The sequence below is a fragment of the Winogradskyella sp. genome, assembly GCF_965656915.1.
GTDB lineage: Bacteria > Bacteroidota > Bacteroidia > Flavobacteriales > Flavobacteriaceae > Winogradskyella.
In genome coordinates, this window is sequence record NZ_CBFHMI010000001.1 from 57672 (window position 1) to 115342 (window position 57671).

Sequence of the window (57671 nt, forward strand, 5' to 3'; positions counted from 1 at the left end):
AGGATTCGTTTTAATATTCGGAATCTTGTTATACATAATGTATCAAAATCAGCCTTCGCCAGAAGAAATTGAAGCGCAGAAGCAGGCAGAACAAGAGCAAGTAGAAGCAGAGCAAAAAGAAAGTAAACAAAATGAAGTTGTTGTAACGACTGCAGAAGACTATACCAATACACAGGCGTTAGATTCTACTCAGCAAGTGGCATTTCAAAATAAGCTTGGTGCTTTTTCATATGCCTTGTCGCAACCAACATCTGCTGCCAATCAAACAACCGTTACAACTGATGTTTTTGAATTAAAATTCAATCATAAAGGAGGACATTTAGCTCAGGTAAAATTAAAGAAGTTTGTAGACTACAATTCCGTACCGATTTATTTGGTTCAAAATGATAATAGTGCTTTTAATATCAACTTTGGTACATCTGATAATAGAATTTTAAATACACAAGACCTACCATTTCAACCAACTGTATCAAAAAGTGGCGAGAATACCATTGTGTCAATGAAACTTAAGGTTTCAGAATCTTCATATTTAGAATACCGTTACGAGCTAAAGCCAGATGATTATATGATTGATTTCTCAATTAAATCAAAAGGCTTAAGTGGTGTATTTAATACGTCACAACCAATTACTTTAGATTGGAAACAAAAAGGAATCAGACATGCTAAGAGTATTAGCTATGAGAATAGATATACCAGATTAACATATATGCACGAAGAGGATCGTGTAGAGAAGTTAGGGCAGATGGGTGATGATGATGAGGTCATAAATGATGTAGAGTGGTTGTCTTACCGTCAGCATTTCTTTAGTTCTATTTTAGTTACTAAGGACCAGCCTTTTAAAAAAGCAGAAATCACGTCTCAAAATTTAGTTGAAGATGAAGAAGTAGATACCTTGTTCACTAAACTTTATACCTCAAAAATACCCTTAGCGTACAGCGGTGGCGAAATAAATAAAGACCTTGGGTTGTATTATGGACCAACAGATGCCAAAACATTAAAGCAATACGATGAAAACTTAGAAGAGAGTATTCCATTTGGTTGGGGAATTTTCGGATGGATCAATAAAGCTATATTTATTCCACTATTTGGATGGTTAAGTAGCATGCTACCATATGGTATAGCAATTATTGTAATGACCATTTTGGTAAAAATAATGTTGTCTTTCGTACAGTACAAACAATTTATGTCTCAGGCTAAGATGAAGATCTTAAAACCAGAGTTAGATGCGCTTAGAACAAAGTATAAAGACAATAAGCTTAAGGCTCAACAAGAAACAATGGCATTGCAGAGCAAAGCTGGTGCAAGTCCGCTCAGTGGATGTTTGCCTGGTCTAATGCAGATTCCGGTGTTCTATGCCTTATTTATGTTCTTCCCAACAGCATTTGATTTACGTCAGAAAAGTTTCCTTTGGGTAGGTGATTTAAGTTCTTATGATTCTATTGCAGACTTACCATTTAATATTCCATTCTATGGTGATCACGTGGCTTTATTTCCAATATTGGCGGCTATTGCTATATTCTTTTATATGAAGATGACCACAGGTCAACAAATGGCACAGCAACCGACACAAGAGGGTATGCCAGATATGGGTAAAATGATGAAGTACATGATTTACTTCTCACCACTATTAATGTTGATTTTCTTTAATAATTATGCGTCAGGATTAAGTTTGTATTACTTTATCTCTAACTTAATTAGTATTGGTATCATGTTAGTTATTAAAAACTACATCATCGATGAAGATAAGGTTTTAGCTAAAATTGAGGTAAGCAAAAGCAAACCTAAAAAGCAGAATAGATTCCAGAAGAAAATGGCGGAGATGATGGAGCAGGCAGAACAACAAAAGAAAGGACAACAGAAGCGAAAGAAATAATAGATTTTAAATAGCTGAATAAAGCCCTAGTTTTTACTAGGGTTTTTTGATGACTAACTTTATAATTTAATCCATAAAAGCTCATTAAGTTTAGTTAGGTGTTTTAAGAAGTAACTTAAAAAAGGATAATGTCCAAAAGCTGGTCTACGCTCTTGGGTTGGTCTTGTTTATTTGTTTTAGATCTGAATTTGTTATCAGTTCAATTCTATTAGGTAATTATGTTGCAGCTTCTTGGCACTTGTTTTTGCCTTCAGTATTACTGTCGCTTCAAGTATATTTAAATAGAAAGTTCCTTTGGGCTTTAATACTAGTATATATAAGTACCTATAGCTTATGGGTGATTTGGAACGTCATTGAATTAGACGTGCTAATAGATCTACAAAGAGATTACTCACCACAGCCATTTTGGAATCTAGAGAAAATCGGTAACTGGTTAACAATATCAGTAGTGCTCTTCGTTGTTAATTGGATAGCCTGGAATCTAGAACCAAATAAAAAGTAATTCATCAACGAGACTTAAATGAATAAACTAAAAAAAACCCAGACTCTTGTCTGGGTTTTCTACTAACTAAATCAATCAATATAAAAATGAGGTAATCAGCCTCGACTTTTCTAATTCATTGTGTCTGGTATAAGTACACTTTCTACAGCATGAACTACGCCATTCATAGCTTGTACATCTACTACTACAATATCAATTTCAGCATTTCCAGCACCATCAGTAATTTTTGCAGGGTTCCCATCATTACCAGGTAAGTTTATAGTTATCATATCACCTTCGAGTGTTGTTGGCATAGCACCATCAGTTAAATCACCTGCTCTAACATTAGCACCTGCAATAACGTGGTGTGCTAACACGCTATTCAATAAAGCATCGTCAATATCTGCAGGTGAGTTCCATGCAGGGTTACTATTTAACAAGGCTACAAATGCATCATTTGTTGGTGCAAATACTGTAAAAGGACCGTCTCCGGATAATGTTGGAATATACATTGGATTAGCTGCACTACCATCTGCTTCAGCTAATGATGCTTCTAAACTATTAAAAGTAGGATCAGCCGTAGCAAAAGTAACAACAGTTGGTAAAGTAATTACAGTATTTACAATATGTACTGTACCGTTTGTAGCTTCATTGTCAGGGTCTGTTACTGTAGACATCCCATTCAATACAACACCGTTAGAGGTATTAAAATAAATATTTAAATTGTCACCATCGGTATTCGATGCTTGGGTTAATCGGTATCCAGCACCTGCATTAACTAAATCTGTTGAAGATATGTTTTCACCTGCAATAACATGATTTAATAAAATGTTTCTCACTAAAGCTTCTTCGGCAGCAGATAAATTGTCTAAGTCTAACCCTGTTGCGTTTAATAAATTTGTAAATGCATCGTTAGTCGGTGCAAATACAGTAAAAGGTCCTGTACCTTGTAATGTGGTTACTAAGTCAGTTGCCTCCAAGGCAGCAGCCAGTGAAGTTAAACCGTTTGCCAAGGCAACATCTACAACCGTAGTTGTTTGAACACTTGGTCCGTTGTTGTTATCGTCATCACTACATCCAGTTAAACCTATAACCAATAGAAATACTGAAAGGAATTTGAAAGTTTTTGAAATAATTTTCATTTTTTTGAGTTTTTAAAATTGTTCAACATCGACAAACTATTAATAGTTTGTTTAACAAAATTACGAAATGATTAAACAAAAAGTATTTTTGACTACTGTTTTTATAATAATATTAACAATCTGCCATGCACAAAAGGCAGTTAATCAGTTCGATAAAGACGGTGAACGTCACGGCCTGTGGACGAAAAACTACCATAACACCGATCAGAAACGTTATGAAGGAATTTTTGAACATGGAAAGGAAGTCGATACCTTTAAATATTATTCGTTATCAAAAGGGAAAAGTGTTTTAAGTGCGGTTAAGGTATTTTATGAAGAAGACAGTCTTGCAGATGTTACATTTTATGCATCTAATAAAAAAGTAATAAGCGAAGGCACTATGCAAGGTAAACGTTTTACAGGGCAATGGGTTTATTATCATAAAAATTCAATGTCAAAAATGATTGTAGAAAATTATAATGATGACGGTAAACTTGAAGGCGAGCGTATAGTATACTATAAAAGCGGTTTGGTAGCTGAGAAAGCCTATTATAAGAATGGCAAACTTAATGGTGAAGCCATATGGTACACTGAACAGAATAAGCCGTTGAAAAAGTCGATTTATATAGATGATGTTCTGAATGGGCTTACCATCAACTATGATGCAAATGGCAATATAACTTCAGAAGGAAATTATACAGCGGATAAAAAAACTGGCATTTGGAAATATTATAATGATGGCAAGCTTACCAAAGAAATAGATCATACCAATCAAAAAGTAATTAAAACAAAACAATAGAATAAGTCTATAGAATATATAGTATTTCAGAATGGCAATTTTAATAGAATTGCCTTTTTTATTTTGTAATTTTGCCAAGGTTTTTCGAACAAATATCTAAATAAAACAAATAGAGTGAAACGTATCATAGTAGGACTTTCTGGTGGAGTAGATTCCAGCGTCGCTGCCTATCTTTTAAAAGAGCAGGGCTATGAGGTTATTGGGCTGTTTATGAAAAACTGGCACGACGATTCGGTAACGATTTCAGATGAATGCCCTTGGTTAGAAGATAGTAATGATGCCATGCTTGTTGCCGACAAATTAGGTATACCATTTCAAACCGTAGATTTAAGTGTGCAATACAAAGAGCGTATTGTAGATTACATGTTCAATGAATATGAAAAAGGACGCACACCAAATCCTGATGTCTTGTGTAATCGCGAAATAAAGTTCGATGTCTTTATGGATATCGCTATGGAACTCGGTGCTGATTATGTCGCTACTGGCCACTATTGTAGAAAAGGCACCATTGAAAAAGATGGTCAGCAAGTGCACCAGCTTTTAGCAGGTGTGGATAACAATAAAGACCAATCCTATTTCTTATGTCAATTGTCCCAGGCACAATTAGCAAAGGCCTTATTTCCAATTGGTGAATTAACCAAACCAGAAGTTAGAGAAATAGCCAAAGCGCAGGATTTAATTACTGCCGAAAAGAAGGACTCACAAGGCTTGTGTTTTATTGGTAAAGTAAGATTGCCAGAGTTTTTGCAACAACAACTCAAACCAAAAGAAGGAGTGATTGTTGAGGTCGAAGCCTCTTTGGATAAGTATAATGCAAAAGCACCAGATTTTAATACTAAAGAAAACGAATTAAAGTTTCTATCCAAAAAACCAGTTTATCAAATTGCAGATGGTAAGGTAGTCGGTAAGCATCAAGGTGCACACTACTTTACTAAAGGGCAACGCAAAGGTTTGGCCGTTGGTGGAACCAAAGAACCTTTGTTTGTTATAGATACTGACGTTAATGATAACGTTATTTATACGGGTCAGGGAAAAAATCATCCTGGTTTACTGCGTAATGTCCTTTTTGTCACTAATGAAGAGTTACATTGGGTACGTGAAGATCTAGCGCTCAAAGAAGGAGAAATCATGGAGGTGAAAGCACGTATTCGATACAGACAGCCACTAGAGTCTGCAACACTGCACAAAGTTGATTCTGGCCTGTATGTTGAATTCGACAGCAAACAATCTGCTATTACAGAAGGTCAATTCGTAGCTTGGTACTTAGAGGATGAATTGGTAGGTTCTGGAGTAATTTCTTAAATTGCAAAAAAGAAATAAGTTATGATCAAGAAAATAACTTTGCTTTTATTGCTCCAATTCACAATAAATAGCTACGCTCAAGAAGATGCCTGGATCTATCTCACAGATAAACCTAACGTCGCTGCTTCATTAGCAAATCCCATTACAATTTTAACACAAAAGGCCATTGACCGCAAGCAGAATTACAACGTTGTCATTGACGAACGTGATGTACCTGTTAATGAAGGTTACATTAACGATTTAAAAACACAAACCGGAATCACAGTGCTGGCAAAATCCAAGTGGTTTAATGCTGCACATGTCAGAGGTTCTGAAGCCGATATTAATGCGCTCAGCACACTTGCTTATGTAGATAGCATTGATTTTGCTAATAATACACTCGATTCAAGAGCGACATTTACCGAAATACCAAATAAATTTAATATAGAGTCCCAACAACGCGCTGTCTTTAATTATGGAGATACGCAAAACCAGGTAGAAATGATCAATGCCGATAATTTGCATGTGGATGATTTTACTGGTGAAGGCATTACTATTGCTGTGATGGATTCCGGATTTCCAAATGTAGATACTATGGGAGCGTTTCAACGCTTACGCGATAATGGAGATCTATTAAATGGCTATGATTTTGTCAATAAAACTGCAGATGTCTACGCCAGTGGAGCCAGTTCTCATGGTACAGTAGTATTGAGTGATATGGCTGGTTTTATTCAAGATGAATTCGTCGGTACAGCGCCAGATGCCTCGTATTATTTGTTTTTAACGGAAGATGCGACGAGTGAAAATCCTGTAGAAGAAAGTTATTGGGTAGAAGCTGCAGAACGTGCAGACAGTTTGGGAGTCGATATGATTAATACCTCATTAGGTTATCGTGTGTTCGATAATTCTAATTACGATTACACACCAGCAGATATGAATGGGCAAGTGGCTTTTATTTCTAAAGGCGCATCAATCGCTGTAGAAAAAGGCATTTTAGTTGTGGCAAGTGCCGGTAACGCAGGTGCTACAGCATGGCAAACTGTAGGTGCACCGGCAGATTCGCCAGACGTGTTGTCTGTAGGAGCCGTAGATGCTAATGGAAATTACGTGTCCTTTAGTTCTCAAGGTGGAGCGGCACAGGCGGGTTATCAAAAACCAGATGTGGTGGCAAGAGGAGGCAATGCTTATGTGGTGAGCCTAAATAATTCTATTACACAACTTAATGGCACGTCGTTTAGTGCACCTATTTTATGTGGTGGTATCGCATCCTTATGGCAAGCCATACCTAATGCCACAGCACAAGAAGTTATGGATTACGTGAGGCAATCAGCTTCTCAGTTTAGTACACCAGATGATTTATTGGGCTATGGTATTCCAGATTTAGATGCTGCGCGTAACATCGCCTTAACAATTGAAGATCAAACACTGGTAACGATTAGTGTTTATCCAAATCCAGTAACGAATGTAGTAACGATATCACATCCTGAAGCTTTACGAGATGCTCAAATTAGTATCTATAATCAATTAGGACAGCAGGTGTTGCAAACACAAAGTACTACTAATACGTTACGCATTGATATCTCGCACTTAGCAACAGGATTATATCATTTACAAGTATCAGATACCAAGCGTACAACACGTTTTAAAATTATTAAGCAATAAATGACCAACAGAATCACAAAACTCTTTAATATAAAACATCCAATCATACAAGCAGGTATGATATGGAACAGCGGCTGGAGATTAGCTTCAGCAGCAAGCAACGCTGGTATTTTAGGTTTAATCGGAGCAGGATCAATGTATCCAGATGTGCTTAGAGAGCACATCCAAAAGTGTAAAGCCGCAACCGATAAACCTTTTGGTGTTAATGTACCGATGTTGTATCCTAACATTGAAGAGATCATGAACATCATAGTAGACGAAGGAGTAAAAATTGTATTCACTTCTGCCGGAAATCCTAAAACCTGGACCACCTGGTTACAAGATCAAGATATTACTGTGGTACATGTAGTGAGTTCTGTAAAGTTTGCTTTAAAAGCTCAAGCCGCAGGAGTTGATGCTGTGGTGGCCGAAGGTTTTGAAGCTGGTGGCCATAATGGTAGAGACGAAACCACCACGCTCACCTTAATACCCATGGTTAAAGAACAATTAGACATTCCTTTAATCGCTGCAGGTGGTATCGCTACAGGTAAAGCTATGTTGGCTTGTATGATTTTAGGAGCCGATGGAGTGCAAGTCGGTAGCCGTTTTGTGGCGAGTGAAGAATCCTCAGCACACCAGGCCTTTAAGCAAGTGGTGGTCGATGCTAAAGAAGGAGATACACAACTCACTTTAAAAGAACTAGCACCAGTACGCCTTATAAAAAATAAATTCTACAACGAGGTACAAGAACTCTATAAAACTGCACCCACACCAGAACAACTCAAAGACCTCTTGGGTAGAGCCAGAGCCAAACGTGGTATGTTCGAAGGCGATTTAGACGATGGAGAACTAGAGATTGGACAAATAGCAGGTCTCATACACGATGTAAAACCAGTGGCTGAGATTGTTAAAGATATGGTCGCTGAGTTTAAGGAAGCTAAAGAAAATATAGCGTCATTATAAATAAAAAAAACATGACTGTTAAGCAGCCATGTTATTTCTTTTATTAAGCTTTAGATAGTAGTCTAATTCATTTTTTCTTTAGAATCCATCAGTAATTTTTCTTTAAGCGATTTATGCTCATCCATTATTCTGTTGTGCTCGTTTTTCATCATCTCATGGTCATTTCTCATAGTTTCGTGCCATTTCTTCATACTATCAATTTTATCCTGTAACTCTATGGCATTTAATTCATCAAAATTTGGATCGGTAGTGTTATGAGCATCAATAATTTCTTGATGACTTTTTAAGATAGCATCATGCCGTTCTAGCATCATGCCATGTTTTCTCATATCCTCAAGTAACGTTGAATCCATAATGTCTATACCTTTTAATTCTTCCGACAATTTATAGTGTTCAGCAGTCATCTTATCATGTTGAGCAGCTAGATTTTGATGTACAGTTCTAATCCTATCACTTTTTTTAACAATAGTGTCGTATTCTTCAATTAGTCCTTTTTTGTCATTATCGCAGCAAAAGAGCATAACAGATAATAACAATAGATATATTTTTTTCATAGATTTTTATTTTGATTCTATAGAGTGTATGAATTCTAAATGACACCTATTATCGCATATGATTTTTTACCTAACCGTATCCATAAATTAAATCCATTAAATCTAGATGGTGACGCGTTAGACTTTGATAAAATCACTTGTTAAAAACGGATGTAAAACCAGTGGCTTAGTTTGAAGTCGCTACACAGAATAGCGCTTCACTTAAGTTAAATTACGAAGTTCTACGTATTGAAATTGTGAATTTAAAAACCTAACTTCACTTAACGTCTGATATAAGTGATTACAACGGACTCATATCACTAAAGTTGTACGCAAGCATGACTCGGCTGCATGAAGGTTACGTAATCCTCAAAATCTATTAACAACTCAGGCATATTTATCAATATTCAAAGGATTTGCCACAGATGTCACAAAGATGTCATAAGCTTGGCACAAGTGTCAACGCCCATTGTTTTTAATTTTGTTCACTGAACATTAAATATAAATCAATGAATAATTTTTTTACAACACTCACTTTTCTTTTCATTACATATTTTAGCTTTAGTCAGAGCTATGAATCAAAAATTGACTCTATAATTTCTTTACAATATAGCGCTAATGAGCCAGGCATTGCAATTTTAGTGGCTAAAGACGGTAAAGCCATTTATAAAAAAGCTTTAGGGAAATCAAATTTGGAATTAAATATCCCTACAGAGCTTAATAGTGTATTTCAGATTGGTTCAATCACAAAACAATTTACTGCAGTTTCAATTTTAATGCTTGCAGAGCAAGGTAAGCTCAATATCGAAGATAAAATTGGAAAATATATTCCCGAATATATTGAGTTTGGAAGAGATATTACCATTCATCATTTATTAAATCATACTTCGGGAATAAAAAACAAAACACCTTTAAGTGAAAAGAATTATACCTCGAGAATGGATAGGTCTCCAAAAGAACTCATCACCTATTTTAAAGATGAACCATTGGCATTTATGCCTGGTGAAAAATTTAAATACAGTAATGCAGGTTATATTTTATTGGGACAAATTATTGAAACAATTTCTAAGCAATCTTATGGTCAATTTATTCAAGAAAATATTTTTGATAAAATAGAAATGACATCATCATATTATGGTAATATGAAAAATATTATTCCAAACCGAGCTACTGGTTATAAAATTAAACAGAATAAATTTATAAACGCAGATTATATGAGCTTGTCATTAGCATATTCAGCTGGAGCGATATTATCTACCACAGAGGATCTTTTAAAATGGCAAAACGCATTACTTCAAAACACTCTTTTAAAAGAGTCTAGTATAAAGCAAGCTATGACACCAACCCTATTAAATAGTGGAAAAAGAATACCTTACGGTTATGGCTTTCGGTTTTCAAGATTGGGAAATTCTCCTGTAATTGCGCACACTGGAAGCACGAAGGGTTTTACCGGTATTGCTCTGTTTTTACCTCAAGAAAACATGTATATTACTGTATTAACCAACTGCAATTGTAAAAATGTAAATAACGTTGCAAAACAAGTTGCGGAATTATTTGTTACTAGTCCTGACTTAAATAAAGTTCCAGCAATCACTAAAACCAATGAACAAGAAAAGAAGTCAATTGCTGTTTCCGCTGAAATATTGAATGACTACACAGGTACTTATGAGGTTAAACCAAACGTAAACCTTACAATCGGTTTAGATAACACAAATCAATTATATTTATTAGCTCCAGGTCAAACTAAAAAGGTTGAACTATTTGCTGAAACTCAAAATCATTTTTTTATAAAAATTGTAGATGCAGAAATCACATTTAATAAGAATGAAGCGAACAATATTATTACCTTAACGATGAATCAATCTGGTCGTAAAATTATCGCAAAAAAGAATTAGGATGAAAAACAAGGAAAAAACATCTTTACAGCAAGCCATTTATTATGCTAAAGCACCCATCATAATTGCATTAATTTTAACCCCTGTTAGATATGGTTTAGAATTATTGGGATTGCCTGAAAATGCTATTTTTATTATCGGGCTACTTTGGCTTACCTTAGGGATTGCTATATATCTTGGTATTAAATTAGGTAATCAAAAACAAGCTTACAAGATTCTTTTCTTAAGCTTACTTATTTACTCACCTATTTCAAGGATTCCTGTTGCTATACTTTGGTGGGTAGATACAAAATGGGAAATTGGTACCCATTATGGTTTATATTTTGATAATTTTGGACAAGCGCTATTAAATCATGTTATATATGGTTCGTTAGTTCAATTGATTCCTGGGTTTTTATTAGGAACATTAACCATAGCAATAATTAGGTACAGAAAAACTTTAACTAAAAACAAACCTGTAGAAAATGGATAATAGCTATTTAGCTTTAAGAGTAAAAGAATTAAGAAATCAGAAAGGAATGTCACAAGAATTTCTAGCAGAAGAATCTGGTTTAAGTTTACGAACAATACAGCGTATTGAAAAAGGGGAATCAAACCCTACAGATGAATCATTGAAGCGATTAGCAAATGCCTTGAACGTTAGCCCAGATGATTTGATAGATTGGTCAGTAAAAGAAGATAAAAAATATTTAACGTATCTCAATCTCTCTGCGCTAACTTTTCTGTTTTTCCCATTGCTAGGGATTTTAATTCCATTTATACTTTGGACATCGAAAAAAGGCAAGATTAAAAACAGTAATAAATTGGGTAAAGATTTAATTAATTTCGAAATTACATGGACAATATTGCTGTTTTTTATTCCTGTAATATTGTTTTTAATATCAAAAATTGGACTCACAGACAAAATAACTTTAAGTACAATTTTTATGGTTATTGGCTTTTTGTATTTCATCAATTTGATATCAATATTGCTAAATACATTCCGAATTAGTAATGATAAAGAGGTGATTTATTTACCACATATTAAGTTCTTGAAATAAAAAGCCAGCGTACAACACGGTATATGAAAAATAGCGGTTTAAGTGCATAGTTTAAAGTTGATTTTGTAAATTTAGCGTTGGTGATAAACTGAAAAGTTAGTGCTTATAAGTCCGCTGCTTTTCATATACTAGAACGTTAAGCGTAACTGTGACCCGTCCTGAATAAAGGCTACATAATTTTAAACATTATGTACAAAAATGACAAAGTAATTAGACGGTATTCAGAACCTTTTAAACTGAAAATTCTTGACGAACTTAGTAAAGGTAAACACACAAAGAGCGAACTTTGTAAACTCTACTCTATTGCACCTACAACGGTCAATGAATGGATTAAAAAGTACAATCGTAAAGACTTAATGAACACCAGAGTAAAAGTGGAAACTAAAGACGAAATATCAAGAATCAAGGCGCTTCAAAAAGAAATTGAACAGCTTAAAAAACTACTACTTAAAAAGGATCTGGATGCTATGGTATTGGATTCTTACCTTGAAGTAGCAGCTGAAGACCTAGGCTACAAATCTGTTGCTGAACTAAAAAAAAAGTTAAGCATAAAGCCTTAGTAAAAGCTAAAGTAAAAGCTAAGGGGTTTACTTCTTTAACTACCATAACACATTGTTTTGGGCTTAAACGTGATGCGTATTATAAATACAAATCTAGAGCTGATAATCGTTTAAAACTAGAACAACAAATTATTAAAATAGTCAGTAAAAAACGTAAATCCCTTCCTAGAGAAGGTGTCCGTAAACTTGTAAAATCATTAGATAATGAGTTCTCTAAAGCTAATTTAAAAGTAGGTAGAGATACGCTTTTTAACGTCCTTAGAAAATACAATATGCTTACACTTAGAAAGAAAACTAGTGCTAGAACCACGAACTCTTATCATCGTTTTTATAAATACAATAATATTATTAAAGACTTGAAAGTTACAAGACCAAACCAAGTTTGGGTATCTGATATAACCTACATCAGAACTGTAAAAGGTTTTTGTTATTTGGCTTTAATAACTGATATGCATTCTCGAAAAATTGTTGGTTATGACCTAAGTGATAGCCTAGAATTAAAAGGTTGTGTGAGAGCACTTAATAAAGCAATTTATCAAGCTAAAGACATTAAAAAACTAATTCATCATTCAGATAGAGGAATACAATATTGCAGCAATGTATACACGCAAATTTTAAAGAAAAACAAGATAGATATTAGTATGACAGAAGAAAATCATTGTTACGAAAATGCGATGGCTGAACGTGTAAATGGAATATTAAAAGATGAGTTTTATCTTGACCAAACCTTTGATAACGTACCTCACGCTAAGAAAGCTGCAAAAAATGCAATTAATTTATACAACGAAATAAGATTACACTTATCTTTAGATTATAAAACACCTAATATGGTATATAAATTATCAGCTTAATTTCAATTTTAACCTGTAGCCATATTTCAGGACTAGACAAAATACTTCTAGAATAAATTGTGTAAATTCGATTTATGTCATCAAAGTCAAGATTAGATCGTGCATTTAAACATGCTAAACGCATCACGTTTAATGATTCTTCTAAGTTTATTTTATTTAGCGATTGTCATCGTGGAGATAACAGTTTTGCAGACGATTTTGCAAATAATCGTAATATTTATTTTCATGCCTTAAAACATTACTATAAAGAAGGGTTTCAATATTGTGAGTTGCGTGATGGTGATGAATTGTGGGAGAACTTATCTTTTGAATCTATTCTTTCTGCACACAAGAATGTGTATATGCTTATGAAGCAGTTTCACGACGAAGAGCGCTTGCATATGATATGGGAAATCATGATATGGTGTATAGAAATGAAGGTTATGTTGCGAAGCATCTCAATACCTATTTCGACCCAAAAACTGGCAATGACGAAGACTTATTTTGCGATATAAAATATCATGAAGGTATCGTATTAGAGCATTCTGAAACAGGGCAAGAATTATTTTTATGCCATGGTCACCAAGCCGATTGGTGGAATTATTTGTTCTGGAAGTGGAGTCGTTTTATGGTAAGAATTCTCTGGAAACCAGTGAATGTAATGGAAATAGCCGACCCTACAAGTCCAGCAAAAAATTACAAGGAGCTCATTAAAGTAGAACGCCGAACTAAAAAATGGATAACGGATAATAATAACCTGATTACCATTACAGGTCATACACATCGGCCACGTTTCCCAGAGCCAGGAGATATTGCATTTTTCAATGATGGTAGTTGCGTACACCCAAGAAGCATAACAGGTCTTGAAATTGAAGACAGTAAAATCTCTTTAATAAAATGGCAAATTGCCACTGCTGATGATGGCACTTTAAAAATTATAAGAGTTCTTTTAGAAGGACCAACACCATTAATAGATTATAGAACGTATTAGTTTGTTATGACTCTGGCGCCAATTCAACTTCTAAACCTTCCATTTCAGAGGTCATAGGTATTTGGCAACCCAAACGCGAATTTTCTTTGACATAAAATGCTTCAGATAGCATAGCTTCTTCATCATCCTGCATTTCTGGTAGTTCAGTTTCACTTAGAACATAACATTGACAAGAGGCACACATTGCCATACCACCACAAATACCAATTGTACCTTCTGGAGCGAGTTCATAAGAACGCACCACTTCCATTAAATTCATAGCCATATCAGTTGGTGCTTCAATTTTATGAGACACACCATCTCGGTCTATTATAGTTATGTTTATGTCTTGCTCCTCCAATTAATCTACAGCCTTTACAACCGCTTTTGGTGCTTCTTTACGCGTTCCGTCGAAACCATCTACTCCACTCACTGTCGTATATTTTAATACATAGCGCTTCCCTGGATTAATGATTTTATAAGCCGCTTGACACATTAGAGTCGCTTCGTGAAAACCACAGAGAATCAATTTTAATTTTCCTGGATAAGTGTTTACATCACCAATGGCGAAAATACCTGGAATATTAGTTTGATAATCTAAGGAATTATTTACTTTAATTGCATTCTTTTCTATCTCGAGTCCCCAATTTGCAATTGGACCAAGTTTCGGAGATAATCCAAACAGTGGCACAAAATGGTCACATTCTTTTTTAAAACTTTTTGCTCCTTGCTCTATTATTACTCCTTTTATACTTTCATCACCCTCAATGCCTACAACCTCTGCTGGTGTGATTAAATTTATTTTTCCATCATTCTTTAACTCTTGAACTTTCTCAACAGAATCTAAATGTCCTCTAAACTCATTTCTTCTATGAATTAAGGTGACCTCAGAGGCTACATCACTCAAAAAGATACTCCAGTCTAAAGCTGAGTCTCCTCCTCCAGCAATTACAACCCTTTTATTACGGTACATTTCAGGTTCTTTTATCATATACTCAACACCCTTATCTTCAAAGTCTACAATATTATCAATAAGCGGTTTTCGTGGCTCGAAACTACCTAGTCCACCTGCAATTGCGACTACAGGAGCTTGGTGCTTTTTTCCCTTATTTGTAGTAACAATAAACGTACCGTCTTCTTGTTTTTCAATAGTTTCAGCACGTTCTCCTAATGTAAAACCAGGTTCAAACTGCTTGCATTGCTCCATCAATTTATCAGTTAAATCACCGGCTAAAATTTCTGGATATGCTGGAATATCGTAAATCGGTTTTTTTGGATAAATCTCAGAACATTGACCACCTGGTTGTGGCAAAGCATCTATTAAATGGCATTTTAATTTTAAAAGACCTGCTTCAAATACGGTAAAAAGTCCCGTTGGACCTGCTCCTATAATAAGAATATCTGTTGTAATCATGAATTTAGAATTGGAAACAAAACTACTAATGGCTATTAATATAAATTGTGACAAATGTCACATTCATTATTCTACATTAATAACACGTTCTATTTGAGGAGCATATTTTTTTATAGTCATTTCTACACCAGACTTTAAAGTCATTTGGTTAACACTACAAGACGTGCAAGCTCCTACCAACTGAACTTTAACAAATTTACCATCGTCGATAGAAAGTAAATTTATATCTCCACCGTCACTTTGTAAGAACGGACGAATTTCATCTAGTGCTTTTTGCACATTTACTTTAAGTTCTTCTGAGCTCATTTACTTTTTATTTACTGCAGAGCAACCTGCCATTGTTGTAATTTTTATAGCCTCTGTTGCTGGTAAGGCTTTATTTCTGTGAACTACTTGCTGCACTACAGCTCTTGTAATTTGTTCGAAAGATTCTTCTATTGGCGTTGCAGTTTGTAACGCCGCTGGTCTTCCTACATCTCCTGCTTCTCTTATACTTTGCACTAACGGTACTTCACCCAAAAACGGAACATCTAAATCTTCTGCTAAATGCTTAGCTCCTTCTTTTCCAAATATATAATATTTATTTTCTGGAAGTTCTACTGGTGTGAAATATGCCATATTTTCAATAATACCTAATACAGGGACATTGATGCTGTCTTGCTGAAACATAGCTACACCTTTTTTAGCATCTGCTAATGCCACATTCTGAGGTGTACTTACAACGACTGATCCTGTTATTGGTAAAGCTTGCATAATGCTTAAATGAATATCTCCAGTTCCTGGTGGTAAATCAATTAACAAGAAATCTAATTCTCCCCAAGCCGCATCAAAAATCATCTGATTTAATGCTTTAGAAGCCATAGGACCTCTCCAAATAACAGCCTGATCTGGCTTAGTAAAAAATCCAATAGACAATACTTTAACTCCATAGTTTTCAACAGGTTTCATTTTAGATTTACCGTCTACATTTACAGACAGCGGACGTTCTGTTGACACATCGAACATTATAGGAATTGACGGTCCATAAATATCTGCATCTAATACACCGACTTTAAATCCCATTTTAGCTAAAGTTACTGCTAAGTTTGCTGTAATCGTAGATTTTCCTACGCCACCTTTTCCCGACGCAACGGCTATAATATTTTGAATTCCAGGAATTGGTTTTCCCTTAATTTCATTTGTTTTTGGTTTAGCAGGTGCTTCTACCTTAAGATTGACCTTTATTTTTGCCTTTTCATAAACTTCTCTATGAATAGTTTGTAAAATATCTACCTCTGTTTTTTTCTTCGCTTGAAGACTTGGGTTTTTAATAGTAATGTCTACAATAACTTCATCTGCAAATGTCATCACATTAGTTACAGCACCACTATCTACCATATTCTCACCTTCACCTGGAACAGTGATAGTTTTTAATGCTTTGAGTATATCTTGTTTATTTAACTTCACGTCTTATCTAGATTTATTCTAAATGCAAAGATACTGCAAAACCTTTAGAATTTGAAGCCCTAAAATTGAATTGTATAATGGGTAGATTTGGTTTAGTAATAGTTAGTTTTCTCTGAGTTCTTTTGAAGGATCCCAGTATATTGAATCTAAATGTTGAATTTGATTGTCTACAACCTCAATACCTTCATTTTCTAATAGTTGTTGCATTAAATTAGATCCATCAAAATGATGTTTTCCTGTTAGTAGACCCTTTCTATTAACTACTCTATGCGCTGGCACATCCTTATTGTGAGAACTATTCATGGCATACCCTACTATTCTAGCGCTTTTTGCGGCACCAAGGTACTTTGCAATGGCTCCATAACTTGTTACACGACCAAAAGGAATTTGTCTTACGACCTCATAAACTTTTTCGAAAAAACTAAGAGTTTCGGGTTTCATTACAATTCTCTCAAAATATTTATAAATGTAATTAATGCCACTAAACCCGTAATTATACCAATACTGTAATTCATACTTTTTTGAGACGTAAAATTTTTGTCTTTTATTTTATCAAAAAAGAAAATATAGAAATATAGCATTACAAATGTACCCATAGCAGCACCTGTGACATAGGTCACAATACTGGTTCGTTGAAAATCCATCCATCCAAAAGATGCTAGTGTAATGGTCATATACGCTTGATATGGTATGGGAAATACATTTAGTGCCGATAGCAACATACCATGGAGTAGTCTACCGTGTTTACTTTTAATTTCTGTTTCTACTTTAGCTTCTTTTTGTTTTGAGGCCAGTACTAAAAAGTAAATAGTAATTAAAACAAAAATGACAAATGCAACACGCTGTAAAATTTCGACAATATCTGGTCTATTAGATAAATACCTAGCAAAAATTGCGGCAATGTAGGTTTGTACAAACACTATGATACAAACACCTGTTGAGAACATAATACCACGACCTGCTCCTTCTTTGAGACTTATTCTAGCTGCAGTCATATTCAATAATCCTGGTGGAATAACACCAATTAATGCCACAAAAAGTCCCAGAAAAAATACGACAGTAATATTCAAATTTTAGTTGATTTTGAATCTAATATACGTAATTGCTTTGTCTTGCTCTAAATATTGATTTTCATAGAAAGTTTGTATCTGAGTTACTTCTTCTGGACTTCCCTCTAATTTATAGACATTGTGATTAGCATATAAAACCTCATGACCAATACCTTGTAATAATCCTAAAGTATAACCATGCATAAATTCGCTATCCGTTTTTAAATGCATTAGACCATTCGGTTTCAGTACTTTTCTATACCGATCCAGGAATTGCAAATTGGTCATACGATGCTTTGTCCTTTTATATTTTATCTGAGGATCGGGAAACGTGATCCAGATTTCATCAACTTCATTTTCTTCAAAGACATATTCAATAAGCTCTATTTGAGTTCTTATAAATACTGCATTAGAAATATTTTCATCTACTGCTGTTTTTGCACCTCTCCAAAAACGCGCTCCTTTAATATCAATACCTATAAAGTTTTTTTCTGGATAACGCTTCGCTAATCCAATCGTATATTCTCCTTTACCGCAGCCTAATTCGAGCACAATTGGATGGTCATTTTTAAAAACTTTATTGAGCCAATTTCCTTTTAACTCATAATCTTGACCTGTAAGTTCATCTCTTTTTGGCTGATAAACATTATGAAATGTTTCATTTTCTTTAAAGCGTTTGAGTTTATTCTTGCTTCCCACTATTGTATTAAATTCTAACATTAATAATAATGGCGTAAAATTAAGGAAACATTTTAGGTTTATCTTTGTTTCTGATTCTGATATTTAAATAATTCATACTGAAACAAGACCTGCATAGCAAACGCATTTTGGTGGCACCATTAAATTGGGGTTTAGGCCATGCTACGCGTTGTATTCCTATAATAAAGGCATTAATTAAATATAATTTCACTCCTATCATCGCTAGTGATGGAATAGCTCTAGATTTATTAAAAAAGGAATTTTCACACTTATTGTTTTATGAACTGCCATCTTATAACATTACCTATCCAAAGAAAGCCAACAATTTTAAACTGAAGCTACTAAAAGATTCACCTCGTTTATTAAATACCATTAATAAAGAAAGAAAAGCTGTTGATGCTATTGTAAAATCAGAACATATAGCTGGAATAATATCTGACAATCGTTTTGGTGTGAGACATAAAACTATTCCTTCGGTATTTATAACCCACCAATTAAGAGTTATGAGTGGCAGTACCACTTGGTTAAGCAGTAAACTTCATCAAAGAATTATATCTAAATTTAATGAATGTTGGGTGCCAGACTATTCAAGTAGTTATAACTTAAGTGGAGATTTAGGCCATATTGATTCAAACCATTTAAACCTAAAATATATTGGCTCTCTGAGCAGATTTAATCCTAATGACCAACCTATTGACTATAAATTGCTGGTTGTATTATCTGGTCCGGAACCACAACGTACCATCTTAGAACAAAAACTTCTTAGAGAATTACAGTATTATAATGGAGATATATTGTTTATAAAAGGTAAGATTGAATCTCAACAAGAGGTTAGACAACAAAACCATATTACTATTTATAATTACATGACAAGTAAAGAACTTGAAGATGTAATGAATAAAAGTGAAATTGTTCTTTGTAGATCTGGATACACATCAATAATGGATTTAGATAAACTCAGTAAAAAGGTGTTTTTTATACCTACACCTGGTCAGTATGAACAAGAATATTTAGCTAAAAAGTTTAAAAAAGAAAATATCGCACCATTTTGCAGTCAAGATAAGTTTGAATTACAACTTTTGTCTGATATTGGAAATTACAAAGGATTTTCAAATAACAGTGTGAATATAAATTATTCAGAATTATTTAGCCTTTTCTAAGGTAAAAGAAAACTCACTACCAACACCCAATTGACTTTCTACATAAACCTTTTCCTTATGCGCTTCAATAATGTGCTTAACAATAGATAGTCCTAAACCAGAACCTCCTTCTTTACGAGAACCACTTTTATCTACTCTATAAAAACGTTCAAATAAGCGCGGTATGTTATCTGTTGATATACCTTCTCCGTTATCTGTAATTCTAATTATGGCTTTGTTTTTTATTAAGTTTTCAATGCTAACTTCTGTAGTACCTTTTTCTCTTCCGTACTTTATAGAATTTACAATGAGGTTTGTTAGTACTTGTTGAATACGTTCCATATCTGCATATACCATAATTGGGTCTGGGTAATCCATATCAAAAGTTAAAGTAATATTCTTTTTGGCAGCCTTCATTTCAAAAAGTTCAAAAACGTTTTGCACCAATTTAACAATATCAAATTCTTCTTTATTAAGACTGAGATCTCCAACCTCTAATTTGGTAATCATATCTAAATCTTTTATAATATAGGTAAGTCGCTCTACTCCTTTACTTGCTCTATTAAGGTATTTCTTTCTAATTTTTTCGTCTTTAACATTACCGTCCTTTATTGTATCTATGTAGCCTTGCACTGTAAACAATGGTGTTTTTAACTCATGAGACACATTGCCAATAAATTCTTTTCTGTATTCTTCCCTAATTTTTAGAGTTTCTATTTCTATCTTTTTATTACGTGCGTATTTATCAATTTCCTTTGTTAAAGTACCCATATCTGTGGTTATGGGTTGTTCTCTTAAATCTGTTGATTCTAATAAGGTAAGCTCGTCATAAATTTTCTTAACCCTTCTATAAATAAATCGTTCTACTCTATATTGAATAATAACAAAGCAAAGCGGATAACAGAGTATTGGAAATAATATAATTTGCCAATTAAAAGTATGGTAATAATATAAAAAAACACTCACTAAGAGTGTTGTAAACAAGGTTACATAGAACGATGTTTTTAAAGCGAATTTATAAGTTTTTTTTAGGCTTTTTTGCATTAGTCAACAAACTTGTAACCAACACCTTTAATTGTTTTAAAAGACTTATTACCTATTTTTTCGCGAAGTTTTCTGATATGCACATCTATGGTTCTTCCGCCTACTACGACCTCATTTCCCCAGACTTTATCTAATATTTCTTCGCGTTTAAATACTTTATTAGGTTTGGTTGCTAGCAAAGATAGTAATTCAAACTCTTTTCTAGGTAAGATGATTTCTTCACCCTTTTTGGTAATCTTATATTCTTCTCTATTAATAACTAAATCTCCAATTTTAATTAGACCTGTAGCATTATCAGAACCCTTAAATCTTCTTAAAAGTGCTTTAACCTTACTTACCAGTACTTTTGGTTTTATAGGTTTGGTGATATAGTCATCTGCACCAGCATCAAAACCTGCGACTTGAGAATAATCCTCACCTCTGGCAGTTAAGAATGTTATGATTGTATCATTTAATCTCGAATCTTTCCGAATTCTTTCACACGCCTCAATACCATCCATTTCTGGCATCATTACATCTAAAATAATTAAATGTGGTTTGTGTTTTTTAGCTAACTCTATAGCTTGGTTTCCGTTTTCGCCGGTTATAACCTGATAGCCTTCAGATGATAAATTAAAGCCAACAATTTCTAAAATATCTGGCTCGTCATCAACTAATAAGATTTTAATGTCCTTTTTCTTCACAGCATATGGTTTAATTCTGTTCTGTAAATATAAAATATATCTGCCTTAAGTACCTGTTTTTTACAATTGATAACATTTAGCTAACATTAAAATATACATTTTAATCTCTAATCAGCATCTCATTATAACTATGTTAAGTTATTGTAAAGAAGGCACATTGTTAATAAAAACCTGCCCAAAAAGTCAGTATTTGTTAGTATATTTATACCCTAATTTTATTAAATCAATTATGAAAAAACTTTACTTTTTACTTTTTACATTAATGTTCGGAGCACTTTCTTTTGCTCAGACAACGTTATTTCAAGACTCATTTGAGACAGGTTCACCAGATGCGTCGGCAACAATGTCTGAAATGTGTACTGATGGTGCTAATGATTTTTTTACGGTTACAGACGGAACTAACATCGCTACAAACTATGAAGTGACAGGTGCTGATGGCACATATTGGTTAGCTGCTCAAGATACTGATGGTACACCTGAATGTAATTCAGATGTGCAGACTATTGAATACGACGATATTAATATTTCTGCCGGAACAGATATGACATTAGTGTTTATAGCTGCTGAGGATGACGATGGGACTGCACAAGATTGGGATGCAGATACTCTAGTTTATCTTGAAATCGATGTCGATAATTCAGGAAGCTACACTAAAATATTTCAATTTGCTGCAACAGGCGGAACCAACACAGAGCCTGGTGTGGATACTAATTTTGACGGTACTGCGGACGGCACGTTGTTAACTGAAATCTTTCAAGAGTTTACTGCATCAATTCCAAATGGAAATACGCTAGACTTAAGAATTACTTTTGAAAAGTTAAATGCTGGAGATGAAGATTTATCAATTGATAATATTCGAGTTGTTGATAATTTTGTAACATCTCCTGAGATAACTATAACCGATCCTGCAGATGCTACAGTATTTGCTCCAGGTACAACAAGTGTTGATTTAGAATTTTCTACTGTAAACCTCAATGGTGGTGAAACTGTCAGTGTTACTGTTAATGGAAATACTACGAATAATGCCACAAGTCCTTTTTCAATTCCAACTACAGACGGTACAACTTATAATGTAACCGTAGATTTAATTGATGGTGGTGTTTTAGATACTGATATGGTTTCTTTTAGTGTGGGTAGTTTAGTAACTGTTGCAGACATTACTGCTTTAAGAGCTGATGTAACTGCCAATGGTCTTGGAAGATTCTACGAAATTACTGGAAGTTCTTTAGTTACACATACTGATAGCTTTAGAAATAGAAAATGGATACAAGATACTGATATCAGCGGTATTTTAATTTATGATGATGCTGGAGTTATAGTTACAACCTATACCGTAGGAGATTTAGTTTCGGGATTAAGAGGAACAACTACAGAAAGTAATGGTATCTTGAGATTTATTCCAACATCAGATTCTGGGATTATAGATTCTTCTGGAAATGCAGTTACACCTCAAACTGTTTCTATTGCTGACTTAAATGCTGCACCTGATGATTATGAATCTGAACTTGTAGAATTACTGAATGTAACATTTACGGATGGTGATGGAGTAGCTACATTTAGTACAGGTACTAATTACGATGTAACTGATGGTGTTAATACTATAGTTAAGCGAACGGATTTTTTCGGAGCAGATTATATTGGTGAAATTATACCTTCAACTCAATTACCTTCAGTTGTTGCTGTTGCGGGAGAGTTTAATGGTACTACTCAAATCTATGTTAGAAACTTAAATGATATTACATTATCAACTAACAACTTTGAGTCAACTACATTTTCATTGTATCCAAACCCAACAAATACAGGTTTCGTTTCTATTACTTCTGTTAGTAATGATGATATATCTATAAAGGTTTATGATATATTAGGTAAACAAGTCAAAAATGAAATTCTTACTAATAATATTTTGAATGTATCTAATTTAAATACTGGAGTATATATTGTTAAGATTACACAAAATAACGCGTCTACAACTAAAAAATTAGTGATTAAATAAGACGTATTTTAATACATAATAAAAGCGTGGTTTTTTTTTAAATCACGCTTTTTTATTTTCCATACTTTTGCATCATGATTTCTAAGAACAGAATTTTTAATATTAATTCTCACGAAGATTTTTCTGCTTTGGCGCTAGATGTTTTTAGATATCAATTTGAAAATAACACTATCTATCGTGCTTTCTGCGACTTACTATATAAGCATCCTTCAGATGTGCAAAAAGTTGAACATATACCATTCTTACCTATTCAATTTTTTAAAACACATTCTGTTCTAAGTTCTAATGCAACTGTAGAAAAAACCTTTAGCAGTTCTGGCACTACTGGAATTAAAACAAGCAGTCATTTAATTACCGATTTATACTTATATGAAGAAAGCTATTTAAATGGTTTTAAGCATTTTTATAGTAATATCGAGGATTATACGGTCTTAGCACTTTTACCCTCTTATTTAGAACGAGAAGGCTCATCATTAGTTTATATGGTAAATGATCTTATTAATAAGTCTAAGAAAGAAAATAGTGGATTTTATTTAGATAATTTAGAAGAACTTTCAACCACACTGAAAAAACTTGAATCTAAAGGAGAAAAGACCTTACTTATAGGTGTTTCGTTCGCACTTTTAGACTTAGTGGAAAAATTTCAATTTAATCTAAAACATACTACCGTTATGGAAACTGGAGGAATGAAAGGTCGACGCAAGGAAATCATCAGACAAGAACTACATGAGATTTTAATGAATGGGTTTGGAGTTAATTCTATTCATAGCGAATATGGAATGACAGAATTATTAAGTCAGGCATATTCTAAAGGGCAAGGCATTTTTAAATGCCCTCCATGGATGAAAATAGTAACAAGAGATACAGAAGATGCTCTGACTCTGCAAAAAAATAAAAAGACAGGAGGTATCAATATAATCGATTTAGCAAATCTCAACTCATGCTCTTTTATTGCCACTCAAGATTTAGGTAAGGTAAATGTAGATGGTAGTTTTGAAATCATTGGAAGATTCGATAATTCTGATATTAGAGGCTGTAATTTAATGGCCATGTAAGGAATTAAAAAACATACGACTAAACAATAGCTATGAAAAAGTGAGATTTTTCATTAGTTGATTGATTGATTAGTGAATGCCCAAATAACTTTGGGCATTTTTTATTCTACCTTTATAATATATGTATTCTTTTTACCTTTATTTAGAATAATGTACCTGTCATTAATAAGGTCTTCAGGCGTTAAGGTATAATCTTCTTTTACTTTCTCTTTATTTACAGATACTGAATTTTCCTTAAGCGCTCTTCTAGCCTCTCCATTAGAATTTAAAAAATTAGTTTTAGCTGCCAAAGCACCTATCATATCTAAGCCTTCACCAAAGTCAGTCAGAGATATGATTGCTTGAGGAACACCTTCAAATACATCTAAAAATATCTTTTCGTCTAAAGTTTTAATGTCTTCTTTAAAGGACTTACTAAATAAAATATTAGACGCTTTTTCAGCATTTTCAAAGTCTTCTTTAGAGTGAACCATGGTAGTGATTTCCTCTGCCAAACATTTTTGAAGTAATCTAAAGTGCGGCATTTCTTTATGCTCTTCTATTAAGCTATCAATCTCGTTTTGTTCTAAGAATGTGAATATTTTAATGTACTTCTCAGCATCATCATCACTAGAATTTAACCAATACTGATAGAATTTATACGGAGAGGTTCGATTAGCATCTAACCAAACATTTCCACCTTCTGATTTTCCAAATTTAGAACCATCACTTTTTGTAATAAGCGGACATGTTATTGCAAAACCCTTACCATTGCCTATACGTCTTATTAACTCAGTACCTGTGGTAATATTTCCCCATTGATCACTACCACCCATCTGAATTGTACAACTATTTTCTCTATACAAATGCAAGAAATCATAACCCTGCACCAATTGATAGGTAAACTCAGTAAAACTCATACCATCACTAGAAGACTCACCAGATATTCTATTCTTAACAGAATCTTTAGCCATCATGTAATTAACGGTAATGTGTTTGCCGACATCTCTAATAAACTCCAGAAATGAAAATTCTTTCATCCAATCGTAGTTATTAACTAATGTTGCTGCATTAGGTGCATTACTTTCAAAATCTAAAAAGTGCGATAATTGGTTTTTAATAGCTTCTTGGTTATGGCGCAATGTTGCTTCATCTAATAAGTTACGCTCACTAGATTTGCCGGAAGGGTCACCAATCATTCCTGTTGCGCCACCTACTAATGCAACGGGTTTGTGCCCACATCGCTGATAATGCGCTAATAGCATAATAGGAACCAGGTTTCCGATATGTAAAGAATCTGCTGTTGGATCAAAACCAACATAAGCACTTCTCATCGCTTCATTCAAATGCTCTTCCACACCTGGCATTGTATCATGTAACATGCCTCTCCAAGTTAATTCTTCAACAAAACTTTTTCCCATTATTTTTAATCTCCTTTAATTTCAGCAAAGATATGTTTCCGCTTGTAAAGACAAAAGACAATTTTAAAAAAGCGTAAATTAGCTTTATGATTTTAGTTACAGGCGGTACAGGTTTAGTTGGCTCACACTTACTTTATAAATTAATTAAAGAGAATAACACAGTTAGAGCCACCTATAGAAGAGATAAAACACTACAACGTGTTAAACATGTCTTTTCTTATTTTAGTGCGGATTATGAGCTTCTATTTAATAAAATTGAATGGGTAAAAGCTGATATTAATAATATACCGCAACTTCAATTGGCCTTTAAAAATATTACATATGTATATCATTGTGCCGCTTTTGTTTCTTTCGAGCCAGATAAATATAAAACCCTGCGAAAAATAAATATTGAAGGTACCGCAAATATTGTCAATTTATCCATTAGTAATGGTGTTAAGAAACTTTGTTACGTAAGTTCTATTGCGGCTATTGGACACAAGAGTAATCATAATGATTTGATTGATGAAAATACCAACTGGAATCCAGAAGAAGATAATAGTGTCTATGCCATTACAAAATATGGAGCAGAGCTAGAAGTATGGCGTGGTACACAAGAAGGACTGGATGCTGTAATTGTTAATCCTGGAATAATATTAGGAGGCGGTTATTGGAACGGTGGTAGTAGCGGAAGTATTTTTAAGAAGATCTACAATGGGATGTCCTATTACGTTACTGGCGTAGCTGGTTATGTAGATGTTTGGGATGTTGTTGAATGTATGGTACAACTCATGAATGACCCTGTATTCAATGAGAAATTTATACTCATCTCTGAGAATTTGAGTTTTAAGGACTTTCAAATCAAAGCTGCTAACATTTTAAATGTTAAAGCACCAAAAAAAGAAGCGAAACCATGGCTATTAGGACTTGCCTGGAGACTAGATTGGCTTAATCATAAAGTGTTTGGAAGACGACGAAATCTATCTAAACAGGCTGCAAAATCGATGTGCACAGTTACAAAGTACAACAATGGAAAAATCAAAAATATATTGAATTTTGAGTTTAAAACAATTGATAAGTCTATAGAAGAAGTCGGAAATCTCTATCTAAAAGATTTAAATAGACCTAATTAGTTTTTAATGAAGCTCTAGCTTCTTTTTTTATAGAATCACTCATCCGTTTTTGAGCTGCTTTTAATGAATCTCTTTTTTGTTTCGCCAGTTCTGCTTCTACTTTTAAAAGTTTGTCGTATTTATCCTTATCCTTTTTTAACCTAGATTTAACTTTTTCTACGATTTCATTGTATATTTCAGATTCAAAGGCATAATATGTATTGCTCTCGGAAAATTGAATGCTATCTACGTTGTATTTATCTAGAATATATTTTTCGGGAACAAAGCCTTCTTTCTCCAGTGCTTTTCTGTTAACACCTTTCGCTGCATTTATTACATATAAGTCATATATTAAATGCTCCATTTTATCTTTACTTATAAGATTATCTGGCTTCTTAGGCCTTTTTGATTGGTTACAAGCAAACACCAAAAGACATAAAACTAATATGATATATATATTTTTAAACATGTTATCTATTAAATGTTAGTCGCTTTCCTGCTTTAACCTCTAAAACTTTAAAATTGTTATACGCAAGCTTACCATTAACAAAAGTATGAGTTATTCTACTTTTAAATGTGTTGCCTTCAAACGGAGACCAACCACACTTATATAAAATATTGCTCTTATTTACTGTCCACGGATTGTTTAAATCTGCTATCACTAAATCTGCATAATACCCTTCTTTAATGTAACCACGCTTTTCAACATCAAATAAAATCGCTGGATTATGACAAGCCTTTTGTACTATCTTTTCTATAGCTATTTTGCCTTGGTGGTGTGCCTCGAGTAATGCAACAAGCGCATGCTGTACTAACGGTCCTCCAGAAGGAGCACTTGTATAGGGATTGTTTTTCTCTTCTATTGTATGTGGCGCATGGTCTGTAGCAATGACGTCAATCCTATCATCGAGTAATGCTTCCCAAAGTTGTGATCTGTCTTTTGCAGTTTTTACAGCAGGATTCCATTTTATATGACTTCCTTTTCTTGAATAATCTTCGTCAGAAAACCATAAATGATGAATACAAACCTCTGCCGTTATTTTTTTGTCCTTTAATGGAATTTTATTGGTAAATAAGTTGGTCTCTTTTCCGGTTGACAAGTGAAACACATGTAATCTGGCACCTGTTTTCTTAGCCAACTCTATTGCCTTAGAAGAAGACAAATAACAAGCCTCTTCACTTCTAATTATTGGGTGTAGTTCCATAGGAATATCATCACCATATTCCTCTTTATAATGAGCTAAATTCTTTCTGATAGTTGCTTCATCTTCACAGTGAACTGAAATAACCATGTCTGTACTCGAAAAAATCTTTTCAATAACTTTTGGATCATCAACAAGCATGTTACCCGTTGAAGATCCTAAAAACAACTTTAAACCAGCGACAGTTTTAGTGTCTACTTTTAAAATTTCGTCTAAATTATTGTTGGTACCACCAAACATAAACGAATAATTAGCATGAGAAGACTTTGCCGCTATCGCAAACTTCTCTTCTAATTTTTCAACGGTTGTAGTTTGCGGATTGGTATTAGGCATTTCTATGAACGATGTTATCCCACCTGCTAAAGCTGCCTTAGATTCTGTTTCTATATTAGCTTTGTGGGTTAATCCAGGTTCTCTAAAATGTACCTGGTCATCGATCATACCTGGTAATACATAATTACCTTCAACATCAATAACTTTAATATCAGCTGATTTTACGCTAATTGTAGTATCAATTTCTTTAATAATATCATCTTCAATAAGAATATCTCCTTCAACAATTTTTCCTTCGTTGACGATCTTTGCATTTTTTATGAGTGTATGTCTTTTCATTTCCTAGTTATTTAGCAAATAAACTTTTTAATTTTAAAGTTATCACACCAAAAACAGCTTCACTAATAATACTGCCGCTCATTTTTGATTTTCCTTTTATCCTGTCTTTAAAAATAACAGGAATCTCTACAATTCTAAATCCTTTTTTATAGGCCTTAAATTTCATTTCTATTTGAAACGCATAACCAACAAATTTAATTTTAGATAAATCAATAGATTCTAAAACTTCTCGTTTATAACAAACAAAACCAGCTGTAGAATCTTTTACTTTCATTCTTGTAATTAATCTCACATAGCGCGAAGCACCATAAGATAATATAATGCGAGACATAGGCCAGTTAACAACCGTTATTCCTTTCACATAACGAGAACCTACTGCTATGTCAGCTCCATCATTTGCACAGGCGGTATAGAGCTTTATTAAATCATTAGGATTGTGCGAAAAATCAGCATCCATTTCAAAAATATACTGATACGATTTATCTAAAGCCCATTTAAATCCAGCGATATAGGCAGAGCCTAATCCATCCTTGCTTTTTCGTTCTAATAAAAACAGACGATCATTAAATTCTGTTTGAAGACCTTTTACCATCTTAGCAGTATTATCTGGTGAGCTATCATCTACTACTAATACATCAAACACTTTCTTTTGAGAGAATACAGCTCTTATTATTGCCTCAATATTTTCAATTTCGTTGTATGTTGGTATTATGACAATTGCGTCAGACATCTAATTACTATTAATTGTTCTTAAGTAGCGCTTTTAGAATTTCAACAAAAGTAAAGTATTTCACTGATTTTAACTTGAAAATTCTTTTTTATGATTCAAAGAAACCAATCCTGATTTTTTCTTTATAATTTAGCAATATGCGAAATTACATTACTAATGAATGGTTTACTCTATTTACTATTTTTAGTCTATTCACTATAGTAGCAGCTAAATATGTAAACAGTATTCGTTTTAATGATTTCATCGCAGTTATAGGCAATTCGAAATACTTAAAACTGTATACCAGAGATCAAAAGTTTATTGATCAATTTGATAGTCTCTTGTTTATTAACCTAGTGTTATCATCAAGTATTTTTATTTTTTTCTCGTATAATACTTTTATTACACCTGTAAGTTTTGAGTTAATTCCGTTTTTAAAATTACTCTTTGCTGTATCAACTATCATTATAGTAAAAACGCTTATTGAACGGTTGGTTGGTAGCCTATTTGAAATTGATGGTTTAATTGACAGTTATTTGTTTCAGAAAACAACTTTCAAAAATTATTCAGGTATTCTATTTTTTGTTGCAAACTTGTTTTTATTGTATTCTAATAAGTACTCAGAAATTATCATATATGTATCGATTTCTTTGATTTGCCTCATTAATCTCATTGGTTTTATCACTTCTTTTAAAAACCATCAAAAAACAATAAATCTCAATTTTTTCTATTTTTTATTGTATCTTTGCGCTCTCGAAATTGGACCTTATGTACTTTTATATAAGGTTATTAGAGAGTATAACACTTAAAACCGAGGTTTACTTATGAAAGTGAAAACGATTTTAGTATCACAACCAGAACCTAAAATAGAGAACTCTCCATACTTTGATTTGCAAGAAAAGCAAAAGGTAAAAGTGGACTTTAGACCTTTTATTCACGTAGAAGGCGTATCATCTAAAGAAATAAGACAACAAAAAATTGATCTTAGCAAGTTTACGGCAATAATTTTAACTAGTAGAAATTCCGTAGATCATTTCTTTAGAGTTGCAGACGAAATGCGATTTAAAGTTCCTGATTCAATGAAATATTTTTGCCAATCTGAGGCTGTTGCTTATTATCTGCAAAAATATGTGGTTTACAGAAAACGTAAAATCTATGTTGGTAAACGTAATTTTGAAGATTTAACTCCACTGATTAAAAAGTATAAGGACGAAACATTCTTGTTGCCTACAACGGATAAAGTTAAACCAATTATCCCTGAAATACTTGACAATTTAGGTGTTAACTGGAAGCAAGCTACTTTTTATAAAACCGTAATTAGTGACCTATCCGACCTTGCCAATGTTTATTATGATATACTGGTATTCTTTAGTCCATCTGGTATAGAATCTTTATTCCATAATTTTCCAGATTTTCAACAAAAAGATACTCGTATCGCTGTATTTGGAAATACTACAGTTAAAGCGGTAAAAGAAAAAGGACTTCGTGTAGATATTTCAGCACCAACTCCTGAAACACCATCTATGACAATGGCATTGAAGAAATATATTAATGAAGTAAATAAAGGAAAATAATTTCTTAAATTATTATAAAAAAAAAGCGATTCAGAATTTGAATCGCTTTTTTTATGTATTAAACTTAATCTTAAAAATTATAACGTTGCGGCCCTCCTCTTCTAATTTCCTCAGAGGCATAAGATTCAAATTTCTTAAAGTTTTCTCTAAATGAATTAGACAATTTAAATGCCATTTTATAATATGCTTCATCGTCATTCCAAGTTGTTCTCGGACTTAAAACCTCTGTTGGTACTCCAGGGCAAGTTCTAGGCTGAGCGACTCCAAAAACAGAGTGTATATGATAATCTTCATACGTGTAATCACCTAATTCCCCATTAAGAGCTGCAGTAATCATTGCTCTGGTGTACTTTAATTTCATTCGTGTTCCTACTCCATACGGACCACCTGTCCAACCTGTATTTACTAACCAAACGTTTACACCAGCCTCCTTCATTTTTTTGCTTAACATATCTGCATACTTAGCAGGATGTAATGGCATAAATGGCGCCCCAAAACAGGCTGAAAACGATGGTTGTGGCTCAACCACTCCTGCTTCAGTTCCTGCAACCTTCGCCGTGTAACCAGAAATAAAGTGATATGCGGCTTGGGCAGGAGTTAACTTTGAAATCGGAGGTAAAACACCAAAGGCATCTGCTGTTAAAAAGAAAATATTTTTTGGATTTCCAGCATATGAAGGAGTCTTAATATTATCTATATGATAAATTGGATAACTAACTCTGGTATTCTGAGTTATTGAGCTGTCAAAATAATCTACTTCACCATTATCTTTAAAGGTCACATTCTCTAATATAGCACCTGGCTTTATAGCTCTATAAATATCTGGTTCTTTTTCTTCAGATAGGTCAATAACTTTAGCGTAGCAACCACCTTCAAAATTAAAAATAGTATTTTCTGCAGTCCAGCCATGCTCGTCATCACCTATTAATTTACGGTCCGGGTCTGTAGATAACGTTGTTTTCCCTGTTCCAGACAAACCAAAGAAAATTGCCGTTTCACCATCATCACTAACATTAGCTGAGCAATGCATTGGCAAAACATTTTTTTCTACAGGTAAAATAAAATTTAACGCTGTGAAAATACCTTTCTTCATCTCTCCTGTATACGCAGAACCACCCACTAGAGCAATTTTTTTTGTGAAATTTAGTATTGAAAAATTGCCTTGTCTTAATCCGTGATTTTCTGGATCAGGACAGACATAACCAGGAGCACATAGCACTAACCATTCTTCTTCAAAATTCTTTAGCTCTTCTTCTGTTGGTCTTAAGAACATGTTATAAATAAACATATTAGACCAAGGATATTCCGTTACCGTCCTTACATTCATTTTATAATTAGGATCTGCACAGACATAACCATCTCTAACAAAGAGTTCTTTTTTACATAGATATTTTTCAATTTCACCTTGCAAATAATCAAAATTCTCTGAAGATATTGGTTTATTAGATTCTCCCCACCAAATGCAATCTTCTGTATATGAATCTTTTACTAAAAACCGATCTTCTGGAGAACGCCCTGTAAATTTACCTGTATTTACGGCTAATGTTCCATTAGAAGTTTCTTTACCCATTCCTTTTTCCAAAGTAATGGCCTGTAGTTTTTTAGGTTCTAGTTGATAATGGGTTTGAGCATTTTTAATATTGTATTTGTCTAACGAAATCGTTTTCGTTGATTGGGTATGGTTTACCATAATTTTTGTGTTGTTTAGAACGCAAAATTAAGACTTTATTTTAAAATCTCATGGTTACTAGAACATTAATCGTTCTTAGTTTTCAATATTCCTATTAACATAACAATCCAAGCAGAAATAAGCAATAATCCACCTAAAGGTGTTATCATTGCAATTGTTTTAAAATTGAATGACGTTAAGTCATTGGTAGCTAAACCATATATTGAAACAGAGAAGAATACCCATCCTATTATAACTAAAATCCATACTATTTTTTTAATCTTTAAATTTAAAAAAGATGAACTTCCTAGAATCAATAGTAAAAATGCATGGTAGATTTGATATCTCACACCTGTTTCAAAAGAATTTATTGCATCAGCGTCAATAAGTTTTTCTAATCCATGTGCAGCAAAAGCGCCTAAAACGATTCCTAATACGCCTAAAACTGTTCCTGTAATCAATAATTTTTTATTCATAATTTAAGTAAGGTTTCGGTTTCTTTTACCTTTTCTATTTATTACATTCGTGCAATACAAATTTAGTTATATAAAGCCATTATGCGAAAGATTTTAATCATTGGAGCTGGCAAATCAGCATCATATCTCATTAAATATTTATTAGACAAAGTAGAATCTGAAAACCTGGATATCACCATTGGTGACCTTAATGTAGATAACGCCAAAAAACTTATTGGTAATAATAAGACTGTAAATATTATTCACTTAGATGTATTTAACGCAGAATCACGTTCTAAAGCCGTAAAAAACGCAGATATCGTAGTATCTATGTTACCTGCTCGATTTCATATAGAAGTTGCAAAAGATTGTATTACGTATAAGAAACATATGGTAACTGCTTCTTATGTAAGTAAAGAAATGCAAGAGTTAGATGACGATGCAAAAGCAAATAATCTTGTGTTTATGAATGAGATTGGAGTTGATCCCGGCATTGATCATATGAGTGCTATGCAGGTAATAGATAGAATAAGAGATAAGGGTGGTAAAATGATTTTATTTGAATCCTTTACTGGTGGCCTAATTGCTCCAGAAAGTGATGATAATTTATGGCACTACAAATTCACATGGAACCCGAGAAATGTGGTTGTTGCAGGCCAAGGTGCCGCCGCTAAATTTTTACAGGAAAATCAGTTTAAATATATTCCTTATGACAGACTTTTTAGACGTACCGAATTTTTAGATATAGATGATTATGGTCGTTTTGAAGCCTACGCCAATAGAGATTCTCTAAAATATCAGCACGTTTATGGATTAGATCATGTAAGAACATTGTATCGTGGCACGATGAGACGTGTTGGCTTTAGTAAGGCATGGCATGTATTTGTTCAGTTAGGAATGACTGATGATAGCTATACAATTGATGACAGCGCAAACATGAGCTATCGCGATTTTGTAAATGCTTTCTTACCGTATAGCCCTACGGATTCTGTAGAATTAAAATTTAGACATGCTCTAAAAATTGATCAGGATGATATTGTTTGGGATAAATTCTTAGAACTCGATATTTTTAATCCAAACAAAATGGTTGAGTTAGATAAAGCAACTCCTGCTCAAATTCTTACAAAAATATTAATGGATAGTTGGACACTTAATGAACATGACAAAGATATGATTGTGATGTATCATAAATTTGGTTATGAACTTAATGGTGAAAAACGACAAATTGATGCAACTATGGTTGTGGTCGGAGAAGATCAAACCTATACAGCAATGTCAAAAACTGTTGGTTTACCTGTTGCTATGGCTACTCTAGATATATTAAATGGAAAAATAACAACTCCAGGTGTACAAATACCAATTACTAAAGAGGTTTATACTCCAATTCTTAAAAGTCTTAAAACCTATGGTGTTAAATTCAATGAAAAAGAAGTGCCTTATTTAGGTTACAATCCATTAAATCTCTAAACTACAAATTCAATATATTAAACTTTCAAATTGAAATCGTTTTCTTATTTTTAACTTTCATTGTTTAAACAAAAATAAGGATGAAGATTAGCGATAAAGGTATTTACATAGATGGTATTGATAAAAAGATACTACGTGCATTAATGGAAGATGCCAGAACACCAATCTTAGAAATTGCTCGTGGTGTTGGTATTTCTGGAGCTGCAATTCATCAACGTCTTAAAAAATTAGAAAAATCAGGACTTTTAGCTGGTTCAAAATTTGTAATTAACCCTAAAGTTTTAGGCTATACCACGATGGCCTTTGTTGGAGTGTATTTAGACAAAGCCGTAAGTAATCCTGAAGCTGTAAAACAGCTACAAAATATCCCAGAAGTTATAGAATGTCACTACACAACAGGGCATTGGAGCATTTTCTTAAAAATCTTATCGAAGGATAATGAGCATTTAATGCATGTGCTCAATTCCGAAATACAAAGCATAAAAGGTGTATCTCGCACGGAAACCTTTATCTCCTTACAAGAGCAGATAAATCGGCAAATTAAAATTTAGCAAAAAAAGCCCTGAAGAATCAGGGCTTCTCATTTCAGTTTGTAATATTAATCTCTTCCTCCAAATACTTGAAGTCCCCAATATAGCAACGATGCTAATGCACCAATTGCAGCCACTAAATAGGTTCTTGCAGCCCATTTAAGTGCGTCTTCTGAGCCTTTATACTCCTCTGGAGTTACCATATTCTTTCCTTTTAACCATGCTAAGGCTCTATTACTGGCATCGTATTCTACAGGCAAAGTAATAAAGCTAAATAAGGTTGCAAACCCCATAAAAACTAGGCCTACAACTGCTACCCAATAACCTAATCCTACACCTGCTGCTGCACCTAAAATAAGTCCTCCAATAACCAACCATTGAGACATACCAGATGTCACACTTACAATTGGCACCAATGCAGAACGCATTCCTAATGCACTATAAGCTTGTGCGTGTTGCACTGCATGACCACACTCATGTGCAGCAACTGCAGCAGCGGCAGCATTACGTTGGTTATAAACCGCTTCACTTAGATTTACAGTTTTGTTTTTGGGATTATAATGATCAGTCAATTGACCTGGTGTAGAAATCACCTCAACATCAAAAATGCCATTATCAGCCAGCATTTTTTCTGCTATCTCTTGTCCACTCATTCCGTTTCTTAATTGAACTTTAGAGTATTTGGCAAATTTCTTCTTCAATTGATTACTTACTAACCAACTGACTAAAGCTATCGCTCCAATTAATATATAGTATCCTGTTAATCCAGCCATAATTGTAAATTTTTTATCTAGTAAATTTACTAATTGTACAGCAAAGAATAAGCCAAATTTGAGTTAAGAAATTTTGTCAGGTTAACTGACGATTCAAATAATTTTACATGGCATCAACCGACCAATTAAAAGCTTCAGCTATTTCTTCATAAACGATTTTACCATTAATTATATTAAGCCCTTTTCTTAAGGATTCATCTTTAGTACAAGCCACTTCCCAACCTTGATTTGCTAATCTTAAAACGTAAGGCAATGTAACGTTTGTTAATGCTAAAGTTGAAGTATAAGGTACAGCTCCTGGCATATTCGCTACGCAATAATGAACAACATCATCTATGATATAAGTTGGATCTTCATGTGTTGTAGCTTTAGTCGTTTCTATACAACCGCCTTGGTCTACAGCAACATCAACGATGACCGTTCCAGGATGCATATCTTTAAGCATATCTCTGGTAATTAGTTTAGGAGCTTTTGCTCCTTTAATTAATACTCCTCCAACAATTAGGTCATGATCTTTAATTCTTTTTCTAATATTGAATTCACTAGAAAATTCGGTTACAACATGTTTAGGCATTATATCATTCACATAACGTAATTGCTTCATATTAATATCCATAATGGTGACATGCGCACCAAGGCCTGCAGCCATTTTAGCAGCTTGAATACCAACTGTTCCTGCACCTAGCACCAATACTTTTCCGGGAGGAACTCCAGGCACACCACCAAGAAGGACTCCTTTTCCTTTAATTGGTTTTTCTAAATATTTAGCTCCTTGTTGAATTGCCATACGTCCGGCAACTTCAGACATTGGTGTTAATAATGGCAATGTCCCATCTTTATCCTCCACAGTTTCGTAAGCTATACAAACAGCCTTACTCTTAAGCATTGCTTTTGTTAGCGGTTCACTTGATGCGAAATGAAAATAGGTAAATACAACGTGATGCGATTTAATTAACGGATATTCTTCTGCAATTGGTTCTTTAACTTTTACAATCATGTCAGCAGATGCATAAACCTCTTCGATAGTATCTAATATAGTTGCACCTACTTCTATATAGTCCTTATCAAAAAAGCCACTACCAAAGCCAGCTTCTTTTTGGACATATACCGTATGATTGTTTTTTATAAGTTCAAAAACACCTGCAGGTGTCATTCCAACTCTACTTTCGTTGTTTTTAATCTCTTTTGGGACTCCAATTTTCATAGTTTAATAATTTGTATTAATAGCTATGTGAATTACCATTAAATTATCAAAGTATCCAAATTTGACTATTCATTTGAGGGCATTTTTACGGAATTATTATTTTGAAGACTTTATTTTATGAAATTGATAATATTCATCTCATTTTCAAACAAATACGACAATAGACCAACGAGATAATTTATCGGTAAACTGAATCCAGAGGTTGATTCATAATAAAATGACAACAGTATTAGTCTGTCGCTAGCGTAACATCTTCAACTATTTCTTCTCTGAAGATGACAAGCAACTTTTCGCGCTTGGAATTAAAAAAACTAGGTGGTACACCTAAACTATAAGCAAAAACTTCATTCTCATTATCTGAACTTAAGTTTGGATAGCCTAACATAAGTATGACATCATCTTTTGATTTTCCTATTAGAACTTGAGATTCCATAAGGTTATCTACCATTTTATAACGCTGAGTCAGATTGGCACTCCATTGCTCTTTATCAAAGCGTTCTTCAAACACCCAAATCAGTGATAGACTTATGAAAACAGCTAAAAAGAAAACCAACAGGATTTTATCAAATCTTTTTAGCGTCAGTTTCATAATATTATCCTACTATATTAACAATCTTACCAGGCACTACAATCACTTTTTTAGGCGTACGTCCTTGTAATTGTTCTTGTGTTTTGTCGTTGGCCAAAACCGCAGCTTCTATATCATCCTTACTCATATCTAATGGTAATTCCATAGTAAAACGCATTTTACCATTAAATGAGATGGGATAATTTTTTGAACTCTCTATCAAGTGTTTATCGTCAAATTTTAGAAATGGTTCTGTGGAAATTGATTCTGAATGGCCAAGTCTTTCCCATAATTCTTCAGCAATATGTGGTGCATAAGGTGATATAAGAACTAGTAAAGGCTCTAGAATTGCTTTACTTCTACACTTTTGAGCAGTTAACTCATTAACCGCAATCATAAAAGTGGACACTGAAGTATTGAAAGAAAAATTCTCGATGTCTTCTTCTACCTTCTTTATGGTTTTATGTAGTGTCTTTAAGTTGTCTTTTGTTGGCTCTGGATCATTTACATTTAAACCCTCTTGACCTACATAAAGTTTCCAAAGTTTTTTAAGGAAGCTATGGACACCAGTAATACCAGCCGTATTCCAAGGTTTGTATTGCTCTAATGGTCCTAAAAACATTTCGTATAGTCTTAAACTATCTGCGCCATAATTTGCTACAATATCATCAGGATTAACGACATTGTATTTGGATTTGGACATTTTTTCGACGTCACGCTTTACTTTAAACGTTCCGTCTTTTTCAGTTATGAATTCAGCATTTTTAAATTCTGCTCTCCAGTTTTTAAACGCTTCAATATCCAATTCATCAGATGAATTCACGAAGGAAACATCTGCATGAATATTATCAACAACAAGGTTTAGTTCATATTCATCAATATTTTGCAACATCGTTTTATAACCATCTATAAGCTTTTGATATTTAGTCTTAGGTGTTACTTTCTTTGCAAAATTTTTAACAACGTCTTCATCCCAAAAGTCTGCAGATAATAAAACCTTTTCTTCTATTTCAATAGAACCAGAGTGATGTTTATCTGAATTCAACTTTCCTTTACTAAATTTAATTTGATGAACTCTCGTTACAAATGCACTTGTTCCAAGTATCATACCTTGATTAATCAACTTTTTAAAAGGTTCATCAACACCTACAAAACCTCTGTCTTTCATAAATTTTACCCAAAAACGTGAGTATAACAAGTGTCCTGTCGCATGTTCAGAACCACCAATATATAAGTCTACATTTTCCCAATAGTTGAGTGCGTCTTCACTGGCAAATTTTTCATCTCTCATCGCATCTTCCATATAGCGGAAGAAATACCAAGAACTACCTGCCCAACCTGGCATGGTATTCAACTCAAGTGGAAAAACTGTTACATTATCAATTTTGTCATTGGAGACTACAGCATTTGCATTGGTATCCCAAGCCCAGTATTCTGCGCGTCCCAAAGGTGGTTCTCCTTCTTCGGTTGGTAAATATTTTTCAACTTCTGGAAGCGTCAATGGTAAGTGCTTAACATCTATCATTTGTGGCATACCATTCACATAATACACTGGGAAAGGTTCTCCCCAATAACGCTGACGTGAAAATACGGCATCACGCAAACGGTAATTGATTTTACCTTCACCTTGCCCTAGTTGCTCTAATTCGTATATCGCACTTTTGCTTGCTTTTTTATAGTTCATTCCGTTTAGGAAATCGCTATTTGCAATTTTTACATTGTCTTTTGATGCAAAAGCTTCTTCAGAAATATCAATGCCTTCAAAAATATTAGGAATCGGAATATTAAAATGCTTCGCAAAGTCATAATCGCGCTGATCACCACATGGAACTGCCATCACAGCTCCTGTTCCGTAGCTTGCTAATACGTAATCACCAATCCAAATCGGAATTGGCTCTTTCGTAAACGGATGCTCGGCGTAAGCACCAGTAAATACTCCAGAAATCGTTTTTACATCCGCCATTCGGTCGCGTTCGCTTCGTTTTGCAGTCGCTTCGACATAGGTATTAACAGCTTCTTCTTGTTCTGGTGTTGTTATTTGGGAAACATATTCATGTTCTGGTGCTAAGGTCATAAAACTAACACCGTAAATTGTATCAGGTCTTGTTGTAAAAACGTCTATCTTTTTATCATGACCGTTCACATTAAAAGTCACAGAAGCACCAACAGATTTCCCGATCCAATTACGCTGGCTTTCTTTTAGTGAATCTGTCCAGTCTATAGTCTCTAATCCTTGTAACAAACGTTCTGCATACGCAGAAATTCGCATGCTCCATTGGGTCATCTTTTTGCGAACTACAGGATGACCACCACGTTCTGAAACTCCGTTTACTATTTCGTCATTGGCTAAAACGGTTCCTAAAGCTGGACACCAGTTGACTTCTGTTTCAGCCAAATAGGTTAATCTGTATTTAAGAAGAATTTCTTGTTTTTCAATATCTGAAAATGCGTTCCATTCTTCAGCGGTAAAAGGGTCTATATTATCATCACAAGCAGCATTGACTGTTGTGTTTCCTTCAGTTTTAAATAGTTCAGTCAAAATATCGATGGACTCGGCTTTATCAGAATCATAGTTGTACCAAGATTCAAACAACTGAATAAAAATCCATTGTGTCCACTTATAATATTCAGGATTAGATGTTCGTACTTCTCTACTCCAATCAAAAGAAAACCCAATTTGGTCTAACTGCCGACGATACGTTTTGATATTCGTCTCAGTAGTGACTGCAGGATGCTGACCGGTTTGTATGGCATATTGTTCTGCAGGTAAACCAAAGCTATCATAACCTTGTGGATGCAACACATTGAAGCCTTTATGACGCTTGTAACGTGCATAAATATCAGATGCTATATATCCTAATGGGTGACCAACATGCAATCCTGCACCACTTGGGTAAGGAAACATATCCAAAACATAATATTTAGGTTTATCGCTATTATTAGACGCTTTAAAAGTTTCGTTCTTAGCCCAATGGTCTTGCCACTTTTTTTCGATTTGATTGAAATCGTACCTCATCGTTATTTTCCTTGAAATAAGGAGCAAATTTAATGGTATTACAACACAATAAAAAACTAAACGTTGTAATAGTCTGAAGAAGCAAATTCTTTTTTATTTTTACAGTATTAATCCGTTATATATGGCATCATCCTTTGACAAGTACCAAAAACGAAAACTGATATCGTCCTACATCTCTGTGGTTATTAGTATTGCTTTGGTTTTATTCCTATTAGGTTGCTTAGGATTACTGGTTATCAACTCTAAAAAAATAGCGGATCATTTTAAAGAACAAGTGGTAATGACCATTCATTTGAATGATACAGCCAAAGAAGTTGAAGTTAATCAACTCAAAAAGAGTTTAGCGATGGCTGATTATACAAAAGAAGCTAAATACGTTTCTAAAGAAGAAGCTGCTGAGTATATGAAAACTCAAAATGGTGATGACTTCATGGATTTTATGGGCTATAATCCTTTAAAAAACTCTATTGACGTATACCTGAAAGCAGATTATGTAACAACCGAACAACTCACTGAAATCACTGAGAGTCTCTCTAATAAAGCCTTTATTGAGGAAGTAAGATATGACAATGACTTGGTAGAATTAATGAACGAAAACGTTAAAAAAATTACGTTTTGGGTTTTAATAATCAGTGGTTTATTTACACTCATTGCAGTACTTTTAATTAACAGCTCTATTCGATTAGCCGTATATTCTAAGCGTTTTATTATCAAAACCATGCAAATGGTAGGTGCTACAAAAAGCTTTATTCGCAGACCATTTATCTGGAAAAGTGTTCAATTAGGAATAGTTGGTGCTTTAGTAGCTTTAGCTGGTATGGCCGTGGTCTTATATTACTTAGACCAAACCTTCCCGGAGTTGGAATTATTGAGAAACACTGTAATGATTATTGCACTTTTCGTAGGTGTATTCGTTTTAGGTATAGTTATTACGTGGATCAGTACATTTATTGCTACACAACGTTTCTTGAATCTAAAGACAGATCAGTTGTATTATTAAAAGAGGGTTTGACGTGTTTGTAATTCATAAAATAATCTTTTTTATAGTTCGTTATATTTTTAAAACAACTCATCATGAAAAACCCAGCCAAAACTTCAATCATTGTAATAGCTACATTAGTTTTACTAGTTTTTCTGTTTTTTAAAGCATGTGTGATATATCATCCTAAGCCTTCAGAGTGTGAAACGGTGACTGTAAAAATCGCGGAATTACGTGAAGGACCAACCTATGATATTCAGTTTAAAGCAGCGAACGGTCAAACCTTTTACATCAATAGAGGTATAGAGTCGGGCTTAAATTTAGATTCTCTTAACGCAAAAGTTTTAAATAAAACTGTTACTTTGCACTTACCAAAAATGATTTACGGTCCTTCTAAACATATAGCACAGCTAGCATTGAAAGACGAAGTTATTTACACGGAATTTAAAGACTGATGGGAGAACAAAAAAGAAAAAAAGACACTAAACCCGAATTTATTTTCGGTAAGAAAAATTATAAATGGTTATTTATTGGCTTAGCCTTTATCGCTATTGGATTTATTCTTATGGCTGGTGGTGGCAGTGATGATCCAAACGTATTTGACTCTTCTATCTTCAGTTGGAGACGAATTAGACTTGCTCCAACCTTGGTTTTAATAGGCTTTGGTATTCAAATTTATGCCATTCTACTTAACCCTAATAAGCATTCTAAAAAATAACATTGAATTTACATAGCTTTAAAGTGTATCTTCACTGTAATTGATACTTTTGCCTAATGGAATTTATTGATGCTATTGTTTTAGGAATAATACAAGGACTTACTGAGTTTTTGCCAGTTTCTTCCAGTGGTCATTTAGAATTAGGAAAAGCAATATTAGGCAATAATTCTTTACCACAAGAAAGTCTGCTTTTCACCGTAGTTCTTCATTTCGCAACCGCTTTGAGTACCATCGTAATCTTTAGAAAAGACGTTGCCATTATCATTAAGGGAGTCATTAAAGGAATTACAACACTGACTTGGACGGAAGAGGTTAAATTTTCTACTAAAATCATTGTATCTATGATACCAGCGGTAATCATAGGTTATAAATTTGAACATGAGTTTGAAGAGCTTTTTGGCAATAGTATCTTTTTAGTGGGTTGCATGTTAATAGTTACTGCAATTTTGCTATTTCTCGCAGATAGAGCGAAAAAGACCCATAAAAAAGTGTCATTACTTGATGGATTTATAATTGGATTAGCACAAGGTGTTGCTATGCTACCAGGTATCTCAAGATCTGGAGCTACTATATCCACTTCTGTTTTGCTTGGTATAGATAAGTCTAAAGCGGCGCGGTTCTCGTTTTTAATGGTTGTACCATTAATTTTTGGTAAAATTGCGAAAGACGTTTTAGAGGGTCAAATAGATTATACAAGCTCTAATTTTACTTATTTAAGTGTAGGGTTTATTGCAGCTTTCATTTCAGGTTTATTTGCTTGTACCTGGATGATAAAACTCGTTAAACAAAGTAAATTGACCTACTTCGCTATCTATTGCGTTGTTGTTGGTCTAACTGCAATAATTTGGAAAACGATATAATGCTTACAGGTGAAGACTATAAAAATGGCCAGGTTTTATTAATTGACAAACCTTTAAATTGGACATCTTTTCAAGCGGTCAACAAACTGCGATGGTCTATTAGACAGGCCTTTAATATTAAAAAAATTAAAGTAGGGCACGCAGGCACTTTAGATCCATTAGCTACAGGTTTACTTGTGATTTGCACAGGTAAAATGACTAAGCAAATAAACACATTTCAAGGCCAAGAAAAAGAATATACAGGCACTTTTTCATTAGGTAGCACGACTCCATCTTATGATCTCGAAACCGAAATAGACAAAACCTATCCAACTGAGCATATTACCAATGATCTGATTCGTGAAGCTACAAAGGGGTTTATTGGTACTATAGATCAGTTTCCTCCTATATTTTCTGCTATAAAAAAAGAAGGTAAACGCCTGTATGAATTCGCACGAGCTGGTGAAGCTGTTGAAATTAAGTCGAGAAAGGTAGAGATCACTGAATTTGAAATCATACAAATTAAAGATTTTAATATTAGATTTAGAGTTGTATGTAGTAAAGGCACTTATATTAGATCTCTGGCACACGACTTTGGTATAGCATTAAATTCTGGTGCTCATTTATCTGAATTACGACGAACTCGTATCGGCGAATTTAAAGTCGAAAATGCCTTAACTCCTGAAGAATTTATTAATAATCTTACACCTCAAAAGCACTAAAACTCTAGCTTTTACTTTTAGTTTAAACTATTTCCGCCTTATATTCGTATATATTGATGATGAAATAATAAAGATTCTTGAAGTTAATTGAACAACATAAAGCAGCTATATTAACATTCCTTATTGCAGGAACATTAGTCCTTGGTATGTTTAGTATTCATATTAAGCAACATCAGAAATTAATTACTGAGAGCTATTATGAACTAGAGCCAAAGGATGAGACTGAAGAGAAGCGAGAAGAACTTCAAAAAACTGAAGACCCTAATATTGCTTCAACAAACAAGGCTTTTAACGAGGATCAGGAATACAAAGAAATGATGCGTAACTTTCGTACAGTTAGCAGTGATGATTTTGAGCGTACTACGAATGCTAAGGAAGATGAAACCATTACCGACGACACGAGTGAACCAACTGACTTCAATAAATCCTATATAGATTACAAGGAATATGCTATAAATACTAAAGAATCACAATCTTATAAAAGTTTACAGGACGAATTAAAAAAACGACAGAAAAACAAAAAGCAAGCAGACGAGCATGCTAAATCCAGAAGTACGTTAACCTATTCTTTAAAAGGACGTACACTTGCTCATTACACTACTCCTAGATATCTGTGCGAAAGAGGAGGAAAGATTGTCGTAAATATCAGAGTTAATGAAATTGGTAATGTTTTCGATGCTTATATCAACGGTTCCTCTAATTCTAATAATCAGTGTTTAATAGATCATGCTATTGAATATGCCATGAGTGTTCAGTTCGATAGTTCAAACCGTGACGATCAATTAGGTACCATCACCTTTTTATTTAAGAGTAAAAACTAACTTAAAAGCTTAACTAAATCTTGAATCGTAGATTGGCCCTTATCTTTATTATAGCAACGTTGTAGATCTTCCTTAAATTCTGGTGTTAATTGCCCATGTTTTTCTTTATAGTCATTTACTAATGCTGTAGCGACTGAAGGTCTCGGTCCAAAAGTATCCAAAACCTCGTTCGTCTCATTATCTATCATAATAAGTTTAGGAATTGACTTGCCTCCATTTGTTAAAAACGCATTCATTAATGCTTCATTTTCATCTCTTAAGACAACTCTATAATCAATATTATCATTGAGCTCCGCAATTTTATTAATAACAGGCATAATATGAGCTGCATCACCACACCAACTTTCAGTAATAACTAACCATGTTGTTTTTTTACTAAATATTCGAATCTGATTTATTATGTCATCAGACACCTTAACAGTCTTGTCCCAGCGCCTCATACGTCTGTCATTTAGCATCGTATAATTAGCAAGAGCTTCTGTTTTTTCGTTGCCCGTGGTTGATTGTTTTTCAACTAATGCCGAAACTAAATCTCTATACTCGGCATAGGTTATACTTTTCTTTAAACTTGAAGCTATAATCGTATTTATCATAGGTGTATGTAAAACTTCCATGGTGTAAAATTAAGGTTATATTGCCATTTTTCAGGCAACAGTTGTTACATTAGTAGCATAAATTTTAAAAACTTACAGTGATGAATCGAAGTAGATGCGGTTGGTGTGAAGGCGATGCTTTATACGAGGTATATCACGACGAAGAATGGGGAGTTCCTGTTTATGATGATGCCACACTATTTGAATTTTTAATACTAGAAACATTTCAGGCTGGTTTAAGTTGGATCACTGTGCTTAAAAAACGAGAAAGTTTCAGAAAAGCCTTCGATAATTTTGATTATAAAAAAATCGCACTTTACCAACAGCCTAAAATTGATGAACTTTTGCAAAATGCAGGAATCATTAGAAATAAATTAAAGATTAAAGCTACTATTTCTAATGCACAAGCTTTTATGAATATACAAGAAGAATTTGGTTCATTTTCAAAATACATCTGGGCATTTGTGGATGGTCAACCCATTAAAAACAAGTTTGAAGATTATAAAAAAGCACCTGCCAATACGCCTTTAAGTGATACCATTAGTAAAAATTTAAAAAAACGCGGCTTTAAGTTTGTAGGATCTACTGTAATTTATGCACATATGCAAGCAACAGGCATGGTTAACGACCATGAAGTGACTTGCTTTAGATATAATGAAGTTTAGAGGAATTTTATAAATTCTGCTCTTGGAATGTTTCTGGCCCCAAGGCTTTCTAGATGATTGGTGTGCAGCTGACAATCTATTACTTTGTATTCTGAATTCTGAACAAAAGATATAAATCCCACTTTACTGGCATTACTTTGTTTAGCAAACATACTTTCACCACAAAACACTCCGTTTCCAATATCTATACCATATAGTCCACCAACAAGTTCATCTTTTTGCCAAACTTCGACTGACTTTGCATATCCTATTTTATAAAGTTTTATATATGATTCAACCATTTCATCTGTTATCCAAGTACCACGTTGTCCTTTGCGTTTCATAGCAGCACAGTTTTTTATCACTTCTTCAAAAGCTTTATTAGTAGTTACGGTAAACGTATGTCTTTTAAAGATCTGTTTCATACTCTTTGAAACCTTCAAATCTTGAGGAAATAACACAAAACGAGGATCTGGAGACCACCAAAGGATAGGTTCTTCATTTTCAAACCAAGGAAAAATTCCATTTTTGTAAGCATGCAATAAACGTTCTGAAGACAAGTCACCACCAACCGCCAAAAGCCCGTCTGACGTAGCTTTAGAGACATCTGGGAATTCTATTTTTTGAGTTAAAAAGTGCATATTTCAAGGCTTAAATAACATTTCTTTAACAATTTTGCTGTTAAATACAGCATTTGGTTTTGATAGTATAAGAATTTTATTGATATTTGACTTGACCTTTATGTAATAAATTTTTGTTCATCATTGCTTTTTTTTAAGTTTGTTTGTAAAGGTCAAAACCTAAAACCACAATATTAAGTCCCGACTAACCATCGGGACTTTTTTAGTTTAAATAAAAAAAACTTGCTTCATAAAAGCAAGTTTTTTTATTATTCGATATTATTTATTTCTAGAATGGTAAATCGTCATGATCGCCATCCTTTACGTCATTAACTGGCTCAAAAGCTTCTGTTGGTGGTACAGGAGGCATATCTCCACTAGCCGCTTCTGGTTGTAAGGCTTCAATTCTCCAACCTTGGATAGAATTGAAATATTTTGTCTCACCTTGTGGGTTCACCCATTCTCTGCCTCTTAGGTTTATATTAATTTTTACCTGCTGACCAACCTGGTAGTTATTTAATAAGTCTGTTTTATCTTGAACAAACTCTACCATAATATGCTGTGGGTATTGCTCTTCTGTAGTTACTACTACCTCTCTTTTTCTAAAACCGTTACTTCCAAATGTTTGTGTCTCTCCAATCACCTTAATACGTCCTTGTACTTCCATTTTTACTTAATCTAAATTTTATTTTACTATTTATTTTATGGCTACGAAAGTAATAACTTCCATGCACTTTTTACGTCTCCATAGCTCAAATAATTTTGAGCAATTTTATGTTTTTCTCTATGTGAAGCTGTTTTAATATCAGGATAACGTTCACTAATATCATCCACAAACTTATTCACTTCATTTTTGTTTGGTAGAGCCTCAACATTAGCCAGCATTCCTAAATTATTTCCCGTTAAAATCATACTATTTTTAACATGATCTGGCATATTATCTACACCTATACCCATCTTTCTTAGTGGCTTCGGTATTTCAAAAAATCCTTTTTTTGCTCTACTGTAATAACTACCTCCTGCTCTTGCTACTAAATCCAATGCTTCTTGATTAATTGTTTCATCTTCATTCAATACCTCATCAGTAATATGCAATTTAACTACTTCACAAATCACCAAATTCCCTGCTCCTCCTTCTTTTCCTAGATGCATAACGTCATTAACTTTACATTCAAACTGAATAGGAGATTCTGCTACTCTAAAAGGTTTAACCTCTTCTGATGGCAACATGGTTAATCCTGCTTTTTCAAACTCGTTAACACCTTCAGGATATTCTGTACTTGTTAATGACATTTGATGAACAATGTCATAATTCACCACATTGATGACAACTTCTTTAATTGTTTCAACATTTTCTAAGGTGTGCTTAGTTGTATTATCTCTAACACGCCTGGCAGGTGAAAATATGAGTATTGGAGGGTTAGCACTGAATACATTAAAAAAACTAAACGGTGACAAATTAGGATTGCCATCTCCATCAATTGTACTGGCAAATGCAATAGGCCTTGGCGCAACTGAACTTAAAAGGTAGCCATGTAATTTACCGGTTGAAAGATCTTTAGGATTTAATGAAATCATGTACTTCTCTGATTTTCAACAAATATAATTATATTGGTTTGCTAGTGAAAGTATTTTATCCACATTGAAGTACAATATTATTAACAGTTTTCCATTATATTTAGAAATAGAAATTGCACTAACCAATGACGTTTAGCTCAAACCGAAATGTAATCCGCTGGATTATAATATTGTCTTCATTCATAATCATCTCTCTTATTCTATGGAATACCTATGTGTTCTTTCAGAATTTTAAATTAGAAGAGCGAAATAAAATGAAGAATTGGACTTTTGCCTACCCTGAGTATTCTAAGTTTTTCTACCAGGACGATGTTGAAATGAACGAAGTTGCCGATAGAGTTGTTACTGATACTACTGTTACTATTCCAATGCTATTAGTGGATGAAAACAATAAGATTATAAATTTTAGAAATATTGACAGTAATCTTGTAGATAGTCCAAAATCAATAATTAATCTTTTAAATAATTTAATATCACAAAATGATCCGCTTGAAGTGACTTTACCAGATAATAAGCCTGGTAAATTATACTATGGAAACTCCCCTTTACTCAATAAATTAAAATATTATCCATTAGCCTTAATACTAATTATTGTTCTTTTTGCAGCAGTAGTATATTTCTTTTACCGTAGTTCTAAAAATGCAGAACAAAATAAACTTTGGACAGGTATGGCCAAAGAAACAGCGCATCAAATAGGAACTCCTTTATCTTCTCTCGTTGGTTGGACTGAGATATTAAAATCTGAAAATGTAAACCCTCAATACATTATAGAAATTGAAAAAGATATTGACAGATTACAAACCATTACAGATCGTTTTAGCAAGATCGGGTCGGCACCTACATTAGAACGCGTAGATATTGTCCAAATTACACAGCAATCTTATGATTACTTAAAATCGAGATCTTCTAAGCTAATTAATTTTGATATTGTTATTCCTGAAACAGAAATCTTTGTAAACCTTAACTCACAACTTTTTGGTTGGACTATAGAAAATCTGGTAAAAAATGCTATCGATGCCATGAAGGGAAAAGGTGATTTAAAATTAGAGCTTTCTCAAATAGAAAATCAAGTGTTTATTAATATTTCTGATACTGGAAAAGGTATTTCTAAAAACCTATATACTAAAATTTTTGAACCAGGTTACACGACAAAAAAACGTGGGTGGGGACTTGGATTGTCTTTAGCAAAACGAATTATTGAAGACTACCATAACGGCAAAATAAAAGTACTTACTTCTGAAATTAAAAAAGGCACAACTATACAAATTATGCTAAAGACGCTCTAAAAGCTATTTGAAATTAGAAGCAATTGCAGTCGCAATAGATTTAAACTCCTCTGGTTCCAACTTTTCTTTATGCGTAAAACGTGCATTTTCCATTGTGTGCAGTGGTATCAAATGCACATGTACATGAGGCACTTCTAAGCCAATAACAGACATACCGACGCGCTCGCAAGGCACAGCTTTTTCTATAGCTAATGCCACACGTCTCGAAAATTGCATCAAAGCTGTATAAGACATCTCATCTAAATCAAAGATTTTGTCAACTTCTTTTTTAGGAATACACAGTGTATGCCCTTTAGCATTAGGGTTAATATCTAAAAAAGCAAAAAAATCTTCTGTTTCAGCTACTTTGTATGATGGAATTTCACCATTAATAATTTTTGTAAAAAGTGTAGCCATAAATCAATGAATATCTCATAAAGATAAAAAGATTCCTTGAGAAAGGAATCTTTTTTATATGTTATCATTTCAAAAGCAATTCGACTATGATCAATACGACAGTGCTAATACTATTATCTCGAAATTTCTAATATATCAAATTTTATAATACCATTTGGCACTTGAATTTCAGCCGTATCGCCAACTGATTTACCCAATAGGCCTTTACCTATAGGCGAGTTAACAGAAATTTTACCTGAAGCTAAATCTGCCTCACTCTCTGCTACCAAAGTGTATGTCATTTCCATACCATTGGTTTGATTTTTAATCTTAACAATTGACAATGCTAAAACTTTAGAAGTGTCTAATTGTGACTCGTCTATTACTCGAGCATTAGCAAGGGTTTCTTCCATTTTAGAAATTTTCATTTCTAACATTCCCTGAGCCTCTTTAGCTGCATCATATTCAGCATTTTCACTCAAATCGCCTTTATCTCTTGCTTCTGCAATAGCTTGTGACGCTTTTGGTCGCTCAACATCCTTAAGCTGGTTTAACTCTTCTCTTAATTTTTTTAATCCTTCAGCTGTATAGTAAGATACTTTACTCATAATTCTTTCGTTTATTCTTTGTAATCTCTGCCTGCTATATTCAAAATATCCCGAAACAAGTTCGGGATTAAAGAAAAAATCTCGCTGTGACGAGATTACTATGCAAATATATAAAATATTTACAGTATACTTGAAATAATTGTAAATTGCCCTTTAAAATTGACTAATGAAAAAATTGTTTTCACTACTGTTTTGTGTTGTGTTCTTGTCTTGTAGTAAAGACAGCAATAATAACAATTGTAACTTCTTACTAAATGTGGGTGTTAATGCCACGGTAAACTTAAACTTACCGCAGTTTAATCAATTACAATTCCCTGTAAATGCAGTTAGGTTAGAAGGTTTTGGCAATGAAGGTATAATACTAGTTAGAGTAAACTCGTCTACACTTGTTGCATGGGACGGAGCAGACCCAAATCATGTACCATCCGCATGTTCTACACTTAGGATAGAAGGTTTAAATGGTGTATGTGATTGCGGTGATGGCAATGAATATAGTCTTGTATCTGGTCAATTGGTTAGTGATACTAATCAACCCTGCACATTAAAGCCATACAGGGTTGATTTTATTGGTGATAATACCTATGTGATTAGCAACTAAAAGTTTAAAGTCACTCCGACTAAAAAGTTTGTGGTCGCCTGAGGATAAAACCCAGATCCCTCAACAGTGGTGACACTTCCTGGATTAGAAAAATCATCATCAAACGTAAAATAATAGCCATTAGACACATACTTTTCGTTAAATATGTTATTCACTAAACCTGTAAATACCATGGATTTGAAGAATGATTTTTTCTGTGATTCCTCATTAACTTTAAAGGACAATGTATATGTAATATTAAAATCATTCACGAAATAGCTATCTAATTTTGACAACTCAGCTTCGGTATTGCTCATATATTGTTCACCAACAAACTTACTTAAAAGTGACATTTGTAGTTCTTTAATCGGTTGAAAAACTATAGCATTTGCGGCCACTAGATCTGGTGAAAATGAAATATCTGTTTTACCTAAATTTCGAGGTTCCGTTTCACCATCTCGAAATATCTTAGTTTCTTTATTTTTATTAGAGCTAATAGTCATGTTAGGTTGCAAAGTTAATTTTGGCGTCACAGGTATAATCGCTTCTAATTCTACACCTAATCGATAACTTTCTCCACTATTTGTTCTAATAGGATTACCAACATCATCTAAACGCCCAGATAACACTAACTGCTGATTGTACATCATATAATAAGCGTTGGCATTAAAGCTAAAATTGCCTTTCTTATGTCTCCAGCCTAATTCAAAATCATTTAGTTCTTCTGGTTTAATATTAGGGTTACTTTCAAAATCTGTTCTATTTGGTTCTCGGTTAGCTCTTGCATAAGAGAAATAAAAATTATTGGCATCGTTTAATTCATAACTTACACCTGCTTTAGGATTAAAAAAAGTAAATTCCTTATCTACTTCAAAATCTACCAGATCTGAAGTGTTTCCGAAGGTTTTATAGGTAACATTTCTAACCTGTAAATCTCCATATAAACTCACCTTGTCGTTTAACTGGTAGTTAGCTTTATAGAAAACTGATAAATCATTCTTTAAACTATTTCCATCGTAATAGCGATCTCTAATGTCACTTTGGCTGGCAAATTCTGCCCAAATAACTTCACCAAAGTGATCACCATCATAATGACTGTAAGAACCACCAAATATCATATCTATCTCATCATTCTTATAATTGACGCTAGCATTTACAACATAGAAGTCATTATCTAACCAACGACGACGAATTAAATCAGTCGTATTTACAGATTCACCATTAACCGTTAATTCTTCAAAACCATAGGTAGAAAAATCGTCATCCTCTCTAAACTGCTCAAAATAACCACGACCATAAGTATAGTTAAGACCCAATGTTGTTGACCAATTATTGTCATAACGCTGATTCCAATGTAATTGGTAGTGATCTTGACTGTAGTTATCTACTTCATTATCGTAAAATTGAGTATTGCCATTATCATCTGTGTATATTCCAGCAAAGTTGAAGGTTCTGTCCTCCTTTAAGGTTTCAGCATCAATACCATACCAAGATTGGTAAGTCACTTCATTTCCGCCAAAAGCAATAGCTTTTATTAAGGTATTGGTGTTTATGTAAGACGCTTGTAAAAAATAGGATTTTAAATCCGCTGATGCTCTGTCTATATAACCATCTGACGAAATGTTAGACAAGCGCCCTGCAATTTCAAAATGATCATTTAATAAACCTGTACTAAACTTAACAGTGTGCTTTCTAGTATTAAAACTTCCGAATGAATTTGAAATTTCTCCAGATGCTTCTTTTGAAACCGCATCAGTGAGTACATTTATACTCGCTCCAAACGCACCAGATCCGTTAGTCGATGTTCCTACACCACGTTGTAATTGTAAACTTTCTACGGATGACGCAAAATCACCTAGATTCACCCAAAACGTACCTAATGATTCTGCATCATTATAAGGTATTCCATTAATTGTCACATTAGTAGACTGTGGGCTAACTCCTCTAACTCTAATACCTGTATAGCCGACTCCTGCTCCTGCATCTGTTGTAGTCACTACCGAAGGCAAAAAGTTTAATAGGATTGGTATATCCTGACCTAAATTACGCTTTGCAAGCTCTTCTTTAGACACATTAGAGTGTGTGATAGGAGATTTTGCGTCTACACGAACTGATTTTACCAAGATTTCATCAAGTTTTTCTACTTTGCTTGTGTCTTGTTGTTTTTCTTGCCCATTAACAGAGCAAAGACTAAATAATAAAATAAAAAGTGTTAATTTCTGCCTAAATATCTTTGACAGATTTTTGAATAAAATTTTCATTACGACTGTAAATTATAATCGAATAAAAAGAGGTAATTATTCTTAGTTAATAATTGATTATTTGAACGATAACAAATATGATTAGAAAAATATTGCTACTACTTTGAATCCTTACATTAAAAAATAAAAATCATCAGATTCAGAAGTAAAACCAACATTGATGACCTAATCGCACTTGCAAAAAACATCCACAGGACATTTTCTTAACGCTCGGTTCCTAAACAGCATTACCTGTTCTAGGTTCAATGGGTATGATCTCAGCCACTTTTTGGCACCCCTTTTTGAGAACGATGCAAAGATAACAACTAATTTTTCTTGAAGTGAAAAGAAATGTGAAAAATTTTAATCGAGTTTTGGAGGTTTTCTATTCGCCTTTTTTTCAGATGTTTTTTTCTTTTTCTCTAGACGTTTCTTCTTGACTGCTTTTGGCACCTTAGTTTTTTTACGTACTTTTTCTTCTTTTAATGCTTCTTTAATAAGCACAATACATCTATTTGTAATTAAAGTCTTATTTCTAAATTGACTACGACTTTCACCAGAGCTTAAACTTAATATTCCATCTTTATTTATGCGTTTTTTTAAAACTTTGGCTAGTTTATCCTTTTGCGCATCATCAAATACATTAGATTCTGATACATTAAAGTAGAGCTCTACTTTACTAGCCACTTTATTTACATTTTGGCCACCACTGCCAGAACTTCTAACAGCTTTATAAGTAAATTCAGATTTTAGAGCGTCAATATCCACATCCACTACGTTTTAATTTGGTGTGGCGGTTTAAGAAGATCATTAACTGTTTTAACAGGGTTAAAGGTTATAATTGGGACTTCTACAAAAATGGTATTCCAGTGCGCCATACTACCGTTCCAAAGTCCTGGTAATTCTAGAGCTTTCAAATCTTTACCCACCTTAGTTTTCATAGTAATAAAAGCTGCCTTTTGGTCAACATAGTTTTCTAAATCAAATTTTTCGCCCTTATAATTTTTTATTCCACAAACTACATCTACAGGATTAAAATGTGTTGCCTTTTTAAAGATTTCTTTTTGAGACTTATCCTTTAAGTTAATTTGAGCAGATTCTACTATTTGTAAGGATAAATTCCAATTTTGGTCTTTTACCCAAAACGGACCACCACCAGGCTCGCCTTCATTCTTTACCATACCACATACTCTAATTGGTCTGTTTAACTTTTCTTTTAAATATTCTATTTTGTACTTGTCTGAATACTTTTCAAACTCATAAGATATTTTTACGCTTAATTCTCTCGTTAAAAATTCTGCTATCTCAATTAATTTCTCTTCTGATAGATCATTATTCTCAAGGTAATTTAAGTTATCAAATACTTTTGTTTGTAATTGAAGCAGTATACCAGCTAAAACTTTTTTGTACTTGGCGACTTCTTCCTTGTATTTTTTTACCACAACATTATCTATATTTTTTATAAAAACAATATCTGCATCAAGTTCGTTAAGGTTTTTTAATAAAGCTCCATGCCCTGATGGTCTAAATAATAAGCTACCATCTTTTTCTCTAAATGGTTGATCTTTTAGTGTTACTGCTATAGTATCTGTAGATTCATGTTGATATGAAAAGTCTATCTCAAAAGAAATACCAGTTTTTTGTTCGACATGTTCTTCAATACGCTTAAACTCTTCATTAAACTTATCTTTAAATCGTTCTGATATTGTAAAATGAAGTTGTGCATTTTTATTATTACTCGCATACAATGCTGCTTCATAGAGATGTTCTTCAAAAGCAGTGGATATATAATTGTTCTTATACTCATGAAAAGGTAACAGACCTTTTGGATAATTCCCAAAATTTAGTTGCTGTTTATCTAACATTGCTTGAACAAAATGCCATAATTTTCTACTAGTAGGTAATTCATTAAAATCTATACCCTTGTTGTTTAAATGGTCTATAACTATATTATAAAACGGAAACTTCTCTAAACCAACTGAAAACAAGGATAAATCCTTTAGTTTTTCCTTATTTATATAAGAGTTTATTGACTCCTTTTCAGGATTGTATTTTTTAATAAACTTAAACAAGAATTTAAACATTCGAGACGCTGCTCCAGATGCTGGCACAAATTTTACAAGCGATAAGTTATTTTTCCTTGTTTCGAATGCTGAAACGGATTCGTCTATAATTTTCTGATTTAAAACAATAATACCATGATCTTTAGTTGCAACTTCAGCAATATTAGTGAATGGAATACCAGATTTAAATATGGCCAATTGAGATTCTACATCTTTTACTGTTAATCCTTTTTTTTCTATTTGTTCTATATCCTCTTCTGAAAATTTCATCTACGCTGTTCTAGTAATTTATCAATATGTTTTACTGCTAAAGCTAAGCGTTCTTTTTTATCTCCTTTAAGCAACACAAATGGTTTGGAATGTTTAATTAAAGTATTCTTAAAAGCTAAAAACATAGCTTCTCTTTCTTTTGGTTTGTCTCTGAGGTCATCAGCTTCCCAAGGTGTATCAATATATGTTAAAAAATATAAATCGTAGGTATTTTCAGTCGCATATTTATCTAGTATAGGGTTGCAACTACCACTGTAATAAGCTTCACTATACACCTTTGTCTCTAACAAATCGGTATCGCAAATTAATACATTATCCGTTTTTTGAGCCAATTCATTCTCCAACTTCATTTGCCCAATTGCAATTGGTAGCAAATCCTTTGGCTCACAGATTTTTCGCTCATTATTCCATTTATTCTGAAGATATTCACGAGCATATTCTGGTACCCAAACCGAATTATAATATCTTGCCAATTGTCTTGATAGCGTTGTCTTACCAGTCGATTCTGGACCAAATAATACTACTTTTATGCAGTTTGAAGGTTGTTGTTTAAGTACTTCTTCCATGCTAAATAACCAAATATGGCAATTACTGTAAATCCTAAATACTGAAAACTAGTAAATGTAAATCCTTTATACAAATACAAAGGTACAGATATGACGTCACCTATAATCCAAAATATCCAGTTTTCAATTTTTCGCCTTGCCATCAGCCACATACCAACAAAAAATATGGCTGTTGTTAAGGTATCTACATAAGCCACCCAACTTGTCCATTTGTCAAATGTTTTGTAAACTAGAAAAACAAATAATAAAGTTGCTACAAAAATAAACAGGCTAATAAATCTTTCTTTTTTTGATGTAATTGATATTGGTGTTACATGCGTTGCGTCTACTTTTTTGGTCCAGACATACCATCCATACATACTCATTATAAAATAGTAGGCGTTAATCATCATATCACCTAACAATTCCCACTTTAATAATAAATAGACAAAAATTGCAGTGCTTATCATGCCTGTTGGAAATACAAAAATATTGTTCTGTTTTGAAAACCAAACCGACAAAAATCCAAATAATACAGCTATAATTTCTAAAACAATATCTATAGTTTGATAATCTGAATATTGCCCAAATAAAAAATCAAAAATCTGGCTCATAATCGCTCCTATCTGTTTTTACAATTTTCATTTGTAATACTGCAATATCTACTTCTAAAAATGATTGTTTTATCTCTTTGTTTAGGAATGGCATTAATGTATCATAGTCACCATATATTTGAGTACTTAATGGATTCTCCAACACCGTAAATTCAGAGGCTCTTAACTTTTTAATGAAAGTAATGATATGCGCTTCATAGTTGTTTTGTAATGGAGACAAGGTTAACTCAACAGATATATTCATTTTATTTTTTTAATTGATTAAAGAATGTTTCGTCATTTTCAAAAGCAGTACCAATGACTACCAAATTAGCACCTGCTATGTATGCAGATTCTAGTTCATTTACAGATCTGATTCCACCACCAACAATTAAAGGAATATGTAGTTGTTGTTTGACTTTTGAAATGATATCTGTTTCTATTGGGTGCGTTGCACCACTTCCTGCCTCTAAATAAATCAATTTCATGCCTAACAACTCTCCTGCTTTTGCCGTATGTAATATGGTTTTTAGATCGCTTCGTTTAAGTGGTTGGGTTTTACTAACGCGCTCTACTGAGGTTTGCTTGCCGTTTTCTAAAAGAATATAACCAGTTGGCATTATTTCTAAGTCAATTGAATTTAGCTTTGATGCCGCCTCTACATGTTTTCCTATTAAATAATCAGGATTGCGACCAGAAATTAAAGACAAAAACAAAAGTGCATCCGCTTTGTCTGTGATTTGAATAATATCTCCAGGAAACAATACGACAGGCAAATTAGTATGCTTTTTAATCTCTTCAACTAAAACGTCTGTAGCTCC

The 57671-nt window shown here is 33.5% G+C and carries 60 protein-coding genes and 3 pseudogenes (2 of these 63 cut by a window edge); 29 read left to right on the top strand and 34 right to left on the bottom strand.

Going from position 1 to position 57671, the window contains the following annotated elements; genetic code table 11:
- Together yidC and ACTG3Y_RS00260 are read left to right on the top strand one after the other, a co-directional pair.
- Window positions 1–1873: the 3' portion of a membrane protein insertase YidC gene (gene yidC / locus ACTG3Y_RS00255; RefSeq protein ID WP_439150914.1), read on the top strand. 35 nt of this gene lie to the left of the window's left edge; 1873 of the gene's 1908 nt are visible here — the last part of the coding sequence; its start codon lies off the left edge, out of view; the stop codon is at window positions 1871–1873.
- Window positions 1874–2036: 163 nt separating this feature from the next.
- The gene (locus ACTG3Y_RS00260; RefSeq protein ID WP_439150915.1) at window positions 2037–2375 is read left to right on the top strand and encodes a hypothetical protein; all 339 of its coding nucleotides are present in this window, start codon (window positions 2037–2039) and stop codon (window positions 2373–2375) included.
- A 110-nt stretch (window positions 2376–2485) separates the two neighbouring features.
- Here the strand turns inward: ACTG3Y_RS00260 and ACTG3Y_RS00265 are convergent, their stop codons facing one another.
- The gene (locus ACTG3Y_RS00265) at window positions 2486–3496 is read right to left on the bottom strand and encodes a fasciclin domain-containing protein (protein ID WP_439150916.1); all 1011 of its coding nucleotides are present in this window, start codon (window positions 3494–3496) and stop codon (window positions 2486–2488) included.
- Between the two features lie 67 nt (window positions 3497–3563).
- On the opposite strand from ACTG3Y_RS00265, the gene ACTG3Y_RS00270 reads away from it, so the two are divergent.
- From ACTG3Y_RS00270 to ACTG3Y_RS00285, 4 genes and pseudogenes are all read left to right on the top strand, one after another.
- Window positions 3564–4274 carry a toxin-antitoxin system YwqK family antitoxin gene (locus ACTG3Y_RS00270; RefSeq protein WP_439150917.1) on the top strand — a complete coding sequence of 237 codons (711 nt, stop codon included), beginning with the start codon at window positions 3564–3566 and terminating at the stop codon, window positions 4272–4274.
- 99 nt (window positions 4275–4373) lie between these two features.
- Window positions 4374–5576 (top strand): annotated as a pseudogene (gene mnmA, locus ACTG3Y_RS00275) (tRNA 2-thiouridine(34) synthase MnmA); the annotation flags it as partial.
- 21 nt (window positions 5577–5597) lie between these two features.
- A complete protein-coding gene (locus tag ACTG3Y_RS00280) occupies window positions 5598–7217 on the top strand; it encodes a S8 family serine peptidase (RefSeq protein WP_439150918.1) in 1620 nt (539 codons plus the stop codon).
- The gene (locus ACTG3Y_RS00285) at window positions 7218–8159 is read left to right on the top strand and encodes an NAD(P)H-dependent flavin oxidoreductase (protein WP_439150919.1); all 942 of its coding nucleotides are present in this window, start codon (window positions 7218–7220) and stop codon (window positions 8157–8159) included. It abuts the gene before it with no gap.
- 62 nt (window positions 8160–8221) lie between these two features.
- Here the strand turns inward: ACTG3Y_RS00285 and ACTG3Y_RS00290 are convergent, their stop codons facing one another.
- Window positions 8222–8713, bottom strand: coding sequence for a hypothetical protein (locus ACTG3Y_RS00290; RefSeq protein WP_439150920.1), 492 nt, complete (start codon window positions 8711–8713; stop codon window positions 8222–8224).
- Window positions 8714–9201: 488 nt separating this feature from the next.
- Here ACTG3Y_RS00290 and ACTG3Y_RS00295 point away from each other — a divergent pair, with 488 nt between their 5' ends.
- The 6 genes and pseudogenes from ACTG3Y_RS00295 to ACTG3Y_RS00320 all read left to right on the top strand — a co-directional run bounded on the left by ACTG3Y_RS00295 (window position 9202) and on the right by ACTG3Y_RS00320 (window position 14008).
- A complete protein-coding gene (locus ACTG3Y_RS00295; RefSeq protein ID WP_439150921.1) occupies window positions 9202–10587 on the top strand; it encodes a serine hydrolase in 1386 nt (461 codons plus the stop codon).
- A gap of 1 nt (window position 10588) precedes the next feature.
- Window positions 10589–11059, top strand: coding sequence for a hypothetical protein (locus ACTG3Y_RS00300; protein WP_439150922.1), 471 nt, complete (start codon window positions 10589–10591; stop codon window positions 11057–11059).
- A complete protein-coding gene (locus ACTG3Y_RS00305) occupies window positions 11052–11627 on the top strand; it encodes a helix-turn-helix domain-containing protein (RefSeq protein WP_439150923.1) in 576 nt (191 codons plus the stop codon). Before ACTG3Y_RS00300 ends, ACTG3Y_RS00305 begins: the two co-directional genes overlap by 8 nt.
- 188 nt (window positions 11628–11815) lie before the next feature.
- Window positions 11816–12187, top strand: a complete 372-nt coding sequence (locus ACTG3Y_RS00310; RefSeq protein ID WP_439150924.1) for a transposase — start codon at window positions 11816–11818, stop codon at window positions 12185–12187.
- 26 nt (window positions 12188–12213) lie between these two features.
- Window positions 12214–13038: pseudogene (locus ACTG3Y_RS00315) on the top strand (IS3 family transposase); the annotation flags it as partial.
- Window positions 13039–13112: 74 nt separating this feature from the next.
- Window positions 13113–14008 (top strand): annotated as a pseudogene (locus ACTG3Y_RS00320) (serine/threonine protein phosphatase).
- Between the two features lie 4 nt (window positions 14009–14012).
- Here the strand turns inward: ACTG3Y_RS00320 and ACTG3Y_RS00325 are convergent.
- The 7 genes from ACTG3Y_RS00325 to trmB form a co-directional block, all read right to left on the bottom strand.
- Window positions 14013–14348, bottom strand: a complete 336-nt coding sequence (locus ACTG3Y_RS00325; protein WP_439150925.1) for a 2Fe-2S iron-sulfur cluster-binding protein — start codon at window positions 14346–14348, stop codon at window positions 14013–14015.
- Window positions 14349–15401, bottom strand: coding sequence for an NAD(P)/FAD-dependent oxidoreductase (locus ACTG3Y_RS00330; protein ID WP_439150926.1), 1053 nt, complete (start codon window positions 15399–15401; stop codon window positions 14349–14351).
- A 66-nt stretch (window positions 15402–15467) separates the two neighbouring features.
- The gene (locus ACTG3Y_RS00335) at window positions 15468–15707 is read right to left on the bottom strand and encodes a NifU family protein (RefSeq protein WP_439150927.1); all 240 of its coding nucleotides are present in this window, start codon (window positions 15705–15707) and stop codon (window positions 15468–15470) included.
- Window positions 15708–16847 carry a P-loop NTPase gene (locus ACTG3Y_RS00340; RefSeq protein ID WP_439150928.1) on the bottom strand — a complete coding sequence of 380 codons (1140 nt, stop codon included), beginning with the start codon at window positions 16845–16847 and terminating at the stop codon, window positions 15708–15710.
- Between the two features lie 102 nt (window positions 16848–16949).
- Window positions 16950–17288 (bottom strand): MGMT family protein, encoded by a 339-nt coding sequence (locus tag ACTG3Y_RS00345; protein ID WP_439150929.1) that lies wholly within the window; start codon window positions 17286–17288, stop codon window positions 16950–16952.
- Window positions 17288–17917: a LysE family transporter gene (locus ACTG3Y_RS00350; RefSeq protein ID WP_439150930.1), complete on the bottom strand. Its 630-nt coding sequence runs from the start codon at window positions 17915–17917 to the stop codon at window positions 17288–17290. The genes ACTG3Y_RS00345 and ACTG3Y_RS00350 overlap by 1 nt, the downstream gene beginning before the upstream one ends.
- 3 nt (window positions 17918–17920) lie before the next feature.
- Window positions 17921–18595 (bottom strand): tRNA (guanosine(46)-N7)-methyltransferase TrmB, encoded by a 675-nt coding sequence (gene trmB / locus ACTG3Y_RS00355; RefSeq protein WP_439151097.1) that lies wholly within the window; start codon window positions 18593–18595, stop codon window positions 17921–17923.
- A 131-nt stretch (window positions 18596–18726) separates the two neighbouring features.
- Between trmB and ACTG3Y_RS00360 the strand changes: the two genes are divergently transcribed.
- The gene (locus ACTG3Y_RS00360) at window positions 18727–19755 is read left to right on the top strand and encodes a glycosyltransferase (protein ID WP_439150931.1); all 1029 of its coding nucleotides are present in this window, start codon (window positions 18727–18729) and stop codon (window positions 19753–19755) included.
- Here the strand turns inward: ACTG3Y_RS00360 and ACTG3Y_RS00365 are convergent.
- Window positions 19738–20778: a sensor histidine kinase gene (locus tag ACTG3Y_RS00365; protein ID WP_439150932.1), complete on the bottom strand. Its 1041-nt coding sequence runs from the start codon at window positions 20776–20778 to the stop codon at window positions 19738–19740. The genes ACTG3Y_RS00360 and ACTG3Y_RS00365 overlap by 18 nt on opposite strands.
- Entirely contained in the window at window positions 20778–21461 is a 684-nt protein-coding gene (locus ACTG3Y_RS00370) for a response regulator transcription factor (protein WP_439150933.1), read from the bottom strand. The genes ACTG3Y_RS00365 and ACTG3Y_RS00370 overlap by 1 nt, the downstream gene beginning before the upstream one ends.
- Before the next feature lie 229 nt (window positions 21462–21690).
- Between ACTG3Y_RS00370 and ACTG3Y_RS00375 the strand changes: the two genes are divergently transcribed.
- Both ACTG3Y_RS00375 and ACTG3Y_RS00380 read left to right on the top strand, forming a co-directional pair.
- Window positions 21691–23454 carry a T9SS type A sorting domain-containing protein gene (locus ACTG3Y_RS00375; protein ID WP_439150934.1) on the top strand — a complete coding sequence of 588 codons (1764 nt, stop codon included), beginning with the start codon at window positions 21691–21693 and terminating at the stop codon, window positions 23452–23454.
- A gap of 74 nt (window positions 23455–23528) precedes the next feature.
- Complete coding sequence (locus ACTG3Y_RS00380) at window positions 23529–24509, top strand: LuxE/PaaK family acyltransferase (protein WP_439150935.1); 981 nt, start codon at window positions 23529–23531, stop codon at window positions 24507–24509.
- Between the two features lie 101 nt (window positions 24510–24610).
- Here ACTG3Y_RS00380 and tyrS read toward each other — a convergent pair whose 3' ends face one another.
- The gene (gene tyrS / locus ACTG3Y_RS00385; protein WP_439150936.1) at window positions 24611–25909 is read right to left on the bottom strand and encodes a tyrosine--tRNA ligase; all 1299 of its coding nucleotides are present in this window, start codon (window positions 25907–25909) and stop codon (window positions 24611–24613) included.
- A gap of 86 nt (window positions 25910–25995) precedes the next feature.
- On the opposite strand from tyrS, the gene ACTG3Y_RS00390 reads away from it, so the two are divergent.
- Window positions 25996–27021: an NAD-dependent epimerase/dehydratase family protein gene (locus ACTG3Y_RS00390; RefSeq protein WP_439150937.1), complete on the top strand. Its 1026-nt coding sequence runs from the start codon at window positions 25996–25998 to the stop codon at window positions 27019–27021.
- On the opposite strand, the gene ACTG3Y_RS00395 is transcribed toward ACTG3Y_RS00390, so the two are convergent.
- From ACTG3Y_RS00395 to ACTG3Y_RS00405, 3 genes are read right to left on the bottom strand one after another with little or no spacing between them, the layout of a single operon-like run.
- Window positions 27014–27469: a DUF4296 domain-containing protein gene (locus ACTG3Y_RS00395; protein ID WP_439150938.1), complete on the bottom strand. Its 456-nt coding sequence runs from the start codon at window positions 27467–27469 to the stop codon at window positions 27014–27016. The genes ACTG3Y_RS00390 and ACTG3Y_RS00395 overlap by 8 nt on opposite strands.
- A 1-nt stretch (window position 27470) precedes the next feature.
- Entirely contained in the window at window positions 27471–28814 is a 1344-nt protein-coding gene (locus tag ACTG3Y_RS00400; RefSeq protein ID WP_439150939.1) for a dihydroorotase, read from the bottom strand.
- 7 nt (window positions 28815–28821) lie between these two features.
- Entirely contained in the window at window positions 28822–29544 is a 723-nt protein-coding gene (locus ACTG3Y_RS00405) for a polyprenol monophosphomannose synthase (protein WP_439150940.1), read from the bottom strand.
- Between the two features lie 137 nt (window positions 29545–29681).
- Here ACTG3Y_RS00405 and ACTG3Y_RS00410 point away from each other — a divergent pair, with 137 nt between their 5' ends.
- On the top strand, window positions 29682–30332 hold the full coding sequence (locus ACTG3Y_RS00410) for a DUF4271 domain-containing protein (protein WP_439150941.1): 651 nt from the start codon (window positions 29682–29684) through the stop codon (window positions 30330–30332).
- A 15-nt stretch (window positions 30333–30347) separates the two neighbouring features.
- On the top strand, window positions 30348–31097 hold the full coding sequence (locus ACTG3Y_RS00415) for a uroporphyrinogen-III synthase (protein ID WP_439150942.1): 750 nt from the start codon (window positions 30348–30350) through the stop codon (window positions 31095–31097).
- Window positions 31098–31167: 70 nt separating this feature from the next.
- On the opposite strand, the gene pckA is transcribed toward ACTG3Y_RS00415, so the two are convergent.
- Window positions 31168–32787 carry a phosphoenolpyruvate carboxykinase (ATP) gene (pckA, locus tag ACTG3Y_RS00420; RefSeq protein WP_439150943.1) on the bottom strand — a complete coding sequence of 540 codons (1620 nt, stop codon included), beginning with the start codon at window positions 32785–32787 and terminating at the stop codon, window positions 31168–31170.
- Between the two features lie 65 nt (window positions 32788–32852).
- Window positions 32853–33242: a DUF423 domain-containing protein gene (locus tag ACTG3Y_RS00425; protein WP_439150944.1), complete on the bottom strand. Its 390-nt coding sequence runs from the start codon at window positions 33240–33242 to the stop codon at window positions 32853–32855.
- An 81-nt stretch (window positions 33243–33323) separates the two neighbouring features.
- Between ACTG3Y_RS00425 and ACTG3Y_RS00430 the strand changes: the two genes are divergently transcribed.
- Together ACTG3Y_RS00430 and ACTG3Y_RS00435 are read left to right on the top strand one after the other, a co-directional pair.
- On the top strand, window positions 33324–34688 hold the full coding sequence (locus ACTG3Y_RS00430) for a saccharopine dehydrogenase family protein (protein WP_439150945.1): 1365 nt from the start codon (window positions 33324–33326) through the stop codon (window positions 34686–34688).
- 80 nt (window positions 34689–34768) lie between these two features.
- Window positions 34769–35239 (top strand): Lrp/AsnC ligand binding domain-containing protein, encoded by a 471-nt coding sequence (locus ACTG3Y_RS00435; protein ID WP_439150946.1) that lies wholly within the window; start codon window positions 34769–34771, stop codon window positions 35237–35239.
- A gap of 47 nt (window positions 35240–35286) precedes the next feature.
- Here the strand turns inward: ACTG3Y_RS00435 and ACTG3Y_RS00440 are convergent, their stop codons facing one another.
- The 4 genes from ACTG3Y_RS00440 to ACTG3Y_RS00455 form a co-directional block, all read right to left on the bottom strand.
- Complete coding sequence (locus tag ACTG3Y_RS00440) at window positions 35287–35991, bottom strand: zinc metallopeptidase (RefSeq protein ID WP_439150947.1); 705 nt, start codon at window positions 35989–35991, stop codon at window positions 35287–35289.
- Between the two features lie 103 nt (window positions 35992–36094).
- Window positions 36095–37195 (bottom strand): alanine dehydrogenase, encoded by a 1101-nt coding sequence (gene ald / locus ACTG3Y_RS00445; protein WP_439150948.1) that lies wholly within the window; start codon window positions 37193–37195, stop codon window positions 36095–36097.
- 229 nt (window positions 37196–37424) lie between these two features.
- On the bottom strand, window positions 37425–37784 hold the full coding sequence (locus tag ACTG3Y_RS00450) for a hypothetical protein (RefSeq protein WP_439150949.1): 360 nt from the start codon (window positions 37782–37784) through the stop codon (window positions 37425–37427).
- Window positions 37785–37788: 4 nt separating this feature from the next.
- Window positions 37789–40779, bottom strand: coding sequence for a leucine--tRNA ligase (locus tag ACTG3Y_RS00455; protein ID WP_439150950.1), 2991 nt, complete (start codon window positions 40777–40779; stop codon window positions 37789–37791).
- A 121-nt stretch (window positions 40780–40900) separates the two neighbouring features.
- On the opposite strand from ACTG3Y_RS00455, the gene ACTG3Y_RS00460 reads away from it, so the two are divergent.
- The 6 genes from ACTG3Y_RS00460 to ACTG3Y_RS00485 all read left to right on the top strand — a co-directional run bounded on the left by ACTG3Y_RS00460 (window position 40901) and on the right by ACTG3Y_RS00485 (window position 44858).
- The gene (locus tag ACTG3Y_RS00460) at window positions 40901–41779 is read left to right on the top strand and encodes a cell division protein FtsX (protein WP_439150951.1); all 879 of its coding nucleotides are present in this window, start codon (window positions 40901–40903) and stop codon (window positions 41777–41779) included.
- Between the two features lie 74 nt (window positions 41780–41853).
- Window positions 41854–42213 carry a hypothetical protein gene (locus ACTG3Y_RS00465; protein WP_439150952.1) on the top strand — a complete coding sequence of 120 codons (360 nt, stop codon included), beginning with the start codon at window positions 41854–41856 and terminating at the stop codon, window positions 42211–42213.
- Window positions 42213–42476 carry a DUF3098 domain-containing protein gene (locus tag ACTG3Y_RS00470; RefSeq protein WP_439150953.1) on the top strand — a complete coding sequence of 88 codons (264 nt, stop codon included), beginning with the start codon at window positions 42213–42215 and terminating at the stop codon, window positions 42474–42476. The genes ACTG3Y_RS00465 and ACTG3Y_RS00470 overlap by 1 nt, the downstream gene beginning before the upstream one ends.
- Before the next feature lie 56 nt (window positions 42477–42532).
- Window positions 42533–43336: an undecaprenyl-diphosphate phosphatase gene (locus ACTG3Y_RS00475; protein WP_439150954.1), complete on the top strand. Its 804-nt coding sequence runs from the start codon at window positions 42533–42535 to the stop codon at window positions 43334–43336.
- Window positions 43336–44037, top strand: a complete 702-nt coding sequence (truB, locus tag ACTG3Y_RS00480; RefSeq protein WP_439151098.1) for a tRNA pseudouridine(55) synthase TruB — start codon at window positions 43336–43338, stop codon at window positions 44035–44037. Before ACTG3Y_RS00475 ends, truB begins: the two co-directional genes overlap by 1 nt.
- A gap of 77 nt (window positions 44038–44114) precedes the next feature.
- The gene (locus ACTG3Y_RS00485) at window positions 44115–44858 is read left to right on the top strand and encodes a hypothetical protein (protein WP_439150955.1); all 744 of its coding nucleotides are present in this window, start codon (window positions 44115–44117) and stop codon (window positions 44856–44858) included.
- On the opposite strand, the gene ACTG3Y_RS00490 is transcribed toward ACTG3Y_RS00485, so the two are convergent.
- Window positions 44855–45472, bottom strand: a complete 618-nt coding sequence (locus ACTG3Y_RS00490) for a thioredoxin family protein (protein ID WP_439150956.1) — start codon at window positions 45470–45472, stop codon at window positions 44855–44857. The two genes, ACTG3Y_RS00485 and ACTG3Y_RS00490, sit on opposite strands and share 4 nt — an antisense overlap.
- A gap of 80 nt (window positions 45473–45552) precedes the next feature.
- Here ACTG3Y_RS00490 and ACTG3Y_RS00495 point away from each other — a divergent pair, with 80 nt between their 5' ends.
- Entirely contained in the window at window positions 45553–46116 is a 564-nt protein-coding gene (locus ACTG3Y_RS00495; RefSeq protein WP_439150957.1) for a DNA-3-methyladenine glycosylase I, read from the top strand.
- On the opposite strand, the gene aat is transcribed toward ACTG3Y_RS00495, so the two are convergent.
- From aat to ACTG3Y_RS00510, 3 genes are all read right to left on the bottom strand, one after another.
- On the bottom strand, window positions 46113–46736 hold the full coding sequence (gene aat / locus ACTG3Y_RS00500; protein ID WP_439150958.1) for a leucyl/phenylalanyl-tRNA--protein transferase: 624 nt from the start codon (window positions 46734–46736) through the stop codon (window positions 46113–46115). The genes ACTG3Y_RS00495 and aat overlap by 4 nt on opposite strands.
- A 268-nt stretch (window positions 46737–47004) precedes the next feature.
- Window positions 47005–47382 (bottom strand): DUF3127 domain-containing protein, encoded by a 378-nt coding sequence (locus tag ACTG3Y_RS00505; protein WP_439150959.1) that lies wholly within the window; start codon window positions 47380–47382, stop codon window positions 47005–47007.
- 41 nt (window positions 47383–47423) lie between these two features.
- On the bottom strand, window positions 47424–48293 hold the full coding sequence (locus ACTG3Y_RS00510; protein ID WP_439150960.1) for a flavin reductase family protein: 870 nt from the start codon (window positions 48291–48293) through the stop codon (window positions 47424–47426).
- A gap of 125 nt (window positions 48294–48418) precedes the next feature.
- On the opposite strand from ACTG3Y_RS00510, the gene ACTG3Y_RS00515 reads away from it, so the two are divergent.
- Window positions 48419–49579 (top strand): sensor histidine kinase, encoded by a 1161-nt coding sequence (locus ACTG3Y_RS00515; protein WP_439150961.1) that lies wholly within the window; start codon window positions 48419–48421, stop codon window positions 49577–49579.
- 3 nt (window positions 49580–49582) lie between these two features.
- Here the strand turns inward: ACTG3Y_RS00515 and ACTG3Y_RS00520 are convergent, their stop codons facing one another.
- Window positions 49583–49975, bottom strand: coding sequence for an HIT family protein (locus tag ACTG3Y_RS00520; RefSeq protein ID WP_439150962.1), 393 nt, complete (start codon window positions 49973–49975; stop codon window positions 49583–49585).
- A gap of 113 nt (window positions 49976–50088) precedes the next feature.
- Window positions 50089–50562: a transcription elongation factor GreA gene (greA, locus tag ACTG3Y_RS00525; RefSeq protein WP_439150963.1), complete on the bottom strand. Its 474-nt coding sequence runs from the start codon at window positions 50560–50562 to the stop codon at window positions 50089–50091.
- Between the two features lie 166 nt (window positions 50563–50728).
- Between greA and ACTG3Y_RS00530 the strand changes: the two genes are divergently transcribed.
- Complete coding sequence (locus ACTG3Y_RS00530) at window positions 50729–51160, top strand: hypothetical protein (protein ID WP_439150964.1); 432 nt, start codon at window positions 50729–50731, stop codon at window positions 51158–51160.
- On the opposite strand, the gene ACTG3Y_RS00535 is transcribed toward ACTG3Y_RS00530, so the two are convergent.
- From ACTG3Y_RS00535 to ACTG3Y_RS00565, 7 genes are all read right to left on the bottom strand, one after another.
- Window positions 51157–53400, bottom strand: coding sequence for a TonB-dependent receptor (locus tag ACTG3Y_RS00535; RefSeq protein WP_439150965.1), 2244 nt, complete (start codon window positions 53398–53400; stop codon window positions 51157–51159). The genes ACTG3Y_RS00530 and ACTG3Y_RS00535 overlap by 4 nt on opposite strands.
- Window positions 53401–53742: 342 nt before the next feature.
- The gene (arfB, locus tag ACTG3Y_RS00540; RefSeq protein ID WP_439150966.1) at window positions 53743–54147 is read right to left on the bottom strand and encodes an alternative ribosome rescue aminoacyl-tRNA hydrolase ArfB; all 405 of its coding nucleotides are present in this window, start codon (window positions 54145–54147) and stop codon (window positions 53743–53745) included.
- Between the two features lie 5 nt (window positions 54148–54152).
- Window positions 54153–55712, bottom strand: coding sequence for a DUF4301 family protein (locus tag ACTG3Y_RS00545; protein WP_439150967.1), 1560 nt, complete (start codon window positions 55710–55712; stop codon window positions 54153–54155).
- Window positions 55709–56278, bottom strand: coding sequence for an AAA family ATPase (locus tag ACTG3Y_RS00550; protein ID WP_439150968.1), 570 nt, complete (start codon window positions 56276–56278; stop codon window positions 55709–55711). The genes ACTG3Y_RS00545 and ACTG3Y_RS00550 overlap by 4 nt, the downstream gene beginning before the upstream one ends.
- Complete coding sequence (gene pnuC, locus ACTG3Y_RS00555) at window positions 56239–56871, bottom strand: nicotinamide riboside transporter PnuC (protein WP_439150969.1); 633 nt, start codon at window positions 56869–56871, stop codon at window positions 56239–56241. The genes ACTG3Y_RS00550 and pnuC overlap by 40 nt, the downstream gene beginning before the upstream one ends.
- Window positions 56855–57115 (bottom strand): hypothetical protein, encoded by a 261-nt coding sequence (locus tag ACTG3Y_RS00560; protein ID WP_439150970.1) that lies wholly within the window; start codon window positions 57113–57115, stop codon window positions 56855–56857. Before ACTG3Y_RS00560 ends, pnuC begins: the two co-directional genes overlap by 17 nt.
- Window position 57116: 1 nt before the next feature.
- On the bottom strand, window positions 57117–57671 hold the 3' portion of the coding sequence (locus tag ACTG3Y_RS00565; protein WP_439150971.1) for a geranylgeranylglyceryl/heptaprenylglyceryl phosphate synthase. It continues 171 nt past the right edge of the window; only the last 555 of its 726 coding nucleotides appear in the window; the start codon falls outside the window, past its right edge; the stop codon is at window positions 57117–57119.

Coding starts and splice junctions, on each gene's coding strand:
- ACTG3Y_RS00380 (WP_439150935.1), top strand. CDS start 23,529: ATGATTTCTAAGAACAGAATTTTTAATATTAATTCTCACGAAGATTTT.
- ACTG3Y_RS00295 (WP_439150921.1), top strand. CDS start 9,202: ATGAATAATTTTTTTACAACACTCACTTTTCTTTTCATTACATATTTT.
- ACTG3Y_RS00365 (WP_439150932.1), bottom strand. CDS start 20,778: ATGCAAAAAAGCCTAAAAAAAACTTATAAATTCGCTTTAAAAACATCG.
- ACTG3Y_RS00535 (WP_439150965.1), bottom strand. CDS start 53,400: ATGAAAATTTTATTCAAAAATCTGTCAAAGATATTTAGGCAGAAATTA.
- truB (WP_439151098.1), top strand. CDS start 43,336: ATGCTTACAGGTGAAGACTATAAAAATGGCCAGGTTTTATTAATTGAC.
- ACTG3Y_RS00430 (WP_439150945.1), top strand. CDS start 33,324: ATGCGAAAGATTTTAATCATTGGAGCTGGCAAATCAGCATCATATCTC.
- ACTG3Y_RS00520 (WP_439150962.1), bottom strand. CDS start 49,975: ATGGCTACACTTTTTACAAAAATTATTAATGGTGAAATTCCATCATAC.
- ACTG3Y_RS00290 (WP_439150920.1), bottom strand. CDS start 8,713: ATGAAAAAAATATATCTATTGTTATTATCTGTTATGCTCTTTTGCTGC.
- ACTG3Y_RS00345 (WP_439150929.1), bottom strand. CDS start 17,288: ATGAAACCCGAAACTCTTAGTTTTTTCGAAAAAGTTTATGAGGTCGTA.
- ACTG3Y_RS00450 (WP_439150949.1), bottom strand. CDS start 37,784: ATGAAACTGACGCTAAAAAGATTTGATAAAATCCTGTTGGTTTTCTTT.
- ACTG3Y_RS00300 (WP_439150922.1), top strand. CDS start 10,589: ATGAAAAACAAGGAAAAAACATCTTTACAGCAAGCCATTTATTATGCT.
- ACTG3Y_RS00310 (WP_439150924.1), top strand. CDS start 11,816: ATGTACAAAAATGACAAAGTAATTAGACGGTATTCAGAACCTTTTAAA.
- pckA (WP_439150943.1), bottom strand. CDS start 32,787: ATGGTAAACCATACCCAATCAACGAAAACGATTTCGTTAGACAAATAC.
- pnuC (WP_439150969.1), bottom strand. CDS start 56,871: ATGAGCCAGATTTTTGATTTTTTATTTGGGCAATATTCAGATTATCAA.
- ACTG3Y_RS00270 (WP_439150917.1), top strand. CDS start 3,564: ATGATTAAACAAAAAGTATTTTTGACTACTGTTTTTATAATAATATTA.
- ACTG3Y_RS00505 (WP_439150959.1), bottom strand. CDS start 47,382: ATGGAAGTACAAGGACGTATTAAGGTGATTGGAGAGACACAAACATTT.
- ACTG3Y_RS00465 (WP_439150952.1), top strand. CDS start 41,854: ATGAAAAACCCAGCCAAAACTTCAATCATTGTAATAGCTACATTAGTT.
- ACTG3Y_RS00400 (WP_439150939.1), bottom strand. CDS start 28,814: ATGAAAAGACATACACTCATAAAAAATGCAAAGATCGTCAACGAAGGA.
- ACTG3Y_RS00425 (WP_439150944.1), bottom strand. CDS start 33,242: ATGAATAAAAAATTATTGATTACAGGAACAGTTTTAGGCGTATTAGGA.
- ACTG3Y_RS00415 (WP_439150942.1), top strand. CDS start 30,348: ATGAAAGTGAAAACGATTTTAGTATCACAACCAGAACCTAAAATAGAG.
- ACTG3Y_RS00375 (WP_439150934.1), top strand. CDS start 21,691: ATGAAAAAACTTTACTTTTTACTTTTTACATTAATGTTCGGAGCACTT.
- ACTG3Y_RS00560 (WP_439150970.1), bottom strand. CDS start 57,115: ATGAATATATCTGTTGAGTTAACCTTGTCTCCATTACAAAACAACTAT.
- ACTG3Y_RS00330 (WP_439150926.1), bottom strand. CDS start 15,401: ATGATTACAACAGATATTCTTATTATAGGAGCAGGTCCAACGGGACTT.
- ACTG3Y_RS00280 (WP_439150918.1), top strand. CDS start 5,598: ATGATCAAGAAAATAACTTTGCTTTTATTGCTCCAATTCACAATAAAT.
- greA (WP_439150963.1), bottom strand. CDS start 50,562: ATGAGTAAAGTATCTTACTATACAGCTGAAGGATTAAAAAAATTAAGA.
- ACTG3Y_RS00475 (WP_439150954.1), top strand. CDS start 42,533: ATGGAATTTATTGATGCTATTGTTTTAGGAATAATACAAGGACTTACT.
- ACTG3Y_RS00490 (WP_439150956.1), bottom strand. CDS start 45,472: ATGGAAGTTTTACATACACCTATGATAAATACGATTATAGCTTCAAGT.
- ACTG3Y_RS00390 (WP_439150937.1), top strand. CDS start 25,996: ATGATTTTAGTTACAGGCGGTACAGGTTTAGTTGGCTCACACTTACTT.
- ACTG3Y_RS00550 (WP_439150968.1), bottom strand. CDS start 56,278: ATGGAAGAAGTACTTAAACAACAACCTTCAAACTGCATAAAAGTAGTA.
- ACTG3Y_RS00545 (WP_439150967.1), bottom strand. CDS start 55,712: ATGAAATTTTCAGAAGAGGATATAGAACAAATAGAAAAAAAAGGATTA.
- ACTG3Y_RS00530 (WP_439150964.1), top strand. CDS start 50,729: ATGAAAAAATTGTTTTCACTACTGTTTTGTGTTGTGTTCTTGTCTTGT.
- tyrS (WP_439150936.1), bottom strand. CDS start 25,909: ATGGGAAAAAGTTTTGTTGAAGAATTAACTTGGAGAGGCATGTTACAT.
- ACTG3Y_RS00510 (WP_439150960.1), bottom strand. CDS start 48,293: ATGATTTCATTAAATCCTAAAGATCTTTCAACCGGTAAATTACATGGC.
- ACTG3Y_RS00435 (WP_439150946.1), top strand. CDS start 34,769: ATGAAGATTAGCGATAAAGGTATTTACATAGATGGTATTGATAAAAAG.
- ACTG3Y_RS00395 (WP_439150938.1), bottom strand. CDS start 27,469: ATGTTTAAAAATATATATATCATATTAGTTTTATGTCTTTTGGTGTTT.
- ACTG3Y_RS00440 (WP_439150947.1), bottom strand. CDS start 35,991: ATGGCTGGATTAACAGGATACTATATATTAATTGGAGCGATAGCTTTA.
- ACTG3Y_RS00405 (WP_439150940.1), bottom strand. CDS start 29,544: ATGTCTGACGCAATTGTCATAATACCAACATACAACGAAATTGAAAAT.
- aat (WP_439150958.1), bottom strand. CDS start 46,736: ATGCACTTTTTAACTCAAAAAATAGAATTCCCAGATGTCTCTAAAGCT.
- ald (WP_439150948.1), bottom strand. CDS start 37,195: ATGAAAATTGGAGTCCCAAAAGAGATTAAAAACAACGAAAGTAGAGTT.
- ACTG3Y_RS00265 (WP_439150916.1), bottom strand. CDS start 3,496: ATGAAAATTATTTCAAAAACTTTCAAATTCCTTTCAGTATTTCTATTG.
- ACTG3Y_RS00335 (WP_439150927.1), bottom strand. CDS start 15,707: ATGAGCTCAGAAGAACTTAAAGTAAATGTGCAAAAAGCACTAGATGAA.
- ACTG3Y_RS00285 (WP_439150919.1), top strand. CDS start 7,218: ATGACCAACAGAATCACAAAACTCTTTAATATAAAACATCCAATCATA.
- ACTG3Y_RS00460 (WP_439150951.1), top strand. CDS start 40,901: ATGGCATCATCCTTTGACAAGTACCAAAAACGAAAACTGATATCGTCC.
- ACTG3Y_RS00410 (WP_439150941.1), top strand. CDS start 29,682: ATGCGAAATTACATTACTAATGAATGGTTTACTCTATTTACTATTTTT.
- ACTG3Y_RS00305 (WP_439150923.1), top strand. CDS start 11,052: ATGGATAATAGCTATTTAGCTTTAAGAGTAAAAGAATTAAGAAATCAG.
- ACTG3Y_RS00455 (WP_439150950.1), bottom strand. CDS start 40,779: ATGAGGTACGATTTCAATCAAATCGAAAAAAAGTGGCAAGACCATTGG.
- ACTG3Y_RS00515 (WP_439150961.1), top strand. CDS start 48,419: ATGACGTTTAGCTCAAACCGAAATGTAATCCGCTGGATTATAATATTG.
- ACTG3Y_RS00470 (WP_439150953.1), top strand. CDS start 42,213: ATGGGAGAACAAAAAAGAAAAAAAGACACTAAACCCGAATTTATTTTC.
- ACTG3Y_RS00495 (WP_439150957.1), top strand. CDS start 45,553: ATGAATCGAAGTAGATGCGGTTGGTGTGAAGGCGATGCTTTATACGAG.